Consider the following 57671-nt stretch of genomic DNA (forward strand, 5'->3'; position numbering starts at 1 on the left):
TGTGTATATAGAAATCGTCGTAAACGATTAAACCTGCGGTTTAATTTACTTGCTGGCATATACAATTTAGATTGGGTGAAAGATAAACAATTAAATTGATTGAAAAATGATTTATGAAGGAAGTCTATTATTTAAAACTTAACGTTAAGTTAACATATTTGTTAACATGATAGATAACTTTATGTTTTTAATTATGTTAAAATTAAATATAACGTTTAATTTGTAAAAAAATACATGGTGGAATTATGACCAGACCTATAATTACTCTTCAAGAGTGGTTAGACAAAGAAAAAACAATTAAAATACGATTTATTCAGCATGAACTAAATCCATTAAACCCTACAGGGTTATTGACAAGCCAAATAGGAGGTAATGGAGAAATTCATATCTTTGATAGAATCCAAAATAACCCCCCAACTGAAAAAGCATCATTAAATGGCAATTTTATAAAAATATCAAAATTTTGTTTTGATAAATTAAAACCTAAATTTCGCACTTTTAAAAACAAAGAAAAAGATTCATCTTTAATTAAAAAACAATATAAATTATCTAAAGAAACAGTAAATTCAATTAAAATAATTAAAGAAAAATATAGTTTTCCTCGTGAAGAACATGTTATTGAAAATATTATAACCGGACATATTAATGATAAAAACATACAGAGAAAGATTGAAAAATTAAAACCCAAAGAAATAGAATTAGAAGCATTCAAATCTATAATTGATAGCAATAAGCAAGAAATTTTTGATTTGGATCAGAAAAACAAAAACCTTGAATACAAAATAAAGTATATAACTCATTTGTTAGCAACATCTTATTTAAAGAATGAACATTTAGAGGGTATTCTTTTAGAAAATGAATTAACTTCAGAATATTCTATTTTACCTGAAGAAAAAATCAAAAATAAAATCTTTGAAATAAATAAATTATTAAAAGAAAGCTTTTAAGCTTTCTTTTAATTTTTATACATCCAGTTCTTTACTACAACACTATACCATTCCATTATCTTTACACGCTCATCCCAATACTGTGCTCGGTTATATGCCGATCGAATTCTATTCTGAGGTACATGAGCTAATTGACGCTCAATAGCGTCTGGATTAAACAAATTTGACTCATTCAATACAGTACTGAATAGCGATCTAAAGCCATGTGTGGTCATTCGTCCGGCATAACCAGAACGTTTAATCACTGCCAAAATCGATTCACTACGCATTGGCTCTTTATTGTTTAATCGATGTGGAAATAATAAGTTTTGGTTATGTGTTAAACGTAATGCCTGAAGCTCATCAATCATCATATCCGTTAAAGGCACACGATGGGGTAAACCGTTCTTCATACGCTCAGCAGGGATATCCCACTTTCGTTCTTCAAGATCAAACTCTTCCCAACGTGCTTGCAGTAATTCACTTACTCGAACACCAGTCAGCATAATCAGAATGATTGCATGGTGAGTCTGAGCATCTGCTGGATAGGCTTTAATCCTTCTAAGAAATTCAGGCATTTCACTTTCAGGTAATGATGCTAAATTCTTCACTTTTTTATTCTTAAGCGCATAAACCAAATCACTTGCAGGATTATCATATCGATAGCCGTGGGCTATGGCATATTTCATCACCATACCGCATCGAGATAGCGTACGTTTAGCTACTTCAGTAGAACCTCTGGCTTCAATTTTTTTAATAACCTGCAAGATCTCAGGTGCCTGAATCTGATTGATTCGCTTATTTGCAAGAGTAATGTAAAGCTCATCCAAAGATGTTCGCACATTACTGATATGTTTAGATGACCAAGTTTCTCTTTGATTCTCAAACCAGTCTTCCGCCACCTCTTTAAAGAATGGCTTAAGGTCTTCATGCAAAACTGACTTGGAATGCTTGTATTTCAGTTCAAGGGCAAGCTCTCTTGCTTTCTTTAAGCTCATATCAGGATATGGACCCAGTGACTCTGACTTACGCTCACCATGAACGGTATAGCGCACATTCCAATATTTTTGCCCTGCTGGAGTGACCAATAGTGATAAGCCATTTTCATCAGAAAGACGATAACGCTTATCTTGGGGCTGTGCTTTTCTGCATTCCGTATCTGTGAGTTTCATCTGTATTTACCCTCTATCTAGACTAAAAATAATTGGGTAAATTTTCCCAATAATTACCCACAGAAGGCAAAAATTGGGTCACACAGCTTAGGACAGGATCGGACAATACAGCCAATAAAAAAGCCCTTAAACATTGAATTTAAGGGCTTTTTTACATTCAGTCGAACATCTCTGAATTGAATTTTGGTGGGATGGCGTCAATTGAACAAATTTGCTAAATAACTGTTTTATATAATTTAATATTTATACAAAAATCGCAGTGTACACCACAGTGTACAAATTATATGTTGCTAGGCTATTTCTTCGGGTTTGGTTGTCATGCTGGGTGGCGAACTCAGGAGTTAAAAACACTCCCCCTCGGCTTGCTGTGTTTTTTTGCTCCCATCATTTAATTGAAGCGGAATAGAGTATTTAAAGCTGCTCCCCTTATTGGTGGCTCAGGTAGGATCAGATTTATAATCCTATCCTTTGTGAGTATCTTTAAGCTACTCACTAACTATCTTTGAGCTGGTCACTTGCATGGGTTTCGGTGATTACCGAAACGATAACGCAATCCTAAATTAACTTAGCCGTCCAAGTGGTTGATTAAGTAGCTTGGTTGTTTAGATGCGCTCAAATTTGAGCATATTCCCCAGTGGGGTGAATGTTCCCGATCCGCTACTACACTTTAAAGGTAGTTAAGAGATTCCCCCAAAGTTGGGGTTATCTTTGTGAGTGACTGATAGTCACGTACAAAACTCACTTTTAAGGTCTGCTTTTAAAACATGAATTTAGCCAACGCAATTTTGCACCGTCCTACTATAGAAAACTTCAGTTTTAAAAATGCAAAACCTTATAAAACCTTATATTCAAAATGCTGCACCTGTTAACAATTGTTGACATTCAAAACGCTGCATTTGTTATCAATTGTTATGGTCTGGACTTGACAAAACTTGACATTAGGACGGTTAGATTACGGCCCGTACTACTACAAAATACTACTTTCCGTTTACTGCTCGGACTTATCAAAACTTAACATTGTAAACGGCGTAAATCCTAAGTAATCCTAAGTTCACAACCTGACAAAACCTGACATTTTCTTTGACATTATTTTTTGAATTTATGACCCAAGTATCTGTATTAAATTGAAAAACCTTTGACATTTTCTTTGACATGAAAAGCCTTTAAACCTGACATTTAGAACGCCGTAGCAGTTAACAAGAAGTTAACTTTTTAACAAAAACAGAAATTTTTTATACGTGCGATTGGCTGCGGTATCCGCTTTGGGCCAGTCCATAAGTTATGAACCCCCCCCCACTGGTTAGCCGTCACTGATAGATTGAACCTCACAAAACCTAACCTTTGAACTTGATAAAACTTGAAATTAGAACCCAGCAAAACCCAACGATTAAACCTGATAAAACCTGAAATTAAGACGACAACATCACGGCGCTGTTTGGCTCAACTTACACCCCTATAAAAAGGCCGTTTTGCTATACGTAGCTATACAGAATCAAAGTTATTAAATCGCTGTATGCCTTGCTGTAATCGGCATAGGTGGCATTTCTTACAAGTACCCTGTAAAGCAAAATTTAGCATGACGTAGCATGACAAAACCGTACTTTTTGTTGGACGTAGTTGTACGGAATCAAATCCACATCAAAACACTGTATGCCTTGTATAGCTTGGCTTTGAGTGCATTTTTATAGGTGTTTTTATGAGTACCTTGTCAAACAAATAAAAAAATCCTGTCATGCAAGATTTAGCGACACGTAGCGACACAGAATTGATTTATTTACCTTGACGTACTTTGACGAAATACAGTTTTAATAAAATGGCTGTAACGCCTACATATAAAGGCTTTGGCATGGTTTTTATAGTGCTTTGTAGTCGGTTGCTGTCAAGGTAAATCAAAGGTGTGTCGTATATCTAAAATATGGCCGTTTTTGCTAGACGTACCTAGATAAAATAGAGGTGTAATCACTCCATTTCTTCAATTTGCGAAACAATCCTATGAAAGAAATGCTTTTGTGAAACAAACCCTATGAAAGAGATGCTTTTAATCTAATTAGACTGCACCGATATAAAGCTGTTTATTCTATTGTCACGATTTCCGTGATAGTTGAATCTGCATGGTGATAATGACCATTCAGCCAATAAAAAAGCTCCCCATATTTAGGGAGCTTCGATTAAAGCAATTGCAGTTCATCGGCTCGAATCTCGGTTATTTCCCGATCCGCTCCTTTGCTGTCTTTCCACTTCCTTGTACGCAATGAACCCTCTATATAAACCTTCCCACCTTTCTTGAGGTACTTACTGGCAATCTCGGCTAAACGGTTGTTAGTGGTGACTCTGTGCCATTCCGTTGCCTCTTTACGTTCTCCAGTGGTCTTGTCTTTCCAAAACTCAGTAGTTGCAACGCTGAATGTAGTAATGCTGCCACCGTTGGGAAATTGTTTAGTTTCAGGGTCACGGCCTAGTACACCCATCACAGTTACTTTGTTTACGTTTGGCATTGTTCAATTCTCAATTTATATATTTTTCTTCAAAAGTCTGACTAAATGACTAAATAGCCCTGCAACTATTGATATATAAGGCTCTCTGTTTAGCAGTCACCTAAAACCGCTATGACTAAATGACTAAACGGAAAAATTAAATGATTAATTCCATTTAGTCACTTAGTCACTTAGTCAAACCATGACTGCTAAGTGAAAAGCCTTGTGCTGTAAGGCTTTCAGGCCCATTTAGTCACTTAGTCACGATTCTACTAAAAAAGGGTGAATTACAACGTACCTTGTACGCCCTATGGATTCGATCTTGATATGATTTGAATCAATCAACTGCTCCACAACCATCTCCAAAAGGTTTTTATTCTTTTGCATTGGTCTAGGGCATGAGGTTTGAACATTTGAGTACGCTATGCGGTCGGTCTTTTGGTCATTGCACTTTTTGGCAATCCATTTAATAAGGCGTTCCGCTTCCGTTTCGGTTTTAACCTCAATGTCTGCATACATCGCCCACTCATTTAATGAATGTTTAACAACCTCACAAGCTCCCTTTAGGGTTTTGGCATCAATCCACTGCAAGCCCTCAAAATAAGCGAACACAGTAGCTAAACGTCGTGCTAATTGACTGGCACGACTAGCGAACGCCTGTAGGTATTCGTAGCGTTTCCCTTTGCCCTGTAATTCTTCAAACATATTGTAGAACGCTGCATCTATTTCCTTTGCTTCTTCATTCATAGGCAGAACATATCGCCCATTATGCAATTCATGCTCGGCTTTCACTTGAGGGCAGTCATCAAGTAGATATTCGCAACGTGTCCAGTAGGCTATAAGCCTATGGTCAATGCTTGCATTCTTATTTCGATAGATTGCATCTTGTAGGCGTGTGCCTGCTAGATTTTCGGGGATGGTTAGAATGAATCTAGGCAAAAAACCTTGCCCCCTTAGCACTGGGTCTTTTAATGCTTCTGCTAGAACTTCGTGCTGTCCCTGCAAATTAAACGTCAATCGAACGTCATAAGCTCGTCCACTGCCGTTCAAATTAGACTTGGATCGGGTACGCTCCACAAAACCATCATCAAATAACTTTGCATAGCCTCCTAGTGCTTGGTTACGTGTATCGGCTTTCATGCTATGACCGCCGAAAAACTGCCCTGCTTCATCACTGGCAATGGACGCATTACTTAAAACGCCGTCAATGAAAAGCCCTGCAATAGATTCAAGGGTTATATCGCTGTATAGGGTGCTAGGGTCGTTAGGTGGTGGATTCTCTGCACAATATGCCTCACGGTCTTTTTTAGGTAATCCAGCCTGTCCGCTTTTCCATTGCTCCAGCTCTTGCCTGTATGCCTCGTACTGCTTGCGCTCGTGCTTAATAATGGCCTGATCCGCTAGGTTTCGGCTTGTACTCTTACGGCTGCCACTTTGCCCCTCTGTAAGCAAAAATAAACTGCATGGCTCGCCGTGTGCATTAAATGGATGGGGAGCATTAACTTTAGCTTGAGCAATATGTGACATTGCACCAATAACACATTGAGCGGTCATGGCAATTGGTGATTGCACATGCTCAGAAATAGCCCTTACTGCCTCCTGTGCCAGTGGTGGCAACGCATGTATCGGATAAGGATTTAAAACGGTTTCTGATTGAGATAACGGCAATAACTCGCCCCACTCAGTAGGCTTGCTTAACAACTCTATAGCTTCATCAATAAACGCCAACACCTCACTTACACTTTCATGCTGGGCCAATTCGATTTGAAATTCACTTACACCCATTTTTAAATACTGGCATAGCAGCCTAACCGCCGTGTTCTGCTCCAGCTTTTTAAATGGCTCAAGGTGCATTTGTTCAATTCTGACTGGCAAATAAAGCTGCTTATAGCCTGCCTGTGATAGCTGGTTAATAACGAACTGTATTTGTTCAAAATCATACGGCTTGAGTTCTGTTTTATGGTTGCTGCATAGGGTAGGCAGTATCACCAATGCAACGGCGTAGCCAGTTTGTGCAATCTTAAAAAATGCCTCCAGTCCATAAGTAATGATTACTGGCTTGTCATGGTCAAAATCACCATACCTTGCAAAGCCTCTAGCCAGTCCATCAGGAATGACAGCTACACGCTGCCCATCTTGCATGACAGCACATTGAACAAGCTCAAGATGCCCATCATAAATAGGCATAATCAAAGGCTGTGCATAGGTAACGCCGTTTATATCCACATTGCCATCATCAACACAGATTGGCTGCTCAGGACTGCCAAAACGCTGTATTAATGGATGTGATGAATAAGCATCATTAAACGATACAAGCTGTGCGCATTCGTTTAAAATGGCATCGGGTGTTATTAGTTCTTTGGGGTGGTCATAATCAAGCATTGTGGCTGCCCCCTTTCATCACATAATTCACCGCAGTTTCTAGCAATTCATTTAATGTGCTACAAACTAGAGTTAATCCGTTTATAGCTGCTGCTGTATGGCTTTTTGCTAGGTTTAAATGCGCCAGTTCTTCAAGCGTGTATAAAATGCCAGTAGCAAGGCTAACAATCATTGAGATGTCTAGTATTGTTTTTGCGCTCGCACTTTCAATATCTTCTAAAGCAGCATTTGCCAGCGTTTCGCATACTTCAAGCATCGCCTTTGCTTTGTTATCGGATATGTCGTGCTGGTCATAGCTCACATATAAGCGAAGCAATGTACCTTGCAGTGATTCAATAATCACTTGAGAATTTTCTAAAAAGTTTTGAGCGGTTTTATTGATTTGATTAGGCATGATTGCCTCCTAGTAATTTTGAGTTTTGAGAAATTTCACCATGTTTAAAACTGGTGAGGGGCATCACTCTCGGTCTACTAGAACCGCCCGACATATTCGCCACTGCTGACTTATTTTGTCGTGTCTGCCCCTCATAGAGGGATTGCAGCCTTGTTGGCGTAGCTGAAACGCTTGCGCTTGTTTTCTGCACAGCTTGAGAGGCTTTGCAAAACTTAGGCACAATAAAACCACAATGACGTTGTGGGGTGACGCTAGTAGATTTTGAGAGGTCTACAGCATAACCATACTTCGGCATGTTAGCAATATCGAATAATTTGTTTTTCATGCTTCTGCCCCTTTCAAGTAAGCATCAATAAGCTGCTGTAAGCTCTCCCCATGCAGCACCACAACGCCAGTAGCTTGAGGGTTTTGCATAAGTTGCTTCATACCGTCATCAATGGCCTGAACTCCACCGCCTACAGTGATTAGTTCGATAAAACTACAAGCCTCATTGTTTACGATTAAATCCGCCTCAATATCTGCCTCGGTGTTAGTGCGATATGAAGCTAGTACGATGTCTTTCATGATTTCACCTCACTGCACACGATTGATATGAATATCTGAATTAATCAAAACGCCATCATTAGACAGTCCGACTTGCTGGCGGTTATCCATCATTTTCAATAACTGCTGCTCTGCTTCTTCAAAGCTAATACCAAAATGCTTTGCAATGTCCTCTAGGCGGTACATAGGTTCGCCGTCATCCGTGTAACCGCTTGGCGGTGGCAATAGGTTTAATTCCTTCGCCTTTTGGTGCATTTCTTCTTTGATATGCTCAGGCGTGTAGTGCATTGTCAAAATGAGGGCCTGCTCTGTGATGGGGTGGTCATCTCCGTATTGCTTCACCATTGCTTTGTAATGGTCGAAGGCTTTGAAAAACTCAGGGTGTACATGTTTATTCATTGTCTACCCCCTCAAAAGTAAGCTGTAAATTTGCTTTGCATGTTGTAATTCTTAGGTTTAAATCTCGCATTGAATAACGATGGTTCACTAATCCAGTGCCATGAAATGAACCTTTAGCCTTTTGGGTCTTTTCCTGCATACATAGGCGGTTTAATTCTTCATAGGCTGTCTGTCTTGCTGAATAGCTCCCAGTCTTGCGGATGCTCGGCAGTACCTCAGCAAATACCCAGTTTTGAAAATTCAACGCTTCTTTTTTATTTGATCTAAAAATAATGCGGTATAGATTCGGCTCATTAATAAACTTGAGCTTTTGAGTACCGCCATTTGTGAGGATGTGGCAATCCGCCACACCCTTTGAATCTAACTCTCGAAATAGTCGTGATGTACGGCTTATGTCTAAAGATTTATAAACATCAGTCAAACAAAACCACGGTTCTTTACTGTCATCTAAGACAATCCGAACGCCGTGTTCATTGAAATTAAAAATAGATGGGTTCATGTTCATGCTGCCACCTCTTTCATAAGCTCATAACGTGCATGTCGGCCAATGCCTGACTTATTGCGCTCGTTATGGGTCGCAATGTCATAGCCTGCATTTCGTAAACGCTGAATAATTGCGCTCAGGCGGTAGCAGTTAAAAAGGTCAATGGCCTCGGCTTGTGAAATAGTTTTTCCTTGCTTGAGGTGTGCTAGGACTTGTTTTAATTGGGTGTTATTCATTGATTAAGCCTCCATCGTTGCAAGGCTTTGCTTTTGGCTGTTATGCCACTCTACAAGCTCGGTATAGTCGAAATAGACTGGTGCTTGTTTGGTGTCGCCAGTCTTAATAGGTCGGGGAAATGTGGCATCTGTACGCACGATATGGCGCAATGATTCACGGCTTATGTCCAGTAGTTCACAAGCTGTTTTAAATTGAATACGGATTGGTTTGATAGTCATAAAAAAGCCCACTCATACAAAAATATAGTGGGTTTATTTTGTTGATTATTAAATCTTTATAGTTCTAGTTAGACTTAGTTGCTACCTAGTTAGAATTTATTTTGTATTTTCATGAGCTAACTTTAGCCAATCGCCTACAACATCCTTGCTTAATGGTGTTCCCAGTCGATCAAGCACACCCATTATTTCCTTGTTGGAATTTCCATAAGGTTGAGTAATATCCAGTCCGTTCAATTCACATAAGGCACTAATTATTTTTGAGGCATTGTTGGCAGTTCTAGGATGCAACATGTTTGCTTCTTTTACAGTTTTTTCTTTTTGGAATAGCTTTTTGATTAGCAAATCAATATCAGCTTTCAAAAATCCTTGCTGGAAAATTTCATCTGTATAAAAACTGTCAAATATGTCTTTTTCTTTTTTATCAGCCTTCCAATAAAACAAGTTATCACTAATAAAAAATCTGCTTTCAGTTGGTATACAGCTATCGTAAAAACCATCTCTGTAGCTTTTTATTTCTGCTTGAATAAGGCCTTTAACACTAAGCGAACTGTCTAAAAAATCGTAAATACCGCTTTTCACAGAAAACATATTTTCTTCATGGAATGCTAATCCACCACTGACATCATCCAGATAAATTATTCTGATAGCCTCCTTGATTTGATACAGCCTATCTATAGATTCTTTTTTGCTTAATAACTCTATATATTCTGGCGTTTCCTTAATAAGTTCATAGGCTTTTACAAGGGCATTCATCTTGGTTAAGGGCAAATTATCACTATATTCTTTAGTGAGGTTTTGTTGAAGAAAGCTGTAAGCGAGTGAATTTACCTGCTCATTAAAATTCTTTTGAGCAAAAATAGTATTATCTTCTCTCTCCGCAAAATCTACTTCAATACTTCGATGTTCTCTAAGCTGGTTATACTCATCAGCACTTATAAAAAAGCCTAGAATGGCATTAAAGTCAGTGATAGCTTTATATTTAATAGGGATTTCATTTTCTAGACAGTAAATTAAGAAAGTTCTTCTATCTATATCTAAATTAGTTTGCTTATTAAAATAAGATATAGCCTGCTGTTTATTCAGAAATTCTAAATTCAAAATCAATGCCTCCCACAGCATCCCCAAAAAGTAGCTAGGTAAACAAGTTGGGTACTTGCTTGTCGGCTGGCCTGCCTATACCTAGCAAAACAAATATAATCTATATTTACCTATATTTGTGCATTTATTGGCTAGTAGTGCGACAAGCCTTATCACTGTGCTTTTTTAAATTGAATAATGCTCTGATCTGCAATTTCTTCTAAATGATTGGCGTACCATTGCATCATGCTTGCCCTGTCATCTAAATATTGAGCCTTGTTATACACCCCTGCTACACCATCCTTTACGTGTGCCAGTGCTGCTTCAATATGACGTTCATCAAAACCACGATTGTTTAACAAGGTGCTGGCAATATGCCTAAATCCATGCGGTGTCTGTCTGCCCTCATACCCCATACGGCGCAAGGCCATAATAAAAACCGTGTCTGACTTTGGCTTACTTTTATCTGATCTGCTCGGAAATAAATAATCTGAATTGGTTTGGTAGGTCTGCAACTCTTTTAATATCACCACCGCTTGAGTGGATAAAGGTACGACATGCTCACGGCGTTTCTTCATACGTTCGGCTGGGATATTCCACACCCCTTGATCTAGGTCGAACTCATGCCACTTGGCTTCTCTTAGCTCGGTAGGTCGGCAGAACAGCATAGCTAAAAGCTGTAGGCCCATCCGAACGTCCATAGTTGGATAATTATTGATTGCCCTAAGTAGTGCTGGGAACTCCTGTTCACTCACATGCGACATATTTTGCTTAATACCTTGCTGTAGGAACTTTTGCAGCCCCTCCAGTGGGTTGTAATCAATACGGCCTGTCACCTTTGCAAAATCGTATATATCACGACACATAGCCCGAACTCGATTTACTTGTTCATAGATTCCCTGCTTTTGTTGAATACCTTTTAAGTGATTCATCCATTCAATCGGTTTGATTGTGGTGTACAAGCGTTTCCCAAAAATCGGGAATATGTGTTTTTCCAGTGCGCCCTTATTTCGGGTCATGGTGTCCTGTACCCAAGTATTTGCTTTTGTGTCCAGCCATTCACGTGCTAATACTTCAAAGGTAGCGTTATTCTGCTCAAGCTCTTTGCGCTTCCGTTCTTGTTTGGTAATGATGGGATTATCGCCGTGTGATATGTCTTGAATTATCTCAGATGCTTTTTTTCTTGCACCTTTACCCGATAATTCAGGATAAGTACCGATACCCAGCCACGACCACTTACCATCTGTTTTTTTATATCTGAATAGCCATGCTTTTTTACCATCAGGCTTTACACGAAAATATAAGCCGTCACCGTCCAGCTCCCTATATTCTTTCGATTCGGGTTCAAGGTTAGCTAGTACGGTATCTGATAACGGCCTACGTTTAATTTCTGTTCTTTTCATGGCTTGTACACCAACGGATTCAATAAATCTTGCAATGTACAAGACAGTGTACACGGTGCATGTACACTGTAGCTAGTTATATTTAGTTATGTTTAGGCAAGAAAAAAGGCTCAATCCCTTTAGAATCAAGCCTTTTCGTTTTAAAACTTGGCATATTTTGCCATGTTTTGTTAGGTATTTGGTGGAGATGGCGGGAGTTGAACCCGCGTCCGCCAGCACTACGCTCGAGAATACTACATGCTTAGATATCGTCTATTGATTTAGCTCTTTGTGACCCGACGAACAGGGTACAAATCGCGATCCTTTAAGATTTAGTATAAGACCCCAAGGCTTGATCTTATACGGACTTGTGTGCGTTCGCTTCAGTCGGGACCCCTAACCACAAGTATTCAGGGATGCGGACAAGCTGCCCTTAGGCAGCTAGAGCGTAAGTTTCGTCGTTTGCGACTAAAATATGCAAATTTGATTTACGAGAGAAAATGCGCTCTCGACATGCATCTATGAGTTTCATCACCAGCGTCGAAGCCAGAAACATCCCCAAAGTAGCGTCATCATAGCATAACTGCAAAAAATTGCGATGCAATTTCGAAACAATTACACATTGATCTGCGCTTAATTACATAATTGCGTTAATATTTTATTTTTCAAGACCGCAAAAGAAAAATATATGAGCTATTTATTGGCACTCGATCAAGGAACGACTTCAAGTCGTGCGATCATTTTTAACGAACATGGACATGTTCAAGCTACAGCTCAACGGGAAACCCATATTCAAACCCCACATTCGGGTTGGGTGGAGCAAGATGCTCAGGAAATTTGGAGTACCCAAATTGCCGTCGTACAACAAGCGCTCGCCTCTGCTCGCATCCTCGCCAAAGACATCAAAGCCATTGGCCTGACCAATCAGCGTGAAACCACTGTGGTTTGGGATAAACGCACAGGTCAACCACTTGCTCCTGCAATTGTTTGGCAAGACCGCCGTGCAACCGAGTGGTGTGGGCAACTAACTCAACAAAACCTCAATGACCTCATTCACAAAAAGACCGGTTTACGTATCGACCCCTATTTTAGTGCTGGGAAATTGGTCTGGTTATTAGAACACACCCAAGGTCTACGTGAACTCGCAGAGCAAGGTCATGTGGCTTTCGGCACGATTGACAGTTGGTTGGTGTGGAACCTGACACAAGGTGCAGAGCATGTGATTGAAGCAAGCAATGCCTCACGAACCATGCTAATGAACTTGCAGCAACAAGCTTGGGATGAAGAACTCTTAGAATTATTTGATATTCCCCTTTCGGTCCTTCCTAAAATCATCAGTTCAGATGAATATATTGCAGATACCGCTACAGGTTTACTTGGCGCAAACATTCCCATTACCGGCATTTTAGGTGATCAGCAATCTGCGCTATTTGGACAGTCATGCTTTGAAGCAGGAACAGCAAAAAACACCTATGGTACAGGCTGTTTCATGCTCTTTAATACCGGCACTGAAGTTCAATATAGCCATAATAAATTACTCTCAACACTTGCATGGCAAGCTCAAGGTCAAACCCATTATGCACTTGAAGGTAGTGTGTTTATGGCTGGCGCAATCGTGCAATGGCTAAGAGATGGTTTAGGGATTATTCAAAAAAGCAGTGATGTTGAAAAACTCGCGTGCCAAGTGGAGCATACCGATGGCGTGGTTTTGGTTCCAGCCTTTACTGGACTAGGTGCTCCGCATTGGGACAGTGATGCCCGCGCCCTCCTATGTGGAATGTCACGTGGTACAAATAAATCCCACATTGCTCGAGCCGCCCTAGAGGCCATTGCCTTTCAAGTGTCGGATGTATTGACCGCCATGCAGTCAGATCTGTCTAGTCCACTTAAAGAACTCCGAGTCGATGGCGGTGCCAGTAGCAATGATATGCTGATGCAATTTCAGGCCGATATTTTAAATGTGCCTGTACTGCGTCCTAAACTTTTAGAATCAACAGCATGGGGCGCTGCCGCAATGGCTGGACTCAAAGCGGGTGTGTTTTCAAATCTTGATGAAATTGCCGCATCATGGCAATTAGAACGTGCTTTTGAACCAAAAATGAATGCTGATCAACGTGAATTTCATTTGGCTCAGTGGCAGTCTGCACTTAAACGGGCGCGCTCGGACCTTTAATTTTTTTCAATCAACACCGTATGCAATAAAAAAAACCGCTCATTCAAGCGGTTTTTTTTATACTTGATAATATTTAATGTGCATGACCACCACCCACACCTGCTTTAGGCCGTGGGCAGAGCCAAATGATGAGTGCAGCGAATATAAAGACACCTGCCAAGACTAAAAACACATGATTGGCTGAAAGCGTTAAGGCTTCTTTATCCACCAAACTGGAGATGTAACCCAAAGCGGCTTCTGAACTCATTCCATGATTCACCAAGGTATTTTGTACCTCGGTAACATGTAAATTGCTGACCATTTCACTGCGTGCGACTTTGGTGTGATCATCCCAAATGGTTACTGCAATCGACGCTCCAATTGCCCCTGCCATGGTTCTTAAGAAGTTCATCAAACCTGCCGCAGATGCCATATCTTGTGGCAGTACCGATGCCAAGGCCATATTGGACAAAGGAATAAAGAAAAATGGCACGGCAAAACCTTGTAATATTTGCGGTAAAGCCAAGGCCATAAAGTCTGCATCCGTAGTCCAAAAGGCGCGCATAAGAGTTACACCGCCCAAGATACTTAAACCAAAACTCGCTAAAGCACGTTGATCGTATTTGGTTGCAAGCTTCGCAACAATTGGCGACATGGTCAGACTACCGACGCCCATCGTTGCAGTAAGATAACCGGCCCACGTTGCGGTATAGCCCAAGTTGATCTGTAACCACTGCGGAATCAAGACAATACTGCCGAAGAATGCACCAAAGCCAAAGGCTAAAGCCAAGACCGAAATGGTAAAACTTCTGTACTTAAACAGCAGTATATTTACCACCGGATGCCGTTCAGTCAGCTCCCAAATCGTAAAAACGATCAAGCCGACAAATGCCGTCAGTGCCAGCACCACGATAAATGGATGATTAAACCAATCTCGTTCATGGCCCAAGTCCAACATCAATTGCAAGGCACCGATCCATAACACCAACAGCAGCAAGCCACCGCGGTCTATTTTCAATTTCTGTGTTGGAGTTTCAGCCGTTTTCAGTAAGCGCATCGCTGCGATTGCACAACCTATTCCGACAGGAATATTGATAAAGAAAATCCAATGCCAAGATAAATTATCACTGATCGTACCACCCAAAATTGGACCTAAAATAGGGCCAACTACAGTGGTCATTGCCCACATCCCCATGGCTTGGGATTGCTTTTCAGGAGGGAAAATGCGCATTAACAACGTTTGGCTCAGTGGCATAATCGGACCACCAAACAAACCTTGCCCAATTCGGCAAAACACCAACATTTCTAAACTGGTCGACAAACCACACAATATCGAAAATACCGTAAAGCCAAACAGGCTGATCACAAAAACCCGTACAGAACCAAAGCGCCTAGCGAGCCAACCGGTTAATGGCACACAAATCGCTTCTGCCACAGCATAGGAGGTAATGACCCATGTCCCTTGGGATGCCGATACTGCAAGGCTACCGGTAATATGCGGCACAGATACATTGGCAATGGTCATGTCGAGCACAACCATAAAGTTCGCCAACGCCAAGACTAAGGCAGCGAGAATCAGACGACCACCTTTTAGGTCAGTCATTTGCATTTGCTGATTCATAGGCAATTACTTCGATTTCAAGTCAATCGTCGCTTCCATAGACAGCCCCACACGTAGTGGGTGTTCTGCCAACTCTTTTGGATCTAAACGTATCCTCACAGGTAAACGCTGAACTACTTTAATCCAGTTTCCTGTGGCATTTTGTGCTGGAATCAAGGCAAATGCTGAACCTGTGCCACCAGAAAAACCAGTGACTATGCCATTAAATTTAACTTTGTCACCATACAGATCAGACGTCAGCTCAACTTTTTGACCCGCTTGCACCCCTGCCAATTGGCTTTCTTTAAAGTTGGCATCGACATATAACTGAGAGACAGGCACCACCATCATTAATGACGTTCCCGGTGCAATGCGTTGCCCAACTTGAATATTGCGACGTGTCACTACACCATCAAAGGGTGCTTTAATTTGTGTACGTTCTAAGTCCAACTGAGCTTGTTGTAGACGTGCTTGTGTAATTAAAACATCTGGGGTTGAATTTTCATTGCTGTCTTGAATTAATGCATCATTCGCCGCTTTATTACTTTGTGCCGCTTTTTGACTAGATTTGGCTTGAGCGAGTCCTGCTTGTGCCACATCAAAACTGGCTTTAGCGGTATTCACAGCACTCTGCGCTGTGCTTAATTCTTCTTTAGAAATCGCACCTGAAGCAGCCAATTGTTGACGACGTTGTAATTCATCTTGTGCTTTATTCAGATCGGCTTGTGCTTTGGCCACTTGTGCGCTTGCACTATGAATTGCATCATCACTGACAAAGATTTGCGAGTTTAAAGAACTACTATTCGCCGCAGTTTGTTTGTATTGGCGTTTTGCTTTAAGTAATTCAGCCTGTGCCTGAGCTAAGGCAATTTCAGCATCACGAGCATCAATGCGAACAAGCACATCGCCTTTTTTCACTTGCTGCGTATCACTCACCAAAACCTCTGCCACTTGCCCCGTGACCATCGAGGTAATCGACGCTGTTTCTGCACCGACATAGGCATTATCGGTACTGACGGAATGATTTAGAAATATTGACCAAATCAAATACATCACCAAAGCAATCACGATCAATACAGCCACTATACCAAGGCCTTTTTTTCTGCGTGCTTTTAATTCCTGATCGGTGGGCTGCTCTGTAGATGGGGTTTCTGGCAGGTTACTAACGGTATCTGTCATAGATTTGTCCTAAATCTAGCAGACTTGGTCATGGCATCATGAGCTTTGCAAAGCATGTCAACTTTGCTGTCAGATAATGGTGTCGTGAGAAAGTCTATCTTCTTCAATTTTCCGGCATTTTAAAGCTAAAAAATCATATCCTGAGAATAGAAAATGTAACTCGTCAGTCTTTTTTTCGTCGGCAACAGGATAAAATCATGCCCTGCTGCCAATACTGGACTTTATTTTTTCATCATTTTGAATGTGTTAACTTAAAAATGGCTTAATAAGCATACGATGCAATCGCCGTTGCAATCGCTTTACCTTCATCATTGACCATGGTCATACGCATAGTGCAACCCTTACGGCCTAAACGTAAGGTTTCAGCTCGTGCAACGAAATACTGTCCACGTCCTGGCGCCAAATAATCCACACGCATATCGACGGTCGCTAAGCGAGATACCTTTTTACTCGTTTCTGCTAGATCTTCAGCTGTGGCCTTTTTATACAATTCTGCCATTGCAGAGATACCACCGATACTGTCGAGTAAAGTTGCCGCAACACCACCATGTAAAATTTGGAATGCGACATTTCCTATTAGATTACTGGCCATGTCCACACGTGCTTCGATCTGACCATCGATCACCGTCATTTTCATTGCATTGTGTACAAAAAATGGGGAGCTGTTAAATGCTTGAGCAATGTTATTTAATAAAGTATCGATTTCAATCTTCGAGTTTAGGTCAATATTACCGGTCCAACTCTTATTTACATCTGTCATAGCCTACTCGAATCGCTGTCATTGAATAAAAAAATAATACGGGGTGCGCCAAACCCTCATTATGCGTCTACAATAGTCAAAGTTTAATACTGATCAATGAGATTGTTATGACCTATACGTTCAATCGTCCAGCTTTTCCTGCTACCCGCATGCGTCGCATTCGTAAAAATGACCAGCTTCGTGCCATGGTGCGTGAAACTCAACTGACGACTGATCATCTCATTTATCCAGTATTTGTGTTGCCAGGCCAGCAACAAACTCAAGACATTCCAAGCATGCCAAACGTACAGCGTCTATCTGCTGACTTGTTACTAAGAAAGGCAGAACGTTTACTCGAATTGGGTGTTTCAAAATTAGCTTTGTTCCCAGTTACACCACAGGAAGATAAAAGCTTAACGGCTGAAGCAGCTTGGCATGAAGATGGCTTAGTCCAAAGCACCATCCGCTTATTAAAAAAAGAACTACCAGAAATGGTTCTCATCACTGATGGTGCTCTCGACCCATACACCACACATGGTCAAGACGGTATCATTGATGATACCGGCTATGTACTGAATGATGAAACCGTTGAATGCTTAATTAAACAAGCGCTCAGCCATGCCGAAGCGGGTGCAGATGTGGTTGCACCAAGTGACATGATGGATGGTCGTATCGGTGCAATTCGCCAAGCCCTTGAAGCCAATGGCCATATCTATACCAACATCATGGCTTATTCTGCAAAATATGCGTCTAGCTTTTACGGGCCATTCCGTGATGCGGTAGGTTCTTCAAGCAACCTCAAAGGTGGCAATAAATATAACTATCAAATGGACATCGGTAACCGTGCAGAAGCTTTACATGAAATCGCACTGGATATCCAAGAAGGCGCCGACATGGTGATTGTAAAACCGGGTATGCCGTATTTAGATATCGTCCGTGAAGTCAAAGATAATTTCGGTGTTCCAACATTTGTCTATCAAGTGAGTGGCGAATACGCCATGTTGGCAGGTGCCATTCAAAATGGTTGGCTGTCTGAAAACGTGATTATCGAATCGCTTATGAGCTGCCGCCGTGCAGGTGCAGATGGGATCTGGACTTACTTTGCTGAAGATGCAGCACTCATGTTGAAAGACATGAAATAACCTGCAAAGCCTTTCTGAAATGGTAACGTTCAGGAAGGCTTTTTTATATCTGTAAAATTTAAAAAACAGTCTTGGAAGAAAAACTTCGGCGTTGCTGAAGTTAAGATCAAACTCATACATTCATCGGTTAAAAGAACATGAATATTGCCATTATTGGGGCGGGTGTAAGTGGTTTACTCACCGCATTGGAATTGGTTGAACGTGGTTGTACGGTGACGATTTTCGACCAACAACGCACAGGTTCCGCTGCATCATGGGCCGGTGGTGGCATCCTCTCCCCGATGTATCCTTGGCGATATCCCAATGAAGTCAATGCGCTCGCACGTTATGGCAAGCAGAGCTACCAAAAATGGAATGAAAAATTAAAACCTATGACTGGGATTGATTTTGAAATTCATGAAACTGGCATGTTGATTTTTGACGAAGATGATTTTGAAATCGGCTTAGATTATGCCCGTTTGCACCAAGACCCGATGCAACAGGCGGATTATTTGCAATCCGAGCAAATTGAGCAGATTAATCCTCACATTTCAGCACGCTTTGCACATGGCATTTATTTTTCACAATTAGCCAACATCCGTAATCCGCGACTTTTGCAGTCTTTAACGGCTTATTTACAGCAGCATCCCAATGTGATCATTCATGAGCATTGCCCTGTTACTGATTTAAATACACAGCAACAGCGATTAGTCTCGATTCGGACTGCTGATGGTCAACAACACTTCGCAGATCAATATGTACTGGCAACAGGTGCTTGGTCAGCGAAATGGAGCAAACATTTAGAAATCGAGATTCCAGTACAACCTGTTCAAGGACAAATGCTTCTCTTTAAAACCCCGCAGAACTGGTTGCCGACCATGTGCATGAATAAAGTCATGTACTTGATTCCACGCCAAGACGGTCATGTGGTTTGCGGCTCAAGTATGCGCCAATGTGGCTTTGATACTCAGACAACAAATACAACCTTGCAGCATATTCAAGAATCATGCTTTGACATGGTGCCAGAGCTTGCCAACTTTCCGATTGTGAAGTCTTGGGCTGGCCTGCGTCCATCTTCCCCTGAAGGGATTCCGTATATTGGGCAGATGCCAAATTTCGACAATCTATGGGCAAATTTTGGGCATTTTAGAAATGGTTTATGTATGGGACCTGCTTCAGCTCAGTTATTGGCTGAACTGATGACTGGGGAAACGCCTTCATTCAATGCAGACAACTATAGTCCAACTCGCCTGTTTCAAGATGCATTGTTAAGCGTCGAATAATGGTCAATAGGTCAAATTCAACTAAGCCAATAAATCCTGCAAGGCTTCTTTTAACGTCGGAAATTTAAACTCAAAGCCTTGCTGTAATAAAGCAGCTGGCTGAACCAGTTGACCATTTAAAATTAATTGCGATTGCTCACCCAATAAAATTTTAAAAACAATTGCAGGCACATTGAGCCACGGCTTTTTCGCTAATTGACGTGCTGCAATCTGCGCAAATTGAGCCTGTGTCGATTTTTCAGGCGCAACTAAATTAAAAATATGCGGATCGATTGGCGTGGGTTCAAGCAATGCATGTTTTTTCTCTGCTTGTTTCATTAAAAACAGCATACTTCGGATCACATCTTGTATATGTATCCACACAAAAGGCTGCCGACCGGAACCTATTTTGTTGACCAAATTGAGCTGAATCGGTCGCAGCATTTGCGGTAAGATTCCGCCACCTTCAGCCAAGACCACACCTAGTCGTGTGATAATGGTATTTTGTTCAGGAAATTGGCGTGTGACTTGCTCCCAACTTTGGCATAGCTCTGACATAAAAATGGCTTGTGGTGCAGCATTTTCATCGCACACTTTTGTCCATTGTTCTTCAATATCAATACCATAATAGCCAACAGCCGAACCTGAAATAATGCATTTCGGAAAAATTTTACGTTTACGTAAATATTGATACAGCGCTTCTGTGGTTTTGACCCGACTTTCTAATAATTGCTGTTTACGCGTCTCTGTCCAGCGACCTTTGCCGATACTTTCACCTGCAAGATTAATCACATAATCAATTCTGTCATGAGGAATTTGATCGAGCTGCTGTACCCAAGTTAAATGTGGTGATTTAGAAATACGCCCAGCCTTACGACTGAGCCCAATCACTTTATAATCCGCAGCTAAAAGTGCCTTGATGAGATGTGTGCCAATAAAACCGCTGCCACCCGTCAGCAGTACTGTGGGCTGATGCATAATTTGTTCTTATCTATATGAAATAATACTGTTATCTATAGAACAAGATCACCAGATGATCAAGCTTTATGCGCCAAACTTTTGAGAAGCCATCCGCTGTGCTTGCGGACCATAAAACCAATAGGTGATTAAATACAAAGGGATAGCCATCAGTAATAACATGATCACCATTAAACTCATAAACTGAGGATGTTGAACATAGAGCATTAAATTTTGCCAAATTTCAGGATCTTTTCTTGAAAAAATTACGATACCCAAAAGTACAAAAGCTAAATTATATAACCAAAAAATCAGGCTAAAACCTAAGGTAAATTTTTTACGTTCCGCCTGTGTCGGTGCTCTCTGATTTTTATTTAAAAACCGAAATAACACCACGATCATGGCAATCAGGTAGGGTACGACCGTTAAAATACCGCCTACACCCTGTGGCAATAATGCAGCGATCACACCACAAATACAGGTCATGATTAAACAAATGAAAAAAAACAAGAAAAAATAACGTGTTAAAGACACCATGACCTTAACCCAAGAAGAAGTTGACACCTAGTATAAAAAAAAATGCATTTTTTTTCATTTTCATGTCAACCAATCTGTAAACGGCTACGTTATATAGGGTACAAGGTCTGTAGCAACCGATGATTTGGACGGCATCCACAATGTTTCGGTGACCTTTTTAAAAGCAATAAGCTTCATTTTGAATTTAAGTATGAACAGCAGCCATCACTTAAATTTAAAATCGATTTTTTGACCGACGATTTCATCATCACTCGAATCGTCGGTCTTTTATTTTGCGCCTCATGCATTTAGCATCGAATTTTATTTTTATATTCTACACCCAAAAAAAATCAGCCGATAAAAATATCGACTGACTAAAAACTTGCTGCAACTTTAAAATAATTCACAACTGCAAATCTATGTTATGCAGCACAGTAGCGATTACGCCCCTGTCTTTTGGCTACATAAAGGTTTTTATCAACTTGATCCAGAAATTGCATTGGATTATCCAGATCTGAAGGAATAATGGTTTTTACCCCCATGCTGAGTGTGACGAGTTCCGCCACTGCAGAGGCTTTATGCGGTAATCGTGCAGCACGCACGGCACCCATAATCCTATCGGCCATCATTGCTGCTGCTGCCTCATTGGTCTCTGGTAAAATCCAAGCAAATTCCTCGCCACCAAAACGCGCAACTAAATCACGAGGTCGTGTACAACAAGATTCCAAACTTTTGGCAATTTGATGCAAACAGGTATCCCCAATCACATGACCATTCAAGTCATTGTATTGTTTAAAATAATCTAAATCGATCAAAATTAAACTCAGCGGCTTTTGCGTGCGGATTGCGTTTAACCATTCACGCTGGTAAAAGTCATCAAACAAACGTCGATTTGCAATACCAGTTAAGCCATCTTTATATGAATATTCTTCGAGCTGACGTTGCAATTTTTGTAGTTGTTCCTCTTGTTTTTTCCGCTCGGAAATATCAAACATAAAGCCGACAAGACAATCTACATCACCATTTGGTTTACGCACGACATGAACAACATCACGTATCCAAAGATATGAACCATCTTCTTTAAGTGCACGATAATCTGCTTCATGATCTATACCAGCCATAGACTGTGAAACACAATAATTCAGTACATAATTACGGTCTTCCTCGTGCATACGTGACGCCCAATCATCTACCGTTTTCCAACTACTTTGTTTCCAACCGAGCAACTTTTCAATTTGCGGTCCAATATAGCTGAATGTTTTACTGTCCCAATCAATACACCAAGGAATGGCTAATGTAGACTCTAATAAAGTCTTATACACCATACTATTTGCAAGTTTTTCTTCATCAAAAGGATTATTTGGCATGTTGCATCTCCTGCTACCCCAAATGCAGGCAACACACCCGCTGTACAACAATTGATCTATATACAGGATTAGAACAACATTTTATATTCCTAGTTCTTGGTATTTTTTAGCCTAATTTCAAATCTCTGCTATTTGAAATGTGCAATCCATCAAAAAGAGTAATAACAATGAACCAGCTCTGCTATTTTGAAATTCAAAGTTCCGATCCAAAGCGTGAAGTTGCCTTTTATTCTGCGGTTTTCGGTTGGTCATTTACCCCAGTTGAAGGGCTGCCAATTCAGTACTTTCGTATTGAAACCCAAGGCATTCATGGTGGCCTCTTAGAGCGCCCTGCTCAGACTCCACCAACGCACTGCGGCACCAATGCATTTACCTGTAGTTTTGAAGTTGAAGATTTCGACCATATCGCTGAGAAAATTTTGGCGCAGGGGGGTCAAATTGCCATGGAAAAATTTGCGATACCCGGTCAATGTTGGCAAGGCTATTTCTTAGACCCAGACCACAATACCTTTGGCCTCGTACAAGTCGATTCAAATGCACAGTAACAGCTTAGATTGATGACCTTGTAACTGTCGAGAACGACTTAGTTTGACGTATGAATGATTAATCGCCCTCGAAAACGTGACCATCTGTGATACTTTAGAGCCCAATCAATTTTTTTGATTTTTGGGGCTTGCATGACTGTTCATTTTTTTCATACTTCTGATTGGCATTTAGGACAATTCTTCTATAACCACTCACGTGACTACGAACATGAGCAATTCCTCAATTGGCTGCTTGAGCAAATACAACAGAAACAGCCGCATGCCCTGCTCATTGCAGGTGATATTTTTGATGTCATCAACCCAGCTTCCAAAGCACAAAAACAGCTCTATCAATTTTTAGCCGATGCGCATGTGCGTGCCCCGCACATGCAAACCCTGATGATCGCAGGCAATCATGACTCAGGTTACCGTATTGAACAAGTTGAGCCATTATTAGAAAAATACCATGCCAAAGCTGTTGGCGTGGTCCATAAAAATACTGAAGGTCAGCTCGATTTAGACCGATTACTCGTGCCTATTTATGATGAACACAAAAATATTGTGGCATGGTGTCTAACCTTACCTTTTTTACGGGCTGCCGAGATCACCGGATTCAATGATCAAACCACCAATAGCCAAAACGCCATTGCCTATGTACATCAGCAATTAATTGCGGAAGCCAAATCTCGTAAAACCTCAGATCAAGCCTTAATTTTAATGTCACATGCCCACATGCAAGGCGGTGAAACCTCGAACTCAGAACGACCGATTATTATTGGCAATGAAGAAGCGCTTTCAACTGCACTGTTTGATGATGTAATTGACTATGTGGCACTTGGACATTTGCATAAACCGCAAAAAGTCGGACAGGCTCATATCCGTTATAGCGGCTCACCAATTCCCCTGTCCTTTAGTGAAATCAATTATAAGCATCAAGTGCTTGAGATCAGTATTGACCCGAATCAAAAGGATGAATCACGCTTTCAAATAGAGTCCTTAGCGATTCCGCGCAGCGTGCATTTGCATCGCATCAAAGGCAGCATTACGGAGGTTTTAACGCAGTTATCCGCTTTGGCGAGCGGTGAAATTGAAGATATTGATCAGCGTGAATATGTCGAAATTGAATATCATACCGACACCCCGCCAGCACCTAATTTAAGACAGCAGTTTGAAGAAGCTTTAGCGCCAAACCGTTATCGTTTGGTGCGTATCAGCCGCCGTTATTTAAATTCAGATCAAAATTATCAGCAACAAGCTGCAATCAACCTGGATCCGCCTACGCCTGAAAAATTATTCCAAAACCTTTGGGAAAAACAGGGCTACGGTGCTGATGACACCGTAATGAAAGATTTTTTAAGTTTGGTCGATGAAGCACAAAAATCACTTGAAGATGATGCGAACGCTTAAGGAATTGCCATGAAAATTTTATCTATACGCATTAAAAACTTGGCATCTTTAGCGGGTGAGCATTTTATTGATTTTGAATCTGAGCCATTGGCTAGTGCAGGCTTAGTGGCAATTATTGGTAAAACAGGTGCAGGTAAATCGACCATTTTAGATGCCATGTGTTTGGCGCTGTTTAACCGTGTGCCACGACTAAAAGACAGTGATGGCAAACTCATCGATGTAGATGGTTCAGAGTTGCCAACCAACTCACCGCAAACCGTATTACGCCGTGGCACAGGTCAAGGCTTTGCCGAGCTCAGCTTTGTTGCTCAAGACCAAAAAATCTATGCTGCACGCTGGGAAATTAAACGTGCCCGTGAAAACCCAAATGGCAAATTGCAAAGCGTACAGCGTTCACTGAAATGCTTAACGGATGGTAGTGTCGTTGCGGATAAAACCAAAGCGGTTGAGAGCCAAATTTCACGGATTACCCAGCTCAGTTTTGAGCAATTTACCCGTGCCGTTTTATTGGCTCAGTCAGAAGTGACCGCTTTTTTAAAAGCGCGTGATAATGAACGTGGCGAGCTGTTGGAATATCTGACCAATTCCAGTATTTTCGGGAAAATTGGTCAATTGGCCTTTGAAAAAACCAAGCAAATTGCCAATCAACGTAAAGAGCTGGAAAATGTTTTAGGACATATTGAAATTTTATCGGATGAAGATATTTCCTTACACAAGGCGAAATTTCAAAGCCATGCTGAGTCTTACCAAAAACTCGATAGTGAAAAGCAGCAATTGCTCAAACAGCAACAATGGTTTCAACACAAAGACAAACTGAATGCGGATATTCAGCAACGTAAGCAATATTTGGCTGTTCAACAGCAGCAACTCGATGCACTGCAGCCGCAGAAGCAGCAATTGCAGCAACTGGAAAAATTCGCCTCAATCCGTCCAAGCATCATTCAACGCAAGAATTTAAGTACTGAAATAGCAACGCTGCAGCCTCAATTGGCTCAAGCACAGCAGCAGTTCAGCGCAATTGAAATTAAGTTTAATCATGAAAAAACTCAATTTAAACAACTTGATCTACAGCAAAAACAGCAGCACCAATTTGAAGTTGATCATCAAGATCAAATTGATTTAGTACGTGCGCGGATTGCCGACCGCCGAGTGCTAGGCGATCAGCTCATTGCTGTGAAAGATGAACTCAAAAAACTGCAAGAGCAGCATGCCCCGCTACTTCAATCCGAACAGCAATTGCAACAAGTGCAGCAGCAGTTAGAACAACAGTTAGAGCAGCAAAATACCCTACTGCTGCAAACAGCACATTTTCAAGTTTTAGATGAAGCGCTGTCTGCACATCTCAGCCCTTTACAGCGCTTTATTCAAAGTTATGTGCAATTTGAGCAGCAATATGGTGATGTCGCTCAAGCCACGGAGCAACTCGCACAAAAACAACAGCAACTTGAGCAGCTCATCCAGCAATTTGGTCATGACCCAGCGCTTAACACTAAAATTACGGGCTTACGTACAGCGCGTGAAGAGTTATTACATCGTCTCAATCAATTGGATGTCACAAAGAGTCATTGGCAACGTTACCACGCTATACATCTTGAACATCAGCAAAAATTGCAAGAGCAACAAAAACTGCAAAGTGATCTCGCACAGCATCAGCAGCAATGCAGCACAGCTGAAACTGAGTTTCATACACAAAAATCGGCTCGAGAAAGTTTGCAAACAGTGTTGCAGCAGCAGCGATTACTGCATGCAGAAAATATTGAACAGCTCAGAGCTAATCTGGTCGCAGGAGAAGCATGTTTAGTCTGTGGTAGTACGGAGCACCCATATACACATAAACAAGATGAGCTTTCCCATGAACTGTTGAAACTGCAAGAACAGCAGGAACAGCAAGCGCTAGCGCAGGAAAAAGTAGCCTTTGATCTGTGGCAGCAACTGCAAAAAAAATGCACACAGCAATCCACTGCATTTGAAGCCAATGCACAGCAACTCATCGCAATCAGCACACAACAAAGTAATGTCCAAACCCAGCTTGAACAATCACTTAATGCACTGAATATTCCATACGATTTGCACTCAGATTTGAGCTTGCTTGAGACGGCTATAACGCATCATATTGCACAAACACAGCAGTCTTTGCAGCAAACAGAAGCTGATTTAAAAACCCATGAACAGGCGCAGCAAAACAGCCAAACTTTGTCTCAATACATTCAGCACACGACAAAACAGCTGACCGATGTACAGCATGCAGAACAAAATATTCAGCCTATTTTGTCTATACTCAATGACACTGAAAAACATGCATGGCAGCAATCGACCCGCACCGCTGCTGAACAGGTTTATGAGAAACTACAGCAGCGCCTTCATACGTTAAAACAACGCAATGAACTGAATACACAACTGAATCAAAAAACACAGCAGCTGGAACAGGCGAAACAGCAAAGTAAATTCAGTCAAGAGAATATTGCTGCAACTGAAAAACGAATTGCGAAACTGTTAGAAGAAGGTAAACAAAATAGCGATCTTGCAATCCAAGCTATTTTTACCATGACCCAAGTAACCGTTGAAAAACCGCATGAATGGTTATTGCAGTTTGAGCAAAATCGACAACAGCTGCAAACTCAGTTTAATACGGTACGTCAACAATTTGAGCAGCGACGCCAAGCCTTTGATACGGCACAAGCAACACTGCAAAAATATCAGGCACAGCAACTACAGTTGCAAACTCAACAAAATGCAGCCGCGTTGAGTATTCAACAGTGGTTAGCGCTGCATATTGATTTTAATAACACCTTGTTGCAGCAGCTCAGTGAAATTACACATGAGCAAGAGCTGCAACTGAAACAGCAAATTAGCTCGGCTGAACGTGTATATAGCGATGCTCAGTCTGCTAAGAAAACATTGGATGAGCAACTACAGCAGCACTTAATGCTGCAGCCTGAAATCGAATTTGAAGCACTACTCTCACAATTACAAAGTTTGGTTGAACAAATAACCCAAGTGATGGAACAGCGTGATGAAGTGAAACTCAAACTCGAAGTACATCAACGCAATGTAGCAAAACAGCAGCAATTTACCGATCAGATTCAACAGATCCAATCTGAGGAACATCGTTGGAATAAGATTTCGAGCTTAATGGGCGATGCAACGGGCAAGAAATTCCGTGATTTGGCACAGCAATATAACCTCGATATTTTAATTGAATATGCCAATCAGCAATTGGCGATGCTTTCACAGCGCTATACCTTAAAGCGCCTTGAAAACTCATTAAGCCTAGCCATTGTCGATCATGATATGGATGGTGAAACCCGCTCGGTCTCTTCGCTTTCAGGCGGTGAGTCTTTCTTAACCGCGCTCGCTTTATCCTTAGCCATTGCGAGCATGGCATCAGGTACAACAAAAATTGAAAGCCTATTTATTGACGAAGGATTTGGTACGCTAGACGCTTCAAGTCTGCACATGGTGATGAATGCTCTGGATCAGCTACAAAACCAAGGGCGTAAAGTCGTGCTAATTTCTCACATTCAAGAAATGCACGAACGAATCCCTGTGCAAATTCAAGTCAATCCTGTCGGAGCAGGTGCAAGCACCATCCAAATCGTATCTTAAAAAAAGCCTGCTTAAAGCAGGCTTTATAATTTTTGATTCTCTAGATCATTACGTCCCGAGTGGACGTAGCGTTAAAATCTGTTCACTACGCCCAAATGGGCCATGGACATCATGCAATACAGAACTACTCAAACCAACACCATCCGCTCCATACTGCTGCACGGTTTCCAGACCTAACCACTGTCCCTGTGGTAAACGGTGCAAATGGATTTGTAGATCCAGATTTGGAAAGCCCCAGCCAAATGGCCAATCCTGACGCGGAACAATACCATTGGCGGTATCAACCATGCCCATTAAACGGACAAAATCAGCAGTCGGCTCACCTTCAACCATGTCATGCTGTGTTCTCAGCCACACAATGCCTTGACCTGCACGGCGCCCATGGCTTCTTGCTTCAATCGACTGAATATATCCCCCCGGCCACTGACGGATACCGTCCCAAATCGGCGCAGTTTCTGGCCCAGTCACATCAGCATCCTCCAAACCTTTCACGGACTGGCTATTTTGCGTCATCATGCGCCAAGTGCGTGCCACAATGCAGGTTTTGCCCTGAGCCCGCATTTCAGATTCAATCAGTTCAATGGTTTTTCCCGGACGAATCACTTGCGTGATTATTTCAAACTCGCCAGCAGGAATTAAGCCCAAAATATCGAGGCTAATGCGCCCGATACGCATATCATGACGTGGTGAAAAACGGTCTAATTCAGCACAAATAATGCCTGTAGCTGGTGCCATGTGTTGCTCATGTGCATTCCATGCACCTTGTGCTAAATTGGTCGAATGGTAATGTGCCGTGACACAGCCTTGCGCATCTACGTCGCGTTGAATCAACTGATAATATGCCGTCATGAACTTCCCTATTTGTCCAAGTGTGAATTACTTCAATATCAAAAACATCCTGATTATTTTGTACTCAACTTTAATGGAAAGTTCAAATTAAAAGGCTCACTTTGAACCCATAGGTTTCATCTATTGTGAAAATTTATCTGCTGTGCTTACACTTTATAAGCCTAGTTTTTGAAAGCAGGCTGAATCTTCTGTCCTATTTTGAATAATCACGTGCGCCAAACAATGCTGTCCCCACGCGAACCATCGTTGAACCCGCAGCAATCGCATCTGTCATATCACCTGACATCCCCATGCTTAAGGTATCCCAATCCTCAGGTTTCGTATGCTGTGCTTTGACATGCTCAAAGAGCACTTTGGCATCAACAAACGCTTGCGGATTGTTTGGAGCAGGAATTACCATTAATCCACGTAAGCGTAAATTCGGTAGCGTAGAAATCTGTGCGACCAAATCTGCTACTTCATTCGGCTGACAGCCATCCTTCGTATCTTGCGCGTCAATATTGACTTGTAGGCAAATATTCAAAGGCGCTTGAGTCGCTTCTCGCTGGCTTGATAAACGCTCCGCAATAATCAAACGGTCTACCCCATGCACCCAAGCAAAGTTTGAAGCCAAATGTTTAGTTTTATTGCGCTGTACATGACCAATGAAATGCCATTCAATCTCTAAATCTGCCAAAGCCTCAATTTTTTCAAGCGCTTCTTGCAGATAATTTTCACCAAATGAGCGTTGCCCCGTTGTATACATTTCTCTTAGCATTTCAGTAGGATGCGTCTTAGATACAGCCAACAATTCAACCGACTGCTGTGGTCGACCCGCAAGTTGGCAAGCCTGCTCAATTTGCTGCAAGACTTGATTTCGTGCTTCTTGAAGTTTATTCATTGACGGGGTTCTCATTTCATTCATCTTTTTTTGCATTGCCCTGCAACTAAGTGTTGGTTAAGCTGTGGGAAAGCCTTATTATTCTATCAAAATAATTAAGATTTAATTTTTATCTCGGGGATTTTATGGACATTACAGAACTATTGGCCTTTGCTGCCAAAAATAACGCTTCGGATTTACATTTATCTTCTGGTATGCCACCAATGATTCGTGTGGATGGTGAAGTTCGTCGTATCAACCTTCCTGCTCTTGAACACAAAGAAGTGCACAAATTGGTTTACGACATCATGAACGATAAACAGCGTCGTGATTACGAAGAAAAATTAGAAACTGACTTTTCATTTGAAGTACCTGGTGTGGCTCGTTTCCGTGTGAACGCATTTAACCAAAACCGTGGTGCTGGTGCCGTTTTCCGTACCATTCCTTCAAAAGTACTAACCATTGAAGATCTTGGCATGGGCCAAATCTTCAAAGATATTTGTGAATATCCACGTGGTATCGTATTGGTGACCGGTCCAACAGGTTCGGGTAAATCAACCACGCTTGCTGCGATGGTCGATTACATTAACGACAACCGTTATGACCATATTTTAACGGTCGAAGACCCGATCGAATTTGTACACGAATCAAAAAAATGCTTGGTCAACCAACGTGAAGTACACCGTGATACGCACGGCTTTAACGAAGCACTTCGTTCCGCACTGCGTGAAGACCCGGATATTATCTTAGTCGGTGAGATGCGTGACCTTGAAACCATTCGTTTGGCGCTGACAGCTGCTGAAACCGGTCACTTGGTCTTCGGTACACTACATACAACCTCTGCCGCAAAAACCATTGACCGTGTGATTGACGTATTCCCTGCTGAAGAAAAAGATATGGTTCGTGCCATGTTATCTGAATCACTTCAAGCCGTAATTTCACAAACCCTACTCAAGAAAAATGGCGGTGGTCGTGTGGCTGCCCATGAAATTATGATTGGTATTCCTGCGATCCGTAACTTGATTCGTGAAAACAAAGTTGCGCAAATGTATTCAGCGATTCAAACGGGTGCCAACTACGGTATGACCACACTCGATCAAAGCCTAAAAAATCTTGTCGCAAAAGGCATTATTAGTACGCAGACTGCACGGACTGCAGCGAAGCAACCCGAATCTTTCTTGTAATTTTTTTATTTTTTTGGGGCGATCGTTATGGATTTTAACGGCTTACTTGATTATATGGTGGAGAAAAAAGCATCGGATTTGTTTATTACAGCCGATGTTGAACCCTCGATTAAGATCAATGGGCAAATTTTGCCAATTGGCTCGACTAAGTTACCGGGCCCGACTGTCGGTCAAATCTTACATTCGATTATGTCTGACAAACAGCGTAAGGAATTTGCCGATACGCGAGAATGTAACTTTGCCATTAGTAATACCAGTAAATCTGCTCGTTTTCGTGTCAGCGCCTTTCAACAACGTGACCAGCCAGGTATGGTGCTGCGTCGTATCGAAACCGTTATTCCAACGATGGATGAGTTGAAATTACCGCCGATTTTAAAAGAATTAGCGATGACCAAGCGTGGCATTATCATTTTCGTAGGTGCAACGGGTACAGGTAAATCAACCTCTTTGGCATCTTTGATTGGCTATCGTAATGAAAATAGCAAAGGTCATATCATTACAATTGAAGACCCGATTGAATTTGTACACCAACACCGAGGCTGTATCATTACCCAACGTGAAGTGGGTATTGATACCGACTCTTTCGAAGTTGCCTTAAAGAATACGCTACGTCAGGCACCTGACGTGATTCTTATTGGTGAGATTCGTTCACGAGAAACCATGGACTATGCGATTGCCTTTGCTGAAACCGGTCACTTGGTTTTTGCAACACTGCATGCCAACAACGCCAACCAGGCCATCGACCGTATCATTCACTTCTTTGAAGCGGATCGTCATAGTCAGCTATTCATGGACTTATCTTTGAACTTAAAAGCAATGGTTGCGCAGCAGTTGATTCCAACCATTGATGGTAATTCACGTCGTGCTGCCATTGAGATTTTGATCAACTCACCTTTAATTTCAGACTTAATCCGTAAGGGTGAAGTGCATGAAATTAAAGACCTGATGAAGCGTTCTCGTGAACTGGGTATGCAAACCTTTGACCAAGCCTTATATGACCTTTATAAAGCCAAGCAAATTAGCTACAAAGATGCGCTCAAACATGCCGATTCACCGAATGACCTGCGTCTACAGATTAAATTGTCTGAAGAAGGCGGTGAGCATTTACTGCGTGCAAATTCAAATATTACCTTTGATGGTCAACATTAATTTTGCTTAAATGCTTTCGGAAATAAAAAACAGACTTCATATGAAGTCTGTTTTTTATTCATTCTCATCCGCATCGGATTATTTTTTACGATATGCTTCTTGGCATTCAGGCGCATCACAATAGCCATAAAGATTTAATGAGTGACCTGTAAGTTGGAAACCAAATTTTTCTGCCACTTGATGTTGCTCATGCTCAATCACATCATTAGTAAATTCCACCACTTTATTGCAGTTTTGACACACAATATGGTCATGGTGATCTTCTTGCATAATCTCAAAAACAGAATGATTGTTTTCAAAATGATGGCGTTGAATAATACCTGCAGCTTCAAACTGTGTTAACACGCGATACACAGTTGCTAAACCCACATCTTCACCTTGTTCAAGTAAAGTCTTATAAATATCTTCTGCGCTTAAGTGATGTTGTCTTGAATTTTCAAGCAATTCCAATATTTTAATTCGTGGAAGTGTAACTTTAAGTCCAGCTTTACGTAAATCTTGATTTGAAATAGGCATGAAAAAAGGTCTCTCAACAAAATTAAAGTTGGAATATGCAACAAAGTGTAGATGCAGTATGATCTATCCTTGGATCAAATGCATCATAATTAATTTGGGATAGTTTAGCAAAATGCAAAAAATCATGCTGACGTTATTCGTCACTTCATTGCTCGTAGGCTGTTCAACCTTGGGCGTTTATAAAGTTGATATTCCACAAGGTACACCTTTAACTCAAGCACAAGCGGCTAAAATTCAAGTGGGAATGAGCCACCAACAAGTTCGCTTTTTGCTAGGTAGTCCAACTGTTGCCGATCCAATGAATCCGTTACGTTGGGACTACATTTATAAGTATACCCCAGGAACATATGCTAAAAAAGCCAAGATTCCTGCTGCACATGGTCAACACTTAAAAATCTTCTTTGACCAAAACGGTATCGTTCAAAAAATTGAAGGCTTAGAAACCATTCCAGAGTCTCAACCGGGCTTACCAGGTTCTAAAGAAGCGATTTTAACTGCGCCACCACTATAGTCGCTTTAAGATAAAAATAAACCCCTAAATTTAGGGGTTTTTTTTATAAGTACAATTGCTTGAAACGATTGCCTCGACAATAACGGCCGACGGGATTTTTCTTGGCGCGATTACGACGAATATCTTTCGGATTAATGGTTAATGCACGATAGATTTCGACGCGATCACCTGCTTCAAGTAACTGAGAAGCATCGCTTAAACGTGCCCCGAAGATTCCAAGAGTTAACTCTTCGGGTAATTCAACTTGCTGTCGAATACCACTTTGCATAATGGCATCTTCAACCGTCATACCGGGGTTAAAGCTCAGCGGAATTAATATCTGCTGTTCAACGCCTGCATAAGCCACCCACACTTGTAACTGAGCGGTCATTAGAATAACTGCCCAACTACAGCTACTAATGCCAATACTATCGACAAGGGTAAGACGATTCGTACGGCAATACGCCAAATATTATAGAAAGCTTCATGACTGAAGTTCATTGACTTACGTAGATGACTAATCTTCATAATCCAACCTGCGAAAATCGCATAAATCAGACAAATAATTAAGCCCCAAATCAACAAGGCAATATTAAATACTGGAACAACAGTGCTCAGTGCCCATACAAAAACCGCAACCAATAAAATCGCCCATTGCACCATTACGGCCAATTGGCGTTGTTGTAATTGTTCACGTGCCATTTGAATCAGCAATGCTGAAGCAGCAACCAAACCCACAACCAATGCTAAAGCAGGTACTTGTGTTTTTGCTGCGAAAAAAGCAAAAGCAATCACTGCCAAGAGTTGAGCGATCCAAATTGGAAATACCGTTTTGCTTGCAATCTCTTGTTGCTTCACGGCTGGCAAACTTGACTGCCAGTACAAGCCCATCCCCAAACCACTTGCTACGAGCGCCAAAACAGTTGCATTGCCCCACTCACTAAATTCGAGTGTAGTCATTTTCCATTCTGGCAATGCCGTTCCCATAACATTCGCTAAGACTACTGCAGCAATCACACCAATAGCGGTCAAAATCACTAAAAATTGGCGTGGTACAAACGACAATGCAAATGCAATGACCGCAAAGACAGCCAAAATAATGCTATAGGCAAAGCCATTAGCTGTAAAAATTGCCACATATTGCGACGCGGCTGAAAGCATGGCACCTGCTAAAAATGGAATAAATACTACGGCAAGCCAACCGACTATACGCCATTTGGGTGAAGCATCCGCATCACGTGTTAGCGAAGACAGTGCTTGAACTGCTGTAATTTTTGAACGTTTTGCTAACGCAATCTCCAAATAACATAGCGGTAAAGCTAAAATAAGCATTGTACCTAGCCACAACAGCCAGAAATCTAGCTGACGTTCAATTTGAATACCTGTTACCGGTGCTAAAGTTGCAATAATGATAAAAGATAAACAGAACGCCATCAGTGGCGATAACCATTTCGACATCGCATTGTCCTGCATGACAAATTCCTTTGAAAATTCTAGCGCTATTTTGCCTTGCCGTGCCTTGAAAATCAAAAACAAAAAGCAAACCACCTTAAAGGTGATTTGCTGCGCAAATGATATTATTAGAATTTAATTGTTTTTATTTCATTTTTTGAGGTTATGAAAAGAAACGTGCAAACCAATTTTTGCCTTTTTTCTTTTCTTTTTCTTTGATGATACCCATCATATTTTCTTTAACAGCACCGACATAATCAGCATCATCGTGCTGAATATGGTTAATCAGCCATTTTGAAAGCACTTCATGTAATTCATTTTCAATCGCATGCCCCATTTCAAAACGGTCGCGGTAAGATTCAATTTTTTTAATAAATAAATCATGTACGCGTTTATGTGGCACACGATATTTATAACCCGCTTCTTCTTGTAAAGATTCTTCGAAGGTAAAATGTGATTGCGTGTAATCAATAATGTTTTCCAGAATTTGTTTTACACGATCACGATCTGTATTTGCGTCAATGCCATCAATTTCATTGATGTAGTCAAGAATCCGTTTGTGTTGATCGTCAATCACATCGATACCAGTATTGTATTCTGGAACCCATTTCATTTTCATTACGACCACCTATAAATATGAAGGACTTATCACGTAAATTTCATCATATAATTAAAGGACTTAAATAAAAATGAAGTAAAAAGGTTGGTTTTAATTGAAATACTGCCATTTATAATGTAATCAATTGTTTTTATTATGTTAATTTATTTAATCCCGAGCATAAAGCTAAGATATTTTTTAATCAATTCAATATCTTATAAAACACCCTTAATTCAATAAAGTGTAAGATATTCATTTTTATAATGAATATCTTTCATTCAAAATTAATACTGATCTGCACGCGTGACACGTTTTAAAGATGGGTCCAGACGCTCACGTTCTAAACGTTCAACAACCGTTTTTGCAGCACGTATCGGACGGCCATGTTGAAATAAAATCATTTCACCCGGCTCAAATGCTGTCCAAACTTCGTTTTGCGTTAGGGGTTCAGTGGTAATCACGGCAACACGGTCTTCAGGCGTGGTGACTTCACTAAAATCGACTTCAACATCAATATCAATCAACTGTGCAGGTTGAAATGGAAACTCTCGAACCAGCCAATGCAGCTTGGTAATCGCATAACTAAATAGTGCCTGCCCATTCGACAAACAAAAATTAAAGGTGCCATGTTCTGCAATTTTAGGAGAAATTTCTAATAACAGATCAAACACCTGATCGAGTGTAGGTTCGGTATAACCAAAACGTTTCACCATTTGCTCGAGCAAATAGCAAAAGGCCAATTCACTGTCGGTATTGCCGACGGGGCTGAAGCGCCCTGTGAGCTCAGGCTGAAAGCCATGCAGGTCGCCATTATGCGCAAAAATCCACTGTCTGCCCCACAATTCACGACTAAATGGATGTGAGTTTTCAAGATTAATTTTGCCTTGCGTCGCTTTACGAATGTGTGCAATCACATTGCGAGATTTAATCGGATAGTTTCGGATCAGCTCAGCAATCGGAGACTCTACAGCAGATTGATTGTCGACAAATAAACGACATGCTTTATCTTCAAAAAAAGCGATACCAAAGCCATCACAATGATCTGAGGTAATTCCTGCTCGCTGCGAAAATCCCCGAAACGAAAAAGTAATATCGGTAGGAGTCGCACAATTCATTCCGAGCAGCTGGCACATATCGATCATTTCTGCAGTAAATCTATGATTTCTCTATTGTGCATGACAGTTTTAGTTGTTGTAAATCTAAAATCGTCGCCATTATAAGAGTTTTTATAATCCAACAGGGCAAATACTTTATTTGATCTATACAAATCTCACTTAGCCAACTGATAAATAATAAAAAAAGCCTCAAAAGAGGCTTTTTTATATCAAAAAATGCTAAGTATCTTAAGCTTTTTTCACATTGGTTCGATTGGTGATTAATGTACCCACACCATGATCTGTAAAGATTTCAAGCAATGTTGCATGAGGTACACGACCATCAACGATATGCGCGCTGATTACGCCGCCTTTGACTGCATCTAATGCACAGCCAACTTTCGGAATCATGCCGCCATAAATCACGCCAGTTTCAATCAAACGATCGACTTCTTGGGTGGTTAACCCAGTCAGCAGATTTTTATTTTCGTCTAAAACGCCCGTGATATTGGTCAAAAGAATTAGCTTTTCCGCACCCAATGCTTCAGCCACTTTACCTGCAACTAAGTCAGCATTGATGTTGTAAGTATTGCCGTCTTCGTCTACACCTAATGGTGCAATCACAGGAATAAAATCGCTTTGGGTAAACATTTCAAGTACGTCAGTTTTCACACCAACCACTTCGCCAACTAGACCTAAATCAATCTGTTTTACTGAGCCATCTTCGGCAGTTTTTTCCATCAGCAATTTTTGTGCACGGATCAAATTACCATCTTTACCGGTTAAACCAATCGCACGGCCACCGTGTTTATTGATTAAGTTCACAATCGATTTGTTCACGCTGCCACCCAAGACCATCTCAACAACTTCCATCGTTGCAGGGTCTGTCACGCGCATACCGTCAATACGATCTGATTCACGGCCTAATTGTTTGAGGAATGAATCCACTTGTGGACCACCGCCATGTACCACAATCGGATTTAAACCAACCGTTTTCAGCAGCACGATATCACGTGCAAATGAGCTCTCAAGCTCAGGATCCGTCATGGCATTACCACCATACTTCACTACCAGCGTCTTACCAGCAAAACGTTGAATATACGGCAAAGCTTCCGTCAGGATTTGTGCTTTGTCGATGCCAGTATGTTGATGTGGCATTTGCCTCTCCTTATTGAGCATCTGGAATGTCATGAGCAATGTCTGGATAGTGCTCAACTAACATGGAAACAAACAGATCTCGTATTTCTTTTAAGCGTGCTGATGAGTTGGCATCAAAGCGTAAAGTGAAATACTCACCCGTATTCGATGCTCGAATGATGCCAAATCCATCATCAAAATCAAGGCGTATTCCATCAATTTTACTGATTTGTGCCGGAATTCGCGCAGAATTAGCTTCAACCTGCTTTAAAACTTCCGCTGGATCATGCTGATGCGTACTGACATATAAATCTTCGGTACTAAAGCGCTCCGGATATTTCGCCAAAGCTTCTGACAATGTCAGTCCCTGAGCTTGAATATATTCTAAGACCCTTAAGGCAGCATATAGACCATCGTCATATCCACCACCACGACCGTCATTAAAAACATAATGCCCTGCGTATTCACCACCAAAAACCGCTTTGCCTTTAGATTGGGAAATATACTTTCGCAAGAAACTACTACCTGTTCGAATCATGACAGGCTGTGCTTCTAGATCACACACAGTATCGCGAATCATCGTTGAACATTTCACATCAAATACCACTTCTGCATGTGGTTTTTGAGTCAAACAAATTTCAGCAAATAAACATAATAATCGATCTGCAGAAACCACTTTGCCAGTTTCATCAATCAGTACTAAACGATCACCATCACCATCTAAAGCAATACCAATATCAGCCTTTTGCAACTGTATGGCTTGGCGAAGGTGAGTTAAATGTTTGAGCTGTGATGGATCTGGAGCATGATCAGGGAAATGTCCATCAGCTTGGCAACGTAATGCCAAAACTTCACAGCCTAATTTGTTTAATAATAAGGCTGCACAATGCCCAGCTGAACCATGCATGCCATCGATCACAACTTTAAGTGGTTGCTGTAAATGAATGTCATCTAAAATAAATTTCTGATAGGCCAAACAATATTCAGGCTTGATTTCGTGTGGCTCATGTTCAGTCATCAAATGCACACGTTCCGATGAAAAACAATTTCGTGCTTCGACTGCAACGTGTTGAATCATCTCCGGACAAGGTGGCTCACCTTTGATAATCCACTTGATACCATTATCTGATTTAGGATTATGGCTCGCCGTCACCATAATGCCATTGCCTTGAAATTGTCCCGCAATAAAATACAACATCGGGCTTGAGCAGCAGCCAATAATTTCCGCTTCAAGGCCAGCCTCATGGCAGACTTTTTGAATTATTTTTGCATAGGTTGGACTGGTTAAACGCGCATCATAGCCAATAGCAAGTCTCTTTTGCCCTACATCTAAATATTGTTTGACTAAGCCACAAGCAATTGACTGAACTAAATCAGCATTTAAGAGCGATATTTTCCCGCGAATGTCATATGCACGAAAAATATGTTGCGGAAAGTGATTAAACAGTGAACCCATACTATGTTCTTCTAATTACATCTTTATTAATTAAAAAATCTAAAACTCTAATGAGAATTTAAGCTTTTAATTAAAGGATAAAATCCTGAAAAAAGTGTAGCTTTTTTATAACAATTTTAGTTAACAATCAATTAATAATATTTAAATACTGATCAAAAACTTAAAAATTAATCCCAAAACTTCTATTTTCCACAAATTATTTTTATATATAAATCATTAATTTACAATTTAAAAAATATCAAACCACCCGTTCATCTATATTTATTTTACTTTTCAAATATTTTTAAATCCCTATTCCACTCTGTACAAATATAGTAAATTGATTAAATTTAAATCAACAAAGAAGGTGCAATTTATTCTTCTCTATTAAAATATAATCCGAGTAATTACATCAGAATTAAATTTTTTCGAGATAAGACTATAAACGATATTGATAAAAGCCTAAACACTCTAAATATAGATTTGATTTTGAATAAATTAAAAATTTAAATAAAATGATATAAATAAAAACCATCACGAGGATGGTTTTTATTAGCTACTTGATTGTAGGCATTTACTTGTCAACACACTGGATCAAAAGTCTCGCGCTGATTAGTTTTTACCTGTATGACCAAAACCGCCTGCACCACGTTCAGTGGCTTCAAACTCATCTACAATATCAAACTGAGCTTGTACAACTGGCACTAAAACATATTGTGCTAAACGCTCACCCGGCTCTAGACTAAATGCCGTTTGGCTACGGTTCCAAACAGATACCATCAATTCACCTTGATAGTCTGAGTCAATCAAACCGACCAAGTTACCCAACACGATTCCGTGTTTATGACCTAAGCCTGAACGCGGCAAAATTAAACCTGCAAAGTTAGTGTCTTCGATATAAATCGATAAGCCTGTTTTTACCAGAACAGTTTGACCCGGCTCAATCACGGTAGTCTCTTCTACACATGCACGGAGATCAAGACCTGCCGAACCTGCTGTTGCATAAGTTGGCATTGGCCATTCCGTACCTAAACGTGTGTCGAGAACTTTAACTTGAACTTTCATGGTCCATTCCTGTTTCAATAAAACGAATTTCAAAAAATAAATAAAATATTCTACGCTTTAAGCTTTAACGCTTAATCAGCGCGCGTAAATTTTCTAAATAATGCTGTGCTTGCTGTTTAGGATCGATATCCCCTGCCAGCTTTTTCTTGCGGCCTAACCACTCCAATTCATCTTGTGGCAGTTCGTCCAAGAAACGGCTTGGTGTCATTTGTCGCATTTGACCACCGGCTTTACGTTGCTCTGCTAGAGTCATAGTTAAGCCTTGACGTGCACGAGTAATCCCCACGTACATCAAACGTCGTTCTTCCTCGACCGTGTCAGCAGCAATGGAGTTTTTATGCGGTAGAATTTCTTCTTCCAGACCAATCAAATAAACAAATGGAAATTCCAGACCTTTCGACGCATGAAGTGTTAACAAATTGACTTTATCGGTGTCTTCTTCTTCTTGTTGCTGTTCTAACATATCGAGCAGCACCATCTTACGAATCACACTTTCAATGTTCTTTTCATCTACATCTTCAGCGCGGTTAATCAAACTTTGAATACTGCTATATAGCACTTCAATATTATCCAGCTTGGTTTTTTCCTGCGCAGGCGTCGCTGCAGACTCTTTCACATAGTCGATATAACCTGCTTCAATCATCATGCGACGAATAATGGGAACAGGCTCATCATCTTCTAATAATTCACGGGTAAAGGTCGAAATAAAGTCCGCAAATTCGGCCAATTGGGTTGTGGCTTTTTTCGGAATCGCCATGCTCAAGCGCTGATCCCCTGCTGCACTGAGCAAAGATAAATTACTTTCCTGCGCAAATAGACCAAGCTTTTCCAAAGTCACAGGACCAATCGCACGTTTTGGCGTATTGATAATTCGTAAGAATGCGCTGTCATCTTCAGGGTTAATGATCAGACGCAAGTAGCTCATCAAGTCCTTAATTTCAGCACGAGCGAAGAAAGACTGACCACCCGATAATTTATACGGGATCTGCATTTGGCGTAGCTGTGTCTCTAGAGCACGCGCTTGGAAATTACCACGGTATAAAATGGCGTAGTCTTTCCAATTTTTACCGTTCATCAGCTTGTGCGTAATCAAGTCTTTTACGACGCGTTCTGATTCATCATCGTCATTACGACAAGTAATCACGCGGATCACTTCACCATGGCCTTTATCTGACCAAAGCTTTTTATCGAAAATATGTGGGTTATTGCCAATAACTGTATTGGCAGCTTTTAAAATACGACTGGTCGAGCGATAGTTTTGCTCAAGTTTAATCACTTTCAGATTACGGAAATCTTCCTTCAATAAAGCCATATTCTCAGGCTTAGCACCACGCCATGCATAAATCGATTGGTCATCATCACCTACCGCGGTGAACTGTCCCATGACACCCACGAGTAATTTCACCAAGATATATTGCGCGGTGTTGGTATCTTGATATTCGTCGACCAATAAATAGCGGATTCGATTTTGCCAACGATCACGCACTTCTGCATTTTCTTGTAATAAGCGCGTCGGCATGACAATCAAATCATCAAAATCCACAGCATTGTAGGCACGTAAATTACGCTCATACAGTTGATACAGATGTGCAAACTGAACGTCTTCTGCTGTTTCACAGGTGGTATGCGCTTGCTCAGGTGGAATCAGATCGTTTTTCCAATCTGAAATCATTTTCATGGCTTTGGCAATCAGCTCTTTACTTTCTGCACCGGATAAATTGTCGCGATGCATTAAGTCCATCAAAATGCGTTTGCAGTCATCTGCATCTAAAATTGAAAAGTTATTTTTCAGTGGTGTATTTTTTAATTCCAAACGGAGCATGTTTAGCCCGAAGTTATGGAATGTAGAAACCGACAGCCCTTTTGCCTCTTCACGGCTCATCAGCTTCGTCACACGCTCTTTCATTTCACGCGCAGCTTTATTGGTAAAGGTCATCGCGGTGATACGGTGCGCAGGAATACCACAATGCTTCACCAAATAGGCAATTTTACGGGTAATCACCGATGTTTTGCCTGAACCTGCCCCTGCAAGTACTAACAAGGGTCCTTGAGTGTATTTCATTGCTTCAAGTTGCTTGTCGTTCAACTGACTTGCCAGTGACATAGTCTTTCCTCTTATTAATTCGAGGATGATTATAGTCATCTGAAACGATCTTGCCTAATGCAAAATGTATTTTATCGGTCATTAAAAATGCCATAAAAAAAAGCCACCCGAGGGTGGCCTTTCGTTTCGAACTAAAACTTATTTAGTTTCGTAAACTGAGATTTCTACGCGACGGTTTTGTTCACGACCTGCAGCAGTTGAGTTATCCGCTACTGGAGAAGTTGAACCGTAACCACGTGCAGTAATACGAGTTGAAGAAATACCTTGAGACGCTAGGTAGTTTTTCACTGAGTTTGCACGGTTTTGAGAAAGTGGGTTGTTGATCGCATCAGAACCTGTGTTGTCTGTGTGACCGTGTACAACGATTGCAAGTTTGTTTGCAGTACCGTCTTCACGCAATACTTTAGCAACATCATTCAATGCAGATTGGAACTGAGATTGAATAGTTGAAGAGTTAGTTGCGAAAGTTACTGATGGCATAACAAGGTTGATCGAACCATCTGGATTACGACCTACGTCAACACCAGTACCAGCCAATTCTTGTTTAAGACGTTTTTCTTTCTTATCAAGAAGAAGACCTGCACCACCACCAACTACAGCACCAATTGCAGCTGCTTGACCCATTTTGTCTTTATCAGCATTAGAATAAGCAATACCAGCGCCTAAAAGAGCACCTAGACCAGTACCGATTGCTGCTTTGTCATATTCCATGTTTTGACAACCAGTAAGTGCCATTGCCCCAACTACTGCCGAAATTACTAGTGCACGCATTGCATGCCTCCTTCTTTGTGTTTTGTTGTATGGTTGAAATGATGAAGTAAAACAAATGGCTGAACCATTGATTTTTTGTTAATAATAAAACGTTTAGTTACAATTTGTAATATGAATACGAGATTTATTTGTTAATTCCATCACAATTTCTTCACAGTTCTGCAGATGCCCTTTTTTATTTAATCAACTCGAACTATATTTATTAGAATCAATCATTATTTGGACAATTTCCGCTAGGACTTTTTATATGTCATCTCAAACAAATAAGCAACCGACACTAAAAAAAATTAGCAAAGGACTTACCGTCGGTTCAGTTATGACAGGCAGTACTTTTTTCCATGGTCCTCCTGTACTAGCCCTTGGTCTAACCAAACTCTTTAAAAAATCAAAAAAGGTTGATGAAACCAACATAAAAATTACCAACAGTTGGCTCACGGTCAATAACTGGTTAATTGATCACGTTTTACCCAACACAAAATGGGATATCACCATCGATGAAGGCCTCGACTTAAATTTGCATGGTCGCTATCTCATGACCTGTAACCATCAGAGTTGGGTCGATACAACAGTTAACCAATATTTTGGTTTAACCCGTATGCCACTGACGCGTTTCTTTACCAAATGGGAACTCATTTTCATTCCATTTGTTGGACAAGCTTTTAAAATTTTAGGCTTCCCAATGATGAAACGACACAGTAAAGAACAAATCGCGAAAAATCCTGAACTTAAATATCGAGATATGGAAGAAGCGCGTAAATCTTGTGAACAGTTATTGAGCCAGCCTTTTACCCTGCTGAACTATTTGGAAGGCACTCGCTTTACCCCTGAAAAACATGTGCAGCAGCAATCACCGTATCAAAACCTTCTTAAGCCGAAAGCGGGTGGTTTAGCACTGGCACTCAATATTTTAGGGGATCAAGTTGATGCTCTCGTAGATATGACCATCGTCTATCCAAATGGTGCACCAGGTTATGGCGAATTTTGGCTAGGTGAAGTTCCACGTATCGCCGTGGATTTACGTAAAATTGAAATTCCAACGTGGGTGCATGGCGGCAACTATGAAGATGACGCAGAGTTCCGTGAAAAATTTCAGCATTGGGTGGATGAGCTGTGGACGGAGAAAGACCAACTCATTACTCGTATGAAAGCTAAATACTCAGTTACTGAATAATTAAGAAGAAGTTTTATGTCGCAGAACAGCATACCGCAAAACAAGAAATCTAAATATCATCATGTCAATCCAAACAGTTGGTCATTCAAACTGTTTTTGATTTATGACATATTCATGGTGTTTATTATTGTTTTTAACTTGTTCTGCCTGTGCATGAACTTTTTCCTCATGAGCAATCTTGGCAGTTGGTTCTTTAACAGTATCCACCTGCCCGATGTGCTGAGTTTTTACCGTGAACATTTACATCCATGGGTGATTACCACCGAAGCGTGGTTCATTATCTTTTTGATTGTAGAATTGTTGGTGCGCTGGGCGATTGCCATCATCAACAAGCACCATCAGCGCTGGTTCTTCTTCCCGTTTATACATTGGTACGAAATTTTAGCTATTGTGCCGCATTTACGTTTCCTGCGTTTATTTCGTGCGGGCATTATTGCTTATCGACTGTATGAAATGGGCTATCAAATCGTGCCTTCTGCATGGCAGAAAAAGGCATTGTTCTACTATCGAGTCGTGATGGAAGAACTGTCAGATCGTGTGGTACTTACCGTGTTAGATGGTGTTAAGCATGAGCTCAATACCAGTACAACCCATAAAGACCTAATTAGTAATCTTGTGCAGCATCACCGTGAGATGTTCACCCAAGTTTTAGCTGAGATTTTGCAAGAAAATTTAAGCAAAGAGCTACGTACTGAACGTGAATTGATCGCCAAAAATGTCGGACAAATCGTCAGTCAGGCCATCGAAGACACTCCAGAACTCACGCAGCTATTGCGCTTAGTGCCAATCGTTGGCAGCCGCATTGAACAGCAGATTCAAAGTATCGGGCAACGTTTGGGTGAAAATATTACCCAAGGTTTAATTTCCCCATTGGCTTATCCCAATACATCGACGGCTCAAAAACCCAATCTATATTTAGACATTTCACAGCGTGTTAGCCGTATTGAAATCGAAAATAATGCCCAGCTGGATGAGTTGGTTCGCTCTGCGGTTTTTGAAAGTCTAGAGGCTATTCGTAAGCAAGTGAAAGTAAAACAGTGGCAGCAGATTATGAAGGAACAGGACCAAGCTACAGAATAAACACTTAGTCAAAAATAATTGCGAACTCCGCTAGAGTATTCATGCAAATTGTTCTAGGATTTGCTCTATTTACAACATAACTACTTCGGCACAAAAGTAATAGTTAGAAGTCTCAAGGATTCAATATGGCTGATATACGGATAAAAGGCAAAATGGTCAATGCGATTCGCATTCACCTCGATACCAATGATCATGATGCGATCCGCCAGCAACTTACTCCAATGTTCCAAAAGGCTTTTCCACCCGGAACATTAGCCGTGATTGAAAGTACGGTTGATCAAGAACTAATTGCACTGATTCAACTACTTATTAGTATTGAAATTCAACCGATTGGTGTCACTGAAGGTCCGCTATCGGACCAAGCACGTGCTATCCAATTTCCCGTAGTTCCTGTGGATCGCAAACTACAACAAGTTAAACCGACACGCGAACAAGTGGTTGAAGAACCCGCGCCTGCAGAAGAAAAAACCAAAGATAAAATTGCTGCAGTCGAAGTACCGACCATTCGTCATGCTACGTCGTATCACAATGAAATTTTGCGTACAGGTCAATGTTTAGTCCAAGACCATGGCGATATCATTATTAATGCTGGTATTAATAGCGGTTCAGAAGTAATTGCTTCAGGAAATATACATATTTATGGTAGTGCTCGTGGTAGAGTCATTGCCGGAGCTGGTGGGAACACGGCTGCACGTATTTTCTGCCATTCATTAGAAGCTGAATTGGTTTCAATTGCAGGGACTTACTGTGTCGCTGATGACATTCCACCTCATGTGGTCAAACAGCCAGTACATATTTATTTGAATGACCAGCAAGAGCTAGTATTTGAAGCTTTGCAATTTTAATGTATAAATAATCACCAAACCCCTAATTAAAAAAGGGGATTTAAACCATAACAGGAGTGGATTCGGTGGCGAAAATTGTTGTCGTAACATCAGGTAAAGGTGGCGTAGGTAAAACAACTACAAGCGCATCTTTTGCAACAGGTTTAGCCCTTCGCGGCCACAAAACTGTTGTGATCGACTTTGATGTGGGTTTACGTAACCTAGACTTGATCATGGGCTGTGAACGCCGCGTTGTATATGACTTTGTAAACGTATTAAATAACGAAGCTCGATTACAACAAGCGCTTATTCGCGATAAAGATATTGAAAATCTCTACATTCTACCTGCATCTCAAACCCGTGATAAAGACGCGTTAACAGATGAAGGTGTAGCACGTGTGATGGACGAACTTTCTCAAGAGTTTGATTACATTATTTGTGACTCACCTGCGGGTATCGAACGTGGTGCAATTTTAGCAATGTATCATGCTGATGAAGCGATCATTGTGACGAACCCAGAAATTTCTTCGGTACGTGACTCTGACCGTATTATTGGTATGCTCGACAGCAAAACCAAAAAAGTAGAACAAAACGAAGGTCGTATCCGTAAGCATCTCTGTATTACACGTTTCAATCCAGAACGTGCGGATAAACAAGAGATGTTGACGATTGATGACATTTCAAAAGATATTTTACGCGTACCGACTTTAGGTGTTATTCCTGAATGTAAAAGCGTTCTACAAGCATCGAACGAAGGTAAACCAGTGATTCTGTTTACAGAAGAAGCGGCTGGCCAAGCGTATGATGACCTTGTTGCACGTTTCCTTGGTGAAGAGCGCCCTTACCGTCACATTACGGTAAAACCTAAGGGTTGGTTAGCACGTCTATTTGGAGCGTAATCATGGCAGGATTCTGGAGCAAACTTTTTAGCAGCGACGAGAAACCGTCAAGCGCACAAACGGCAAAAGACCGTTTAAAAGTCATCGTGGCATCTGAAAATGGTCTGGGTAAACGCCTCAGCCAAGACAAGATCGACATGATGAAAAAAGAAATCATGCAAGTGGTAAACCGCTATGTTCGTGGTGTAGATGAGCAACATATTCAAATGTCTGTTCGTTCTGAAGCGAATATTGAAATGCTTGAAATGAATATCAATTTGCCTGAAGAACGTTAATCTGAATTCTGATTAGCCAAGTAAATTGAATCAAGGCAAAATGTGAGGCTGGATCAGTAAAGCGCTGCTTTACCCAGCCGCAAGACGAGAAGCTTTGCTTTGAGTGGGCTGGATTAGTTTTATTCCTTTGTCAGATCAAAAGTTTTGCTTCGGGTAAACGGGATAACAAAAAATAACTTTTGATCCAACCATAAAATGAGTCGCTTAACTTAGAGATGGCGAATAAAACCATTTTACTTGCGTACTCATTTTTGCCTTTTTGTATTTTTAAACCAGCAAGGAGATTGCGATGGCATTATCTCAGCCAGCAACGTTCAACGAAGAATGGTCAGATGAGCGTGTATTTGCCTACCTTACTCAGCTTCCTCCTGAAGGAGTGAATGGCGACTTTCACGTGCTTTACCATGCTTTCAAACATATGCGTCCAAATGACTATGAGCGTCTTTTGACTCAATTCGTTGCCGATGGTCGTGATGTGAACGCAACTAATCCTGAAGGTCAGCGTATTCATGACGTGATTGCTCAATATCCACGTCAAAGCGCAGGTTTCCTCGAAGTATTGGCAAAATTTGCTTAATTTCGAGTACCAAAAAAAGCCCGCATGATGCGGGCTTTTTTATCTTATTTAATACCGGCGTTATTGAATATCATCATAATCAATGCACGGTCAACATGAGCAATGGAAACATCAAGCCAAAACCAATGGTTTGTACACTAATAATCGCCGCCATCAGTTGTGAATCGCCCTGATAATAGCGTGTCAAAATATAAGACGATGATGCAGTTGGCAAAGCAAAAAAGACCACTAAAATCATTCGCTCAAAATCAGTCAGACCCATCCAAGTACTCAATAGATAAGCAATACATGGCATTAACATGAGACGCCCTATCGTATTTAAACTTAAACGACGTAGATCGGCGCGCATTTGCTGAAACTGTAATGCTGCCCCAACAGAAAGTAGTCCGAGCGGTAAACTCATGGCTGCCAAGATTTTTAATAGTTCAGGTAAGCCTTCAAACAGACTCAAGCCTGATAAATTAAACAATACCCCTGCAACACAGCCTAAAATTAAGGGATTTTTTGCGATGGACTGACAGGTCTGCCCTAATTGCTTCACACTTAAATTTGAAAACGCCAAGACTGAAATAATATTCACTAAGGGGACGGCAACGGCAATTAACATGGCAAACATCTGCATGCCTATGGAGCCAAATAAAGCACCCATGAGCGACAAACCAATATAGGTATTAAAACGGATATGACTTTGGATATACACGCCAAAACGCTGCACGGGGATATCCATAAACTGCTTGATCCCCCACAACACGATGCTGATCAAACAGGTGCCCGCAACTAGTACTGTCAACATTCGTGAAACAGTGTTCATATCCAATTGCACGGCTGATACATTCAAAAATAGCAGCACAGGAAATAAAACATAGTAATTGAGTTTTTCTGAATTTGCCCAAAATTCATCCTGAACAAACTGTGTGTATTTAAGCATATAGCCCATCGCTATTAATGCAACGAGGGGAAACAATGCGACGACGATATTCATGCTATACGCCTTGAAATAAACAAGCTATTTCATCTTTAACCATTTATGTAGCACAATATAATCCTCATCTAGACTCATAACAAAATGAGCAATTACTCATGGCAATGACATTTTCTCAGCTTGAAATTTTTATTAAAGTCGCAGAACAACAAAGCTTTACTCTCGCTGCTCGGCAACTGGGAATTACGCAGTCGGCTGTCTCTCATGCATTAAAGTGTTTAGAGCAACATTGGAATGTCAGCTTATTTAGCCGTGAGCAAGGCGAAATAAGCCTGACCCACATTGGTCAGCAGTTATTGCTGCATGCCAAAGAAGTCATCAATACCGCACAAATCATGCAACAAGAAGTGCATGCCGCACATGGTATTCAACAAGGAACGCTGAGAATTGGCTCTTTTGGTTCTTCTAGTTCGATTCATCTGCTTCCAGAGCTATTAAAGGCGTATCGAGAACGTTATCCGCATATTGAGATCTATGTCGAGGAAGGCACCGATGCAGAAGTGTCTCGTTGGATTTCTGAACGTCAAATTGATGTGGGTTTTGCCGTACTCCCTAAGCCGCAACTGTTCACCTTCCCATTAATCCAAGATATTTTCATTGCCTTGATTCCAGATAGTTATTCAGTTTCCAAACACAGTCATTTAAATATCCAAGACCTGCAAAACTACCCCTTTATTATGACCCGTGCAGGCAGCCAGTCCCATGTGGAAAAACTGCTTAAACAACACCACATACAACCTAAAATCACCTATCAAATGTCGCAACTGCTAACCATTTTAAACATGGTGAATTTACAGGAAGGGATTGCTATTGTTGCGGATATGGCGATGCCTACTGAGCTGTTGGCGCTACATCCACATGTGGTTAAACGCCCACTCTTTCCAAATACCCAACGGCAGATTGGACTCGCCGTAAAAAATCAAAAACTCATGAGCCCGGCTTGCAAAGCCTTTATCGAACTGGCCCAGTCCATGTTCTACCAAGATGAGTTCTCAATCTAAAAATAAAAAAACCTGCCGAAGCAGGTTTTTTATTTTAGGACTTAGACCAAAATATCTCGTTTACCATTTGGCCCCATCCCACTGACGATGCCATTTTCTTCCATCTGATCAATAATCCGTGCAGCACGGTTATAGCCGAGACTGAATTTACGCTGTAAAGATGACGTCGATGCTTTACGTGTTTCTAAAACGAAACTAACACATTGATCATACAACGCATCACGGTCTGATCCGCCATCACCATCTTCAAAACCGCGAGATGTCGGCTCTTCATCATAAGGCGTGAGGATTTCATCGACATAATTCGGTTCACCGCGCTCACGCCATGCATCACAAATACGGTTCACTTCATCGTCTGAAATAAACGCGCCATGTACTCGTTCAGGTTCAATTTTACCCGGTCCGAGGAACAACATATCACCATGACCCAGTAAGTCTTCCGCACCACCAGCATCTAAGATAGTACGTGAATCCAGTTTACTGTTGACACGTAGCGCAGCACGGGTTGGAATATTGGCTTTGATCAAACCTGTTACTACATCTACGGTTGGACGCTGTGTCGCCAACAGCAAATGAATCCCTGCCGCACGTGATTTTTGTGCAAGACGGGTAATCATTTCTTCAGCTTTTTTACCCACTTGCATGATCATGTCAGCAAATTCGTCGGCAACAATTACGATCAACGGCATCGGCTGCAAACGTGGCGCACGACTTTGGGTTGCAGAGTCATCTGGCTTCCAAGTTGGATCAATGAGATCTTCACCATTAGCCATTGCTTCTTCAATTTTGCGGTTAAAGTCAGTCAGCTTACGTACTTTCATCAAGGACATCAGCTTATAACGTCGCTCCATTTCATTCACACACCAGTTCAATGCACTCACCGCATCTTTCATGTCGGTTACGACAGGCGTTAATAAATGTGGAATATCGTTATAGTTGGCAAGTTCCAACTGTTTCGGGTCAATCATGATGAGACGCAGTTGCTCAGGTGTATACTTCAATAACATCGACAACAACATGGCATTGACTGCGACTGACTTACCAGAACCCGTAGTACCTGCCACCAACATATGCGGTGCTTTCGCCAAATCTGCCAAGACAGGATTGCCGGAAATGTCTTTACCCATCGCCATACTAAGTAAGGCATTTGGATCACGGTATGCCGGCGTTTCTAACAGCTCAATAAGTCGAACCATTTCACGCGAACTATTCGGAACTTCAATCCCGATATAGGGTTTACCTGGAATCACTTCAACCACACGTACAGAGGCCATAGACATTGAGCGTGCCAAGTCACGTGAAATATTGGTGACTTTCGACGCTTTGACACCGGGTGCCAAATCTAGTTCAAAACGTGTCACGACAGGGCCCGGCTGTGCTTCTACAACTTTAGCTTTGACATTAAACTCTTGCAGCTTAATTTCTAAAAGTTCAGACAAGCGAGACAATTGCTCTGCAGTGAAATTAACTTTCTTATTCGGATCTACAGGATCTAATATTTCCAATCCCGGCAAAGTCGGTAAATCCAAACGTTTTTGTGCCACTTGCATCGCACGAGACATTGGACGACCAGAGGCATCGGTTAAAGGCGCATCAAAGTCAAAATCATCTTCGAGATCTAAATCGATGTCTTCAGGTTTACCCGCCGTTTCTTGCCACACTTCACGGAATGCATCTTTATTCGAGCTGATTAAGGCTTTTTCATCATCAGATACAAAAGTCTGCGGCTGCGTATTGATTTCAGCACGAACCAAAGGCGTAGATTGCGCGTAACTACTGGTTGTACGAACCGGCTGCGCCTGTTCTATCGCTCGCTCTGCTTCTTCAACCAGCAAATCATCAAGATCATTAAATTCGGTTTCAGCACTGATATTTTTCGGTGTGGTCAGCGGTGTAATCTGTGCAGCAGCTACACCTAAACCTGCAACTGTGGCAGCAGCACCTGTAGCAAATTCATTTGAATGCGTTGCTGGACTTTCATTTTGCGATGTATTAAATGGGCTATGCACATCCGTCGCTGTTTTACCATTCGGGACAGCGGCTAACAGCTCATCGAAGATTTCATCATCATCCCAATCCACTGATTTTTTAGCCGCTGGCACCGCTTCTGTCGGAGAAGTCGAATGCACATCTGCTGTTTTGTTGAAATATTCAGTTTGATTGGCAGGCTGCTCTTCTTCTGCAGCTTTCAGTAAAGCATCAATATCTTGTTTGTGCCGTTGGTCATCATTTGAATGCAAGGCACGCCAAACCTCTCCCGTCGCAACAACATGTTGTTGATCTTGCTCAAGCTGACGAACTTTCGCCAAAGTATGTTCAAAATCTTCATCGGATGGTGTAGCAGTCTCCGGCGAATTTACCGTAGATAAAAGCTGTGCATTGCCTTCTTTGTCTGCCCATTCTTTATCAGCAATATCATCAAATAAACGCTCAGCAACACGATCGCGTACTACAGGGTCAACCTCTACAGCATGATGTTCATGGGCGGGTGTAACTGGTGCAACCACTTTTGATACATTAGTAGCCACACTGCCTTTTTTAGTAGATGGTACGGTACGGTCAAAAGCAGTATCTCCTTCAGGGACATTGCGATAGAACAAATCTTGGAGATAAGCCGGTGTGGACTTCATAGTTGCCCATGTCTTATTCCACTTGATACCAAAGGCCAAAGTGAACAACATGATCCAAAATGCAATAAGAAATATTGCTGCACCATAGACCGTTAAAATTTGTTCAAGACTTTGACCCAGTTCATAACCAATAATCCCGCCCGATGCATTTTCTAAAGTATCTTCGGGAACATTCCAAAACAGGAAAAGTAAACTTGAAGTTGCCAGTAAAATAAAGAACTGAGCGGCATAGCGAAATGGACGGTTTAGAAAACTACGCGGCCACCATACTTGAATTGCTTCGAGAAATAAATAGACAGGTATCAGCAGACTTGCCCAACCTAAAAATCCATAGAGTAAGTCAGCTATCCATGCGCCTGCGACGCCGCTGGCATTTGAAACTTGCTGAGTATCACTGGATAAATGCATCCATCCCGGATCAAATGGCGTATATGTGACTGTTGCAAGGAACAGATATATCCCAAATGAAACAAGGAATAATGTCATTATTAAGCGCTGTGCATATGCACCCGACACCGCTGTCATATACGTTCCTGTAACCAATTCTTCATGAATGTTTTTGTCATTACCCACAACAAAAATGGGCTGAATCTAAACCTGTTATTATGCACCTGTTCAATAAAAAAGATGCAAGATAATTTAAGTATAGTTGTTAACTTTATTCTATATAGCTCAAAACGATTTCGATGATCAATAATATCGACTTTAATCTCACACAATCGTTTCAAACTTTGACGTATAATTCCACAAATTATCATATAAAAAAAGGATTCTACGGATGAGCGCTCGTCACTCACGTCTAATTATTTTAGGTTCTGGTCCTGCAGGTTATAGCGCTGCGGTATACGCTGCCCGTGCGAACCTGAAACCGACACTCATCGCAGGTATTCAATTAGGCGGTCAATTGACTACAACGACAGAAGTAGACAACTGGCCAGGTGGTGCAGAAGGTTTAACAGGCCCTGCCCTAATGGAACAAATGCAAGCGCATGCTGAACGTTTTGGCACAGAAATTGTGTATGACCATATCAACGAAGTAGATCTCAATGTTCGTCCGTTCGTGCTTAAAGGCGATATGGAAGAGTTTACTTGTGATGCATTGATTATTTGTACAGGTGCAACTGCACAATATTTAGGTCTTGAATCAGAAGCTGCTTTCATGGGTCAAGGCGTGAGTGCATGTGCAACATGTGACGGGTTCTTCTACAAAAACCAAAAAGTTATGGTTGTCGGTGGCGGTAATACTGCTGTCGAAGAAGCGCTGTATCTTTCTAACATTGCATCGCATGTCACTTTAGTACACCGTCGTGACTCTTTACGTTCAGAGAAGATTCTGCAAGATCATCTTTTTGCTAAAGAAAAAGAAGGTAAAATCAGCATCATCTGGAATCACCAAGTGGATGAAGTCATTGGCGATAACACCGGTGTGACTTCTGTACGTATTAAATCTACGCAAGATGATTCAACTCAAAATGTTGATGTCACTGGTATGTTTGTGGCAATTGGTCACAAACCAAACAGCGGTATTTTTGAAGGCCAATTAAACTTACGTGACGGCTACATCCAAGTTCAAAGTGGCACAGCGGGTAACGCAACACAAACATCTATTCCGGGTGTATTTGCTGCGGGTGATATTGCCGACAGCATTTACCGTCAAGCGATTACTTCTGCAGGTTCAGGCTGTATGGCTGCACTCGATGCTGAAAAATACCTTGATGCACTCGGTGAATAATCTTTTGCTTAAGTCATTTGCTTAGCTAAATAGTTTTAAAAATTAGCCGACCTGATGGTTGGCTTTTTTATGTATGATAAAAATCCGTATACCTCAATAAGAAGCTTGGCATGCCGATACTCCCTCCTTCTGAATTTACTTTCCCCGATCCTGTTGAATGCGATCCCGAAGGTGAAGGCTTAATTTGCATCGGTGCTGACCTCTCCCCTTCCACACTGTTTGAAGCCTATAGTCACGGTCTTTTCCCATGGTTCAGTGAAGGTGATCCGATTTGTTGGTGGTGTCCTGAACCCCGCTGCATTATTCGACCGCATGACTATCATCCGAGTAAATCCTTATTACGCAGCATGAAAAAAATGGACTATAAGATCACCATTAATCATGCGTTTGAAACTGTGATTCGCTCATGTTCACTGCCGCGTAGTTATGCCAATGAAACATGGATTTCTGAAGATATTATTCAGGGATATTCTGCGCTATTTGAAGCAGGCTATGCTTATAGCATTGAAGTTTGGGAAAATGAGACTGTTGTCGGAGGCCTCTATGGTGTCAATATTGGCCATGGCTGCTTTGGCGAGTCTATGTTTAGTACACGAACAGATGTCTCTAAAATGGCGTTTTACACCTTAATGCTCATCGGGCAAGAGAATCAGCTCCCATGGATCGATTGCCAATTGGTCAACGATCACCTCTTAAGCTTAGGTGCGAGTACACTTTCTCGCCAACAATACCTTAATTCGTTACAAGATGTTGTGAAACAACCCTCTATCGATTGGAAAAAGTATCAGGACAGTGTATTTTCAAGTAAAACAATAGCGCAATGGGCAAGTCTCAGCGCATGACAATAAAAGAGGGATATTACGATGAATTCCTATCAACCGAAGTCCCTGTTGAACGAATTACAGTACTACATCACGCCTCCGCATGATTGTAGCTACTTAGAAAATAAATCTGCCCGGATGGTCTTTCTTGATCCTGTCCATCGTATTGATGTGGTCACGTTATCTGAACTTTCCCGCATGGGTTTTCGTCGTAGTGGGGATTTTGTCTACCGCCCTGAATGTCATCTTTGTCGCCAATGTTTGTCCTCTCGCGTTCCTGTTCATGAATTTCAAATGAACAGCGTGCAAAAAAAAGCGTGGAAACGGAATCAAGATTTAACGGTGAAAATTAGCCGCCCTCAAGATGCCGATGCAATGCATTATGCCCTGTACGAACGCTACATCAATGAACGACATGCTGATGGTGATATGTACCCACCCAGCCAAGATCAATTTGAAAAATTTTTAATCAATAGCTGCACTGACAGTTTCTTTTTAGAGCTATGGTTGGATGAGCAACTGATCAGTGTATCTACCTGTGATCCACTCGATGATGGTATTTCAGCGGTATATACCTTTTTTGATCCTGATGAAAGCCGTCGCTCACTAGGTACTTTTGCCATTCTGAAACAAATCGAGCATGCACAAAAGCTTGGACTGCAATATGTCTACTTGGGCTATTGGGTGCCCGATTCGCAAAAAATGAATTATAAATCTCAGTACATTCCACTGGAACTTCTGCTTGATGGACAATGGCGCCGACTCAACCGACCACTGACCCAAGAAGAAATCAGCCAACTGGGGGATTCCCTGATGACCACCCTGCCTTCTGGTTGGAATAATCCTATTATTAAATAAAAGGGATCAACAAAAGATATTCAATAAAAAAGCATCCGTTTATTCACGAATGCTTTCTTTAAATCTGACTACGCTTCACCACTTTTATTTAAATAAAGCTGCAAAATCATCACTACAAGCCTTCACCATAATAATGGCATGTTCTCGTGTTCCATCGGCATTTGGATAATAATTCTTTCGCAAATCGATTTGATGAAAATCCGCTTTTTCATATAAACGGATCGCAGGTTGATTACCTTCTCGTACTTCTAAGAAGATTTGAATGGGGTTATTTTTGAGTAAAGCAATAGATTCATCGAGCAATTGAAAACCTAAGCCTTTGCCTTGCTGGCCCGGATCGATCGCCATCAGCAATAAATTTGCTTCATCTAAAACGGGTTGTAAAATGCAAAAACCTACAACTTTTCCTTGTCGCTCAATCACCGTACTTTGATAGGCAGCAATCGATTCTTGAAATTGTTTTATGGTCCAAGGATGGCTTTGTACGCGGCGCTCGATATCGTAAACCTGCTGTACATCAGCGTCTTGCATCAAACGAATCATCTTCGTTTATCTTTCTATAGCTAGGGTATGCGCATTATAAAAAGTTTGCCTCTAAAGTTGAATAAAAAAAAGAGCGATTTACATCGCCCTTCTCAAAAAGTCACCACAGCGCTGTGATTAGAGCCCCAAATATGCTTTCCACGTTTTTAACAAACCTGAAGTATCTAAATCATTCGGGTGAAAACCGGGTTTAAAATACATCAGCATTTCTTTCCCCATACCAGTGATGATGCCTTTTGAAGGGCTATAACCATAGGTATAAATATCTTTTAATGCTTCAAAATTAAGCTTGTTATCTTCTTTTAATAAACGAGCGACAAAATAACTTTGTACGAAGAATAAAGTCACCATTGCGCCAATCAATGAACCTGTACGGAGTGCGTAGGCCTTTATTCCCTGACCAAAGACACCTTCAAAAACATCATAAGCCACGGCTTTATGTTCATTTTCTTCAATCGCATGCCACAACCACATATTTTTCATGGTTTCATCTGTCATTAAAGCTTGAATATGCGGGTTAACTAATAACTGTGAAGCAATGGTTGCAGTGAAATGCTCAAGTGCCGTGGTTGCGGTTAGATCCACCATTTCTTGAGTAATGCCAACAGGTTTACCAATACGTGCAAAGACTTTGCGCACACCTTGGATAACACGACCCGTTGCCTTATCAAGTGTTTCGACATCATGACCGTATTTTTGTGCAGAAGCATTAAAACCCTCATGCTCTTGCGTATGCATCGCTTCTTGACCAATGAAAGCACTAATTTCTTTTTGTAGGGCTTCATTATTTGCGATCGCGGGGTGTTTACGTACGGCACGCACACTATCAATAAAGAACATTTCACCCGCTGGAAATAAAGCAGATAATGCGGTCATAAAATGTGTCAAACCTGCTGAGCCATTCATCCAGTACTCTGGTACCGCATCAAAATCAAAATTCATGCGACGTACAGGGAAACTTGCACCTGCTCGATTAGTAATCTTTACTTTAGCGTTCATGCCTAACTCCTTTTTGAGTTATGAAATACTCAAACTTTTATTGGTTTTCTTGATTTCATATTACGGTTTTATTGAAGCGTAATTATTTCAGTTAAGGACAGTGAATTATCACTAAAGGACAGCTTTAAAAAATATTGTCAGACAATTTCCCTATCACATTGAATAAGCATAAAAAAAAGCGCCTCAAAGAGGCGCTTTTTTACACACATTTAGTGATTATGCAGTTACTTTAGAAACAACACCAGCACCAACTGTACGGCCACCTTCACGGATCGCGAAGCGTAAGCCAGCGTCCATTGCGATTGGGTGGATTAATTCTACTGACATTTCTACGTTGTCACCAGGCATAACCATTTCAACGCCTTCTTTAAGCGCGATCGCACCAGTTACGTCAGTTGTACGGAAGTAGAACTGTGGACGGTAACCGTTAAGGAATGGTGTATGACGGCCACCTTCGT

The 57671-nt window shown here is 41.2% G+C and carries 55 protein-coding genes and 1 other RNA gene (1 of these 56 running past the window's edge); 20 read left to right on the forward strand and 36 right to left on the reverse strand.

What is annotated here, in order from left to right; all coding sequences use genetic code 11:
• The first annotated feature begins 245 nt into the window (after positions 1-245).
• The gene (locus tag FTT85_RS04880) at positions 246-947 is read left to right on the forward strand and encodes a hypothetical protein (protein WP_180183010.1); all 702 of its coding nucleotides are present in this window, start codon (positions 246-248) and stop codon (positions 945-947) included.
• Between the two features lie 8 nt (positions 948-955).
• Here FTT85_RS04880 and FTT85_RS04885 read toward each other — a convergent pair whose 3' ends face one another.
• The 13 genes from FTT85_RS04885 to ssrA all read right to left on the reverse strand — a co-directional run bounded on the left by FTT85_RS04885 (position 956) and on the right by ssrA (position 12248).
• The gene (locus FTT85_RS04885; protein ID WP_180183011.1) at positions 956-2098 is read right to left on the reverse strand and encodes a tyrosine-type recombinase/integrase; all 1143 of its coding nucleotides are present in this window, start codon (positions 2096-2098) and stop codon (positions 956-958) included.
• 2168 nt (positions 2099-4266) lie between these two features.
• The gene (gene ssb / locus FTT85_RS04890; RefSeq protein ID WP_180183012.1) at positions 4267-4593 is read right to left on the reverse strand and encodes a single-stranded DNA-binding protein; all 327 of its coding nucleotides are present in this window, start codon (positions 4591-4593) and stop codon (positions 4267-4269) included.
• 240 nt (positions 4594-4833) lie between these two features.
• Positions 4834-6954, reverse strand: a complete 2121-nt coding sequence (locus tag FTT85_RS04895; protein ID WP_180183013.1) for a DUF3987 domain-containing protein — start codon at positions 6952-6954, stop codon at positions 4834-4836.
• Complete coding sequence (locus FTT85_RS04900; RefSeq protein ID WP_180183014.1) at positions 6947-7348, reverse strand: hypothetical protein; 402 nt, start codon at positions 7346-7348, stop codon at positions 6947-6949. Before FTT85_RS04900 ends, FTT85_RS04895 begins: the two co-directional genes overlap by 8 nt.
• Positions 7341-7673: a hypothetical protein gene (locus FTT85_RS04905; protein ID WP_180183015.1), complete on the reverse strand. Its 333-nt coding sequence runs from the start codon at positions 7671-7673 to the stop codon at positions 7341-7343. Before FTT85_RS04905 ends, FTT85_RS04900 begins: the two co-directional genes overlap by 8 nt.
• A complete protein-coding gene (locus FTT85_RS04910; protein ID WP_076753173.1) occupies positions 7670-7912 on the reverse strand; it encodes a hypothetical protein in 243 nt (80 codons plus the stop codon). The genes FTT85_RS04905 and FTT85_RS04910 overlap by 4 nt, the downstream gene beginning before the upstream one ends.
• A 9-nt stretch (positions 7913-7921) precedes the next feature.
• Positions 7922-8290 (reverse strand): hypothetical protein, encoded by a 369-nt coding sequence (locus FTT85_RS04915; protein ID WP_180183016.1) that lies wholly within the window; start codon positions 8288-8290, stop codon positions 7922-7924.
• Positions 8283-8789, reverse strand: coding sequence for a BRO family protein (locus FTT85_RS04920; protein ID WP_180171096.1), 507 nt, complete (start codon positions 8787-8789; stop codon positions 8283-8285). The genes FTT85_RS04915 and FTT85_RS04920 overlap by 8 nt, the downstream gene beginning before the upstream one ends.
• Positions 8790-8791: 2 nt before the next feature.
• Positions 8792-9010, reverse strand: coding sequence for a helix-turn-helix domain-containing protein (locus FTT85_RS04925; protein ID WP_180183017.1), 219 nt, complete (start codon positions 9008-9010; stop codon positions 8792-8794).
• 3 nt (positions 9011-9013) lie between these two features.
• Complete coding sequence (locus FTT85_RS04930) at positions 9014-9229, reverse strand: transcriptional regulator (RefSeq protein WP_180183018.1); 216 nt, start codon at positions 9227-9229, stop codon at positions 9014-9016.
• A 96-nt stretch (positions 9230-9325) separates the two neighbouring features.
• Entirely contained in the window at positions 9326-10327 is a 1002-nt protein-coding gene (locus tag FTT85_RS04935) for a hypothetical protein (protein WP_180183019.1), read from the reverse strand.
• Between the two features lie 152 nt (positions 10328-10479).
• Entirely contained in the window at positions 10480-11709 is a 1230-nt protein-coding gene (locus FTT85_RS04940) for a tyrosine-type recombinase/integrase (RefSeq protein ID WP_180183055.1), read from the reverse strand.
• 179 nt (positions 11710-11888) lie between these two features.
• Positions 11889-12248, reverse strand: a transfer-messenger RNA (tmRNA) gene (gene ssrA, locus FTT85_RS04945).
• Between the two features lie 128 nt (positions 12249-12376).
• Here ssrA and glpK point away from each other — a divergent pair.
• On the forward strand, positions 12377-13861 hold the full coding sequence (gene glpK, locus FTT85_RS04950) for a glycerol kinase GlpK (RefSeq protein ID WP_180183020.1): 1485 nt from the start codon (positions 12377-12379) through the stop codon (positions 13859-13861).
• Between the two features lie 73 nt (positions 13862-13934).
• Here the strand turns inward: glpK and FTT85_RS04955 are convergent, their stop codons facing one another.
• The 3 genes from FTT85_RS04955 to FTT85_RS04965 all read right to left on the reverse strand — a co-directional run bounded on the left by FTT85_RS04955 (position 13935) and on the right by FTT85_RS04965 (position 17379).
• Entirely contained in the window at positions 13935-15461 is a 1527-nt protein-coding gene (locus tag FTT85_RS04955) for a DHA2 family efflux MFS transporter permease subunit (RefSeq protein ID WP_180183021.1), read from the reverse strand.
• 6 nt (positions 15462-15467) lie between these two features.
• Positions 15468-16619, reverse strand: coding sequence for an efflux RND transporter periplasmic adaptor subunit (locus FTT85_RS04960; protein WP_180110795.1), 1152 nt, complete (start codon positions 16617-16619; stop codon positions 15468-15470).
• Positions 16620-16881: 262 nt separating this feature from the next.
• The gene (locus FTT85_RS04965; RefSeq protein ID WP_180004269.1) at positions 16882-17379 is read right to left on the reverse strand and encodes a thioesterase family protein; all 498 of its coding nucleotides are present in this window, start codon (positions 17377-17379) and stop codon (positions 16882-16884) included.
• A gap of 107 nt (positions 17380-17486) precedes the next feature.
• Between FTT85_RS04965 and hemB the strand changes: the two genes are divergently transcribed.
• Complete coding sequence (gene hemB, locus FTT85_RS04970; protein WP_111885258.1) at positions 17487-18500, forward strand: porphobilinogen synthase; 1014 nt, start codon at positions 17487-17489, stop codon at positions 18498-18500.
• A 137-nt stretch (positions 18501-18637) separates the two neighbouring features.
• Positions 18638-19762 (forward strand): glycine oxidase ThiO, encoded by a 1125-nt coding sequence (gene thiO, locus FTT85_RS04975; protein ID WP_180183022.1) that lies wholly within the window; start codon positions 18638-18640, stop codon positions 19760-19762.
• Positions 19763-19783: 21 nt separating this feature from the next.
• Here the strand turns inward: thiO and FTT85_RS04980 are convergent, their stop codons facing one another.
• The 3 genes from FTT85_RS04980 to FTT85_RS04990 all read right to left on the reverse strand — a co-directional run bounded on the left by FTT85_RS04980 (position 19784) and on the right by FTT85_RS04990 (position 22581).
• Positions 19784-20719 (reverse strand): TIGR01777 family oxidoreductase, encoded by a 936-nt coding sequence (locus FTT85_RS04980; RefSeq protein WP_168379055.1) that lies wholly within the window; start codon positions 20717-20719, stop codon positions 19784-19786.
• 66 nt (positions 20720-20785) lie between these two features.
• Positions 20786-21235: an ABZJ_00895 family protein gene (locus tag FTT85_RS04985; RefSeq protein WP_180183023.1), complete on the reverse strand. Its 450-nt coding sequence runs from the start codon at positions 21233-21235 to the stop codon at positions 20786-20788.
• Positions 21236-21636: 401 nt separating this feature from the next.
• On the reverse strand, positions 21637-22581 hold the full coding sequence (locus tag FTT85_RS04990; RefSeq protein WP_180183024.1) for a sensor domain-containing diguanylate cyclase: 945 nt from the start codon (positions 22579-22581) through the stop codon (positions 21637-21639).
• 167 nt (positions 22582-22748) lie between these two features.
• Here FTT85_RS04990 and FTT85_RS04995 point away from each other — a divergent pair, with 167 nt between their 5' ends.
• From FTT85_RS04995 to FTT85_RS05005, 3 genes are all read left to right on the forward strand, one after another.
• Positions 22749-23126: a VOC family protein gene (locus tag FTT85_RS04995; RefSeq protein ID WP_180183025.1), complete on the forward strand. Its 378-nt coding sequence runs from the start codon at positions 22749-22751 to the stop codon at positions 23124-23126.
• Between the two features lie 132 nt (positions 23127-23258).
• On the forward strand, positions 23259-24512 hold the full coding sequence (locus FTT85_RS05000; protein WP_180183026.1) for an exonuclease SbcCD subunit D C-terminal domain-containing protein: 1254 nt from the start codon (positions 23259-23261) through the stop codon (positions 24510-24512).
• A gap of 9 nt (positions 24513-24521) precedes the next feature.
• On the forward strand, positions 24522-28118 hold the full coding sequence (locus FTT85_RS05005) for an AAA family ATPase (RefSeq protein ID WP_180183027.1): 3597 nt from the start codon (positions 24522-24524) through the stop codon (positions 28116-28118).
• Between the two features lie 48 nt (positions 28119-28166).
• On the opposite strand, the gene FTT85_RS05010 is transcribed toward FTT85_RS05005, so the two are convergent.
• The gene (locus tag FTT85_RS05010; protein WP_078193098.1) at positions 28167-28967 is read right to left on the reverse strand and encodes a thioesterase family protein; all 801 of its coding nucleotides are present in this window, start codon (positions 28965-28967) and stop codon (positions 28167-28169) included.
• 193 nt (positions 28968-29160) lie between these two features.
• Positions 29161-29847: a YggS family pyridoxal phosphate-dependent enzyme gene (locus tag FTT85_RS05015; protein ID WP_180121217.1), complete on the reverse strand. Its 687-nt coding sequence runs from the start codon at positions 29845-29847 to the stop codon at positions 29161-29163.
• Between the two features lie 125 nt (positions 29848-29972).
• On the opposite strand from FTT85_RS05015, the gene FTT85_RS05020 reads away from it, so the two are divergent.
• Positions 29973-31010, forward strand: a complete 1038-nt coding sequence (locus FTT85_RS05020; protein ID WP_078190026.1) for a type IV pilus twitching motility protein PilT — start codon at positions 29973-29975, stop codon at positions 31008-31010.
• 27 nt (positions 31011-31037) lie between these two features.
• The gene (locus FTT85_RS05025; RefSeq protein WP_168379063.1) at positions 31038-32159 is read left to right on the forward strand and encodes a PilT/PilU family type 4a pilus ATPase; all 1122 of its coding nucleotides are present in this window, start codon (positions 31038-31040) and stop codon (positions 32157-32159) included.
• A 78-nt stretch (positions 32160-32237) separates the two neighbouring features.
• On the opposite strand, the gene fur is transcribed toward FTT85_RS05025, so the two are convergent.
• Positions 32238-32675, reverse strand: coding sequence for a ferric iron uptake transcriptional regulator (fur, locus tag FTT85_RS05030; RefSeq protein ID WP_078193101.1), 438 nt, complete (start codon positions 32673-32675; stop codon positions 32238-32240).
• 112 nt (positions 32676-32787) lie between these two features.
• Here fur and FTT85_RS05035 point away from each other — a divergent pair, with 112 nt between their 5' ends.
• Positions 32788-33186: an outer membrane protein assembly factor BamE gene (locus tag FTT85_RS05035; RefSeq protein ID WP_078193102.1), complete on the forward strand. Its 399-nt coding sequence runs from the start codon at positions 32788-32790 to the stop codon at positions 33184-33186.
• A gap of 43 nt (positions 33187-33229) precedes the next feature.
• Here the strand turns inward: FTT85_RS05035 and FTT85_RS05040 are convergent, their stop codons facing one another.
• The 9 genes from FTT85_RS05040 to FTT85_RS05080 all read right to left on the reverse strand — a co-directional run bounded on the left by FTT85_RS05040 (position 33230) and on the right by FTT85_RS05080 (position 42821).
• Complete coding sequence (locus FTT85_RS05040; protein ID WP_180183028.1) at positions 33230-33556, reverse strand: RnfH family protein; 327 nt, start codon at positions 33554-33556, stop codon at positions 33230-33232.
• Entirely contained in the window at positions 33556-34638 is a 1083-nt protein-coding gene (locus FTT85_RS05045) for a hypothetical protein (protein ID WP_180183029.1), read from the reverse strand. Before FTT85_RS05045 ends, FTT85_RS05040 begins: the two co-directional genes overlap by 1 nt.
• A 142-nt stretch (positions 34639-34780) precedes the next feature.
• Positions 34781-35236 carry a bacteriohemerythrin gene (locus FTT85_RS05050; protein ID WP_078190032.1) on the reverse strand — a complete coding sequence of 152 codons (456 nt, stop codon included), beginning with the start codon at positions 35234-35236 and terminating at the stop codon, positions 34781-34783.
• Positions 35237-35499: 263 nt separating this feature from the next.
• On the reverse strand, positions 35500-36348 hold the full coding sequence (locus FTT85_RS05055; protein WP_111885279.1) for a class II glutamine amidotransferase: 849 nt from the start codon (positions 36346-36348) through the stop codon (positions 35500-35502).
• A gap of 210 nt (positions 36349-36558) precedes the next feature.
• Entirely contained in the window at positions 36559-37467 is a 909-nt protein-coding gene (gene argB, locus FTT85_RS05060; protein ID WP_078190033.1) for an acetylglutamate kinase, read from the reverse strand.
• Positions 37468-37477: 10 nt separating this feature from the next.
• Positions 37478-38902 (reverse strand): phosphomannomutase/phosphoglucomutase, encoded by a 1425-nt coding sequence (locus FTT85_RS05065; RefSeq protein ID WP_180183030.1) that lies wholly within the window; start codon positions 38900-38902, stop codon positions 37478-37480.
• A gap of 591 nt (positions 38903-39493) precedes the next feature.
• Positions 39494-39946 carry a dUTP diphosphatase gene (gene dut, locus FTT85_RS05070; RefSeq protein ID WP_111885270.1) on the reverse strand — a complete coding sequence of 151 codons (453 nt, stop codon included), beginning with the start codon at positions 39944-39946 and terminating at the stop codon, positions 39494-39496.
• 64 nt (positions 39947-40010) lie between these two features.
• Positions 40011-42050, reverse strand: a complete 2040-nt coding sequence (locus tag FTT85_RS05075) for a UvrD-helicase domain-containing protein (protein ID WP_078193107.1) — start codon at positions 42048-42050, stop codon at positions 40011-40013.
• 138 nt (positions 42051-42188) lie between these two features.
• A complete protein-coding gene (locus FTT85_RS05080; RefSeq protein WP_168379081.1) occupies positions 42189-42821 on the reverse strand; it encodes an OmpA family protein in 633 nt (210 codons plus the stop codon).
• Between the two features lie 247 nt (positions 42822-43068).
• Here FTT85_RS05080 and FTT85_RS05085 point away from each other — a divergent pair, with 247 nt between their 5' ends.
• The 6 genes from FTT85_RS05085 (at position 43069) to FTT85_RS05110 (ending at position 47647) form a co-directional block, all read left to right on the forward strand.
• Complete coding sequence (locus FTT85_RS05085; protein WP_180105710.1) at positions 43069-43992, forward strand: acyltransferase; 924 nt, start codon at positions 43069-43071, stop codon at positions 43990-43992.
• A 15-nt stretch (positions 43993-44007) separates the two neighbouring features.
• Complete coding sequence (locus FTT85_RS05090) at positions 44008-45072, forward strand: preprotein translocase subunit SecA (RefSeq protein WP_180183031.1); 1065 nt, start codon at positions 44008-44010, stop codon at positions 45070-45072.
• Positions 45073-45197: 125 nt separating this feature from the next.
• Complete coding sequence (gene minC, locus FTT85_RS05095; RefSeq protein WP_180183032.1) at positions 45198-45917, forward strand: septum site-determining protein MinC; 720 nt, start codon at positions 45198-45200, stop codon at positions 45915-45917.
• Positions 45918-45982: 65 nt separating this feature from the next.
• Positions 45983-46795: a septum site-determining protein MinD gene (gene minD, locus FTT85_RS05100; protein ID WP_067670152.1), complete on the forward strand. Its 813-nt coding sequence runs from the start codon at positions 45983-45985 to the stop codon at positions 46793-46795.
• Positions 46796-46797: 2 nt separating this feature from the next.
• A complete protein-coding gene (gene minE / locus FTT85_RS05105; protein WP_078190039.1) occupies positions 46798-47070 on the forward strand; it encodes a cell division topological specificity factor MinE in 273 nt (90 codons plus the stop codon).
• Between the two features lie 289 nt (positions 47071-47359).
• Positions 47360-47647, forward strand: a complete 288-nt coding sequence (locus tag FTT85_RS05110; RefSeq protein ID WP_067766167.1) for a PA4642 family protein — start codon at positions 47360-47362, stop codon at positions 47645-47647.
• A 79-nt stretch (positions 47648-47726) separates the two neighbouring features.
• Here the strand turns inward: FTT85_RS05110 and FTT85_RS05115 are convergent, their stop codons facing one another.
• Positions 47727-48629 carry an AEC family transporter gene (locus tag FTT85_RS05115; RefSeq protein WP_180183033.1) on the reverse strand — a complete coding sequence of 301 codons (903 nt, stop codon included), beginning with the start codon at positions 48627-48629 and terminating at the stop codon, positions 47727-47729.
• Positions 48630-48733: 104 nt separating this feature from the next.
• Here FTT85_RS05115 and FTT85_RS05120 point away from each other — a divergent pair, with 104 nt between their 5' ends.
• Positions 48734-49630: a LysR family transcriptional regulator gene (locus FTT85_RS05120; RefSeq protein ID WP_168379094.1), complete on the forward strand. Its 897-nt coding sequence runs from the start codon at positions 48734-48736 to the stop codon at positions 49628-49630.
• 41 nt (positions 49631-49671) lie between these two features.
• On the opposite strand, the gene FTT85_RS05125 is transcribed toward FTT85_RS05120, so the two are convergent.
• Positions 49672-52785, reverse strand: a complete 3114-nt coding sequence (locus FTT85_RS05125; RefSeq protein ID WP_180183034.1) for a DNA translocase FtsK — start codon at positions 52783-52785, stop codon at positions 49672-49674.
• Between the two features lie 253 nt (positions 52786-53038).
• Here FTT85_RS05125 and trxB point away from each other — a divergent pair, with 253 nt between their 5' ends.
• The 3 genes from trxB (at position 53039) to FTT85_RS05140 (ending at position 55671) form a co-directional block, all read left to right on the forward strand.
• A complete protein-coding gene (gene trxB, locus FTT85_RS05130) occupies positions 53039-53992 on the forward strand; it encodes a thioredoxin-disulfide reductase (RefSeq protein WP_180183035.1) in 954 nt (317 codons plus the stop codon).
• 110 nt (positions 53993-54102) lie between these two features.
• Positions 54103-54834: a leucyl/phenylalanyl-tRNA--protein transferase gene (gene aat, locus FTT85_RS05135; RefSeq protein WP_180183036.1), complete on the forward strand. Its 732-nt coding sequence runs from the start codon at positions 54103-54105 to the stop codon at positions 54832-54834.
• 21 nt (positions 54835-54855) lie between these two features.
• A complete protein-coding gene (locus FTT85_RS05140) occupies positions 54856-55671 on the forward strand; it encodes an arginyltransferase (protein ID WP_180183037.1) in 816 nt (271 codons plus the stop codon).
• A gap of 84 nt (positions 55672-55755) precedes the next feature.
• On the opposite strand, the gene rimI is transcribed toward FTT85_RS05140, so the two are convergent.
• The 3 genes from rimI to tuf form a co-directional block, all read right to left on the reverse strand.
• The gene (gene rimI, locus FTT85_RS05145) at positions 55756-56214 is read right to left on the reverse strand and encodes a ribosomal protein S18-alanine N-acetyltransferase (RefSeq protein WP_168379089.1); all 459 of its coding nucleotides are present in this window, start codon (positions 56212-56214) and stop codon (positions 55756-55758) included.
• A gap of 117 nt (positions 56215-56331) precedes the next feature.
• Positions 56332-57213, reverse strand: coding sequence for a metal-dependent hydrolase (locus tag FTT85_RS05150; protein WP_078193116.1), 882 nt, complete (start codon positions 57211-57213; stop codon positions 56332-56334).
• Between the two features lie 216 nt (positions 57214-57429).
• On the reverse strand, positions 57430-57671 hold the 3' portion of the coding sequence (gene tuf, locus FTT85_RS05155) for an elongation factor Tu (protein ID WP_180002848.1). 949 nt of this gene lie beyond the right edge of the window; the window shows 242 of its 1191 coding nt (coding positions 950-1191); its start codon lies beyond the right edge, outside the window — the gene reads right to left on this strand; the stop codon is at positions 57430-57432.

Source organism: Acinetobacter sp. YH01020 (assembly GCF_013420275.1).
GTDB classification, from domain to species: domain Bacteria; phylum Pseudomonadota; class Gammaproteobacteria; order Pseudomonadales; family Moraxellaceae; genus Acinetobacter; species Acinetobacter amyesii.

Bases quoted from the DNA above. Each gene is read 5' to 3' on its own strand.
- argB (WP_078190033.1), bottom strand. From the start codon at position 37,467: ATGCCACATCAACATACTGGCATCGACAAAGCACAAATCCTGACGGAA.
- FTT85_RS05015 (WP_180121217.1), bottom strand. From the start codon at position 29,847: ATGAATAAACTTCAAGAAGCACGAAATCAAGTCTTGCAGCAAATTGAG.
- FTT85_RS04980 (WP_168379055.1), bottom strand. From the start codon at position 20,719: ATGCATCAGCCCACAGTACTGCTGACGGGTGGCAGCGGTTTTATTGGC.
- fur (WP_078193101.1), bottom strand. From the start codon at position 32,675: ATGCCTATTTCAAATCAAGATTTACGTAAAGCTGGACTTAAAGTTACA.
- dut (WP_111885270.1), bottom strand. From the start codon at position 39,946: ATGAAAGTTCAAGTTAAAGTTCTCGACACACGTTTAGGTACGGAATGG.
- trxB (WP_180183035.1), top strand. From the start codon at position 53,039: ATGAGCGCTCGTCACTCACGTCTAATTATTTTAGGTTCTGGTCCTGCA.
- FTT85_RS05025 (WP_168379063.1), top strand. From the start codon at position 31,038: ATGGATTTTAACGGCTTACTTGATTATATGGTGGAGAAAAAAGCATCG.
- hemB (WP_111885258.1), top strand. From the start codon at position 17,487: ATGACCTATACGTTCAATCGTCCAGCTTTTCCTGCTACCCGCATGCGT.
- FTT85_RS05055 (WP_111885279.1), bottom strand. From the start codon at position 36,348: ATGTGCCAGCTGCTCGGAATGAATTGTGCGACTCCTACCGATATTACT.
- FTT85_RS05035 (WP_078193102.1), top strand. From the start codon at position 32,788: ATGCAAAAAATCATGCTGACGTTATTCGTCACTTCATTGCTCGTAGGC.
- FTT85_RS05075 (WP_078193107.1), bottom strand. From the start codon at position 42,050: ATGTCACTGGCAAGTCAGTTGAACGACAAGCAACTTGAAGCAATGAAA.
- FTT85_RS04995 (WP_180183025.1), top strand. From the start codon at position 22,749: ATGAACCAGCTCTGCTATTTTGAAATTCAAAGTTCCGATCCAAAGCGT.
- FTT85_RS04900 (WP_180183014.1), bottom strand. From the start codon at position 7,348: ATGCCTAATCAAATCAATAAAACCGCTCAAAACTTTTTAGAAAATTCT.
- FTT85_RS05085 (WP_180105710.1), top strand. From the start codon at position 43,069: ATGTCATCTCAAACAAATAAGCAACCGACACTAAAAAAAATTAGCAAA.
- FTT85_RS04895 (WP_180183013.1), bottom strand. From the start codon at position 6,954: ATGCTTGATTATGACCACCCCAAAGAACTAATAACACCCGATGCCATT.
- FTT85_RS05045 (WP_180183029.1), bottom strand. From the start codon at position 34,638: ATGCAGGACAATGCGATGTCGAAATGGTTATCGCCACTGATGGCGTTC.
- minE (WP_078190039.1), top strand. From the start codon at position 46,798: ATGGCAGGATTCTGGAGCAAACTTTTTAGCAGCGACGAGAAACCGTCA.
- FTT85_RS04955 (WP_180183021.1), bottom strand. From the start codon at position 15,461: ATGAATCAGCAAATGCAAATGACTGACCTAAAAGGTGGTCGTCTGATT.
- FTT85_RS05010 (WP_078193098.1), bottom strand. From the start codon at position 28,967: ATGACGGCATATTATCAGTTGATTCAACGCGACGTAGATGCGCAAGGC.
- FTT85_RS05125 (WP_180183034.1), bottom strand. From the start codon at position 52,785: ATGACAGCGGTGTCGGGTGCATATGCACAGCGCTTAATAATGACATTA.
- FTT85_RS04990 (WP_180183024.1), bottom strand. From the start codon at position 22,581: ATGCCAAATAATCCTTTTGATGAAGAAAAACTTGCAAATAGTATGGTG.
- FTT85_RS05065 (WP_180183030.1), bottom strand. From the start codon at position 38,902: ATGGGTTCACTGTTTAATCACTTTCCGCAACATATTTTTCGTGCATAT.
- FTT85_RS04905 (WP_180183015.1), bottom strand. From the start codon at position 7,673: ATGAAAAACAAATTATTCGATATTGCTAACATGCCGAAGTATGGTTAT.
- FTT85_RS05040 (WP_180183028.1), bottom strand. From the start codon at position 33,556: ATGACCGCTCAGTTACAAGTGTGGGTGGCTTATGCAGGCGTTGAACAG.
- FTT85_RS05005 (WP_180183027.1), top strand. From the start codon at position 24,522: ATGAAAATTTTATCTATACGCATTAAAAACTTGGCATCTTTAGCGGGT.
- thiO (WP_180183022.1), top strand. From the start codon at position 18,638: ATGAATATTGCCATTATTGGGGCGGGTGTAAGTGGTTTACTCACCGCA.
- aat (WP_180183036.1), top strand. From the start codon at position 54,103: ATGCCGATACTCCCTCCTTCTGAATTTACTTTCCCCGATCCTGTTGAA.
- FTT85_RS04930 (WP_180183018.1), bottom strand. From the start codon at position 9,229: ATGACTATCAAACCAATCCGTATTCAATTTAAAACAGCTTGTGAACTA.
- FTT85_RS04940 (WP_180183055.1), bottom strand. From the start codon at position 11,709: ATGAAAAGAACAGAAATTAAACGTAGGCCGTTATCAGATACCGTACTA.
- FTT85_RS05115 (WP_180183033.1), bottom strand. From the start codon at position 48,629: ATGAATATCGTCGTCGCATTGTTTCCCCTCGTTGCATTAATAGCGATG.
- FTT85_RS05050 (WP_078190032.1), bottom strand. From the start codon at position 35,236: ATGAAAATGAAATGGGTTCCAGAATACAATACTGGTATCGATGTGATT.
- FTT85_RS04885 (WP_180183011.1), bottom strand. From the start codon at position 2,098: ATGAAACTCACAGATACGGAATGCAGAAAAGCACAGCCCCAAGATAAG.
- FTT85_RS05080 (WP_168379081.1), bottom strand. From the start codon at position 42,821: ATGCGTGCACTAGTAATTTCGGCAGTAGTTGGGGCAATGGCACTTACT.
- FTT85_RS05000 (WP_180183026.1), top strand. From the start codon at position 23,259: ATGACTGTTCATTTTTTTCATACTTCTGATTGGCATTTAGGACAATTC.
- FTT85_RS05150 (WP_078193116.1), bottom strand. From the start codon at position 57,213: ATGAACGCTAAAGTAAAGATTACTAATCGAGCAGGTGCAAGTTTCCCT.
- ssb (WP_180183012.1), bottom strand. From the start codon at position 4,593: ATGCCAAACGTAAACAAAGTAACTGTGATGGGTGTACTAGGCCGTGAC.
- FTT85_RS04880 (WP_180183010.1), top strand. From the start codon at position 246: ATGACCAGACCTATAATTACTCTTCAAGAGTGGTTAGACAAAGAAAAA.
- FTT85_RS05090 (WP_180183031.1), top strand. From the start codon at position 44,008: ATGTCGCAGAACAGCATACCGCAAAACAAGAAATCTAAATATCATCAT.
- FTT85_RS04920 (WP_180171096.1), bottom strand. From the start codon at position 8,789: ATGAACCCATCTATTTTTAATTTCAATGAACACGGCGTTCGGATTGTC.
- FTT85_RS05110 (WP_067766167.1), top strand. From the start codon at position 47,360: ATGGCATTATCTCAGCCAGCAACGTTCAACGAAGAATGGTCAGATGAG.
- FTT85_RS04910 (WP_076753173.1), bottom strand. From the start codon at position 7,912: ATGAAAGACATCGTACTAGCTTCATATCGCACTAACACCGAGGCAGAT.
- FTT85_RS04960 (WP_180110795.1), bottom strand. From the start codon at position 16,619: ATGACAGATACCGTTAGTAACCTGCCAGAAACCCCATCTACAGAGCAG.
- FTT85_RS04965 (WP_180004269.1), bottom strand. From the start codon at position 17,379: ATGACAGATGTAAATAAGAGTTGGACCGGTAATATTGACCTAAACTCG.
- FTT85_RS05120 (WP_168379094.1), top strand. From the start codon at position 48,734: ATGACATTTTCTCAGCTTGAAATTTTTATTAAAGTCGCAGAACAACAA.
- rimI (WP_168379089.1), bottom strand. From the start codon at position 56,214: ATGATTCGTTTGATGCAAGACGCTGATGTACAGCAGGTTTACGATATC.
- FTT85_RS04985 (WP_180183023.1), bottom strand. From the start codon at position 21,235: ATGGTGTCTTTAACACGTTATTTTTTCTTGTTTTTTTTCATTTGTTTA.
- FTT85_RS04925 (WP_180183017.1), bottom strand. From the start codon at position 9,010: ATGAATAACACCCAATTAAAACAAGTCCTAGCACACCTCAAGCAAGGA.
- minC (WP_180183032.1), top strand. From the start codon at position 45,198: ATGGCTGATATACGGATAAAAGGCAAAATGGTCAATGCGATTCGCATT.
- FTT85_RS04915 (WP_180183016.1), bottom strand. From the start codon at position 8,290: ATGAATAAACATGTACACCCTGAGTTTTTCAAAGCCTTCGACCATTAC.
- FTT85_RS05140 (WP_180183037.1), top strand. From the start codon at position 54,856: ATGAATTCCTATCAACCGAAGTCCCTGTTGAACGAATTACAGTACTAC.
- glpK (WP_180183020.1), top strand. From the start codon at position 12,377: ATGAGCTATTTATTGGCACTCGATCAAGGAACGACTTCAAGTCGTGCG.
- FTT85_RS05020 (WP_078190026.1), top strand. From the start codon at position 29,973: ATGGACATTACAGAACTATTGGCCTTTGCTGCCAAAAATAACGCTTCG.